45 protein-coding genes are annotated in these 43,533 nt (G+C 48.7%); 24 read left to right on the top strand and 21 right to left on the bottom strand.

Features of this window, described 5'->3' with window-relative positions:
* Positions 1–687 (top strand): ACT domain-containing protein (locus tag ACK5NH_RS11940; RefSeq protein WP_416920341.1); only part of this gene is annotated, 687 nt, incomplete at its 5' end.
* Position 688: 1 nt separating this feature from the next.
* On the top strand, positions 689–1,804 hold the full coding sequence (locus tag ACK5NH_RS11935; protein ID WP_416920339.1) for a succinylglutamate desuccinylase/aspartoacylase family protein: 1,116 nt from the start codon (positions 689–691) through the stop codon (positions 1,802–1,804).
* A 54-nt stretch (positions 1,805–1,858) separates the two neighbouring features.
* Here ACK5NH_RS11935 and ACK5NH_RS11930 read toward each other — a convergent pair whose 3' ends face one another.
* The gene (locus ACK5NH_RS11930; protein WP_416920337.1) at positions 1,859–2,824 is read right to left on the bottom strand and encodes a zinc transporter ZntB; all 966 of its coding nucleotides are present in this window, start codon (positions 2,822–2,824) and stop codon (positions 1,859–1,861) included.
* A gap of 180 nt (positions 2,825–3,004) precedes the next feature.
* Here ACK5NH_RS11930 and ACK5NH_RS11925 point away from each other — a divergent pair, with 180 nt between their 5' ends.
* Entirely contained in the window at positions 3,005–3,379 is a 375-nt protein-coding gene (locus ACK5NH_RS11925; RefSeq protein WP_416920335.1) for a YacL family protein, read from the top strand.
* Between the two features lie 88 nt (positions 3,380–3,467).
* Here the strand turns inward: ACK5NH_RS11925 and ACK5NH_RS11920 are convergent, their stop codons facing one another.
* Both ACK5NH_RS11920 and narQ read right to left on the bottom strand, forming a co-directional pair.
* On the bottom strand, positions 3,468–4,097 hold the full coding sequence (locus tag ACK5NH_RS11920; protein WP_011621455.1) for a response regulator: 630 nt from the start codon (positions 4,095–4,097) through the stop codon (positions 3,468–3,470).
* Positions 4,090–5,886, bottom strand: coding sequence for a nitrate/nitrite two-component system sensor histidine kinase NarQ (gene narQ / locus ACK5NH_RS11915; protein ID WP_416920332.1), 1,797 nt, complete (start codon positions 5,884–5,886; stop codon positions 4,090–4,092). The genes ACK5NH_RS11920 and narQ overlap by 8 nt, the downstream gene beginning before the upstream one ends.
* 243 nt (positions 5,887–6,129) lie before the next feature.
* On the opposite strand from narQ, the gene nrfA reads away from it, so the two are divergent.
* Positions 6,130–7,533, top strand: coding sequence for an ammonia-forming nitrite reductase cytochrome c552 subunit (gene nrfA, locus ACK5NH_RS11910; protein WP_416920330.1), 1,404 nt, complete (start codon positions 6,130–6,132; stop codon positions 7,531–7,533).
* A 191-nt stretch (positions 7,534–7,724) separates the two neighbouring features.
* Here the strand turns inward: nrfA and ACK5NH_RS11905 are convergent, their stop codons facing one another.
* Entirely contained in the window at positions 7,725–9,665 is a 1,941-nt protein-coding gene (locus ACK5NH_RS11905; RefSeq protein WP_416920328.1) for an EAL domain-containing protein, read from the bottom strand.
* A gap of 206 nt (positions 9,666–9,871) precedes the next feature.
* On the opposite strand from ACK5NH_RS11905, the gene ACK5NH_RS11900 reads away from it, so the two are divergent.
* Positions 9,872–10,642 (top strand): phosphatase PAP2 family protein, encoded by a 771-nt coding sequence (locus ACK5NH_RS11900; RefSeq protein ID WP_416920326.1) that lies wholly within the window; start codon positions 9,872–9,874, stop codon positions 10,640–10,642.
* 34 nt (positions 10,643–10,676) lie between these two features.
* On the opposite strand, the gene ACK5NH_RS11895 is transcribed toward ACK5NH_RS11900, so the two are convergent.
* On the bottom strand, positions 10,677–11,225 hold the full coding sequence (locus ACK5NH_RS11895; protein ID WP_416920324.1) for a DUF2799 domain-containing protein: 549 nt from the start codon (positions 11,223–11,225) through the stop codon (positions 10,677–10,679).
* 778 nt (positions 11,226–12,003) lie between these two features.
* Here ACK5NH_RS11895 and ACK5NH_RS11890 point away from each other — a divergent pair.
* Positions 12,004–12,861, top strand: a complete 858-nt coding sequence (locus ACK5NH_RS11890; protein WP_416920322.1) for a PA4780 family RIO1-like protein kinase — start codon at positions 12,004–12,006, stop codon at positions 12,859–12,861.
* Positions 12,862–13,588: 727 nt separating this feature from the next.
* Here ACK5NH_RS11890 and ACK5NH_RS11885 read toward each other — a convergent pair.
* On the bottom strand, positions 13,589–13,822 hold the full coding sequence (locus ACK5NH_RS11885; RefSeq protein ID WP_416920320.1) for a transposase: 234 nt from the start codon (positions 13,820–13,822) through the stop codon (positions 13,589–13,591).
* A gap of 661 nt (positions 13,823–14,483) precedes the next feature.
* Here ACK5NH_RS11885 and ACK5NH_RS11880 point away from each other — a divergent pair.
* The gene (locus ACK5NH_RS11880) at positions 14,484–15,176 is read left to right on the top strand and encodes an OmpA family protein (protein WP_109287311.1); all 693 of its coding nucleotides are present in this window, start codon (positions 14,484–14,486) and stop codon (positions 15,174–15,176) included.
* Positions 15,177–15,381: 205 nt separating this feature from the next.
* Positions 15,382–16,209, top strand: coding sequence for a molybdate ABC transporter substrate-binding protein (locus ACK5NH_RS11875; RefSeq protein ID WP_416920318.1), 828 nt, complete (start codon positions 15,382–15,384; stop codon positions 16,207–16,209).
* 63 nt (positions 16,210–16,272) lie between these two features.
* Here ACK5NH_RS11875 and mgtE read toward each other — a convergent pair whose 3' ends face one another.
* The 11 genes from mgtE to ACK5NH_RS11820 all read right to left on the bottom strand — a co-directional run bounded on the left by mgtE (position 16,273) and on the right by ACK5NH_RS11820 (position 24,645).
* On the bottom strand, positions 16,273–17,637 hold the full coding sequence (gene mgtE / locus ACK5NH_RS11870) for a magnesium transporter (protein ID WP_416920317.1): 1,365 nt from the start codon (positions 17,635–17,637) through the stop codon (positions 16,273–16,275).
* 200 nt (positions 17,638–17,837) lie between these two features.
* Complete coding sequence (locus tag ACK5NH_RS11865) at positions 17,838–18,113, bottom strand: HPr family phosphocarrier protein (protein ID WP_011627201.1); 276 nt, start codon at positions 18,111–18,113, stop codon at positions 17,838–17,840.
* A complete protein-coding gene (gene rapZ / locus ACK5NH_RS11860) occupies positions 18,100–18,954 on the bottom strand; it encodes an RNase adapter RapZ (protein WP_011073702.1) in 855 nt (284 codons plus the stop codon). The genes ACK5NH_RS11865 and rapZ overlap by 14 nt, the downstream gene beginning before the upstream one ends.
* Complete coding sequence (gene ptsN, locus ACK5NH_RS11855; protein ID WP_011621469.1) at positions 18,951–19,394, bottom strand: PTS IIA-like nitrogen regulatory protein PtsN; 444 nt, start codon at positions 19,392–19,394, stop codon at positions 18,951–18,953. The genes rapZ and ptsN overlap by 4 nt, the downstream gene beginning before the upstream one ends.
* 2 nt (positions 19,395–19,396) lie before the next feature.
* Positions 19,397–19,684: a ribosome hibernation promoting factor gene (gene hpf, locus ACK5NH_RS11850; protein WP_007650503.1), complete on the bottom strand. Its 288-nt coding sequence runs from the start codon at positions 19,682–19,684 to the stop codon at positions 19,397–19,399.
* A gap of 28 nt (positions 19,685–19,712) precedes the next feature.
* The gene (locus ACK5NH_RS11845; protein WP_220057314.1) at positions 19,713–21,188 is read right to left on the bottom strand and encodes an RNA polymerase factor sigma-54; all 1,476 of its coding nucleotides are present in this window, start codon (positions 21,186–21,188) and stop codon (positions 19,713–19,715) included.
* A gap of 105 nt (positions 21,189–21,293) precedes the next feature.
* A complete protein-coding gene (gene lptB / locus ACK5NH_RS11840; protein ID WP_011621471.1) occupies positions 21,294–22,025 on the bottom strand; it encodes an LPS export ABC transporter ATP-binding protein in 732 nt (243 codons plus the stop codon).
* Positions 22,022–22,573: a lipopolysaccharide transport periplasmic protein LptA gene (lptA, locus tag ACK5NH_RS11835; protein ID WP_220057315.1), complete on the bottom strand. Its 552-nt coding sequence runs from the start codon at positions 22,571–22,573 to the stop codon at positions 22,022–22,024. Before lptA ends, lptB begins: the two co-directional genes overlap by 4 nt.
* Positions 22,560–23,120 (bottom strand): LPS export ABC transporter periplasmic protein LptC, encoded by a 561-nt coding sequence (gene lptC, locus ACK5NH_RS11830; RefSeq protein WP_011715847.1) that lies wholly within the window; start codon positions 23,118–23,120, stop codon positions 22,560–22,562. Before lptC ends, lptA begins: the two co-directional genes overlap by 14 nt.
* The gene (gene kdsC, locus ACK5NH_RS11825) at positions 23,117–23,668 is read right to left on the bottom strand and encodes a 3-deoxy-manno-octulosonate-8-phosphatase KdsC (RefSeq protein WP_023268678.1); all 552 of its coding nucleotides are present in this window, start codon (positions 23,666–23,668) and stop codon (positions 23,117–23,119) included. The genes lptC and kdsC overlap by 4 nt, the downstream gene beginning before the upstream one ends.
* The gene (locus tag ACK5NH_RS11820; RefSeq protein ID WP_011715849.1) at positions 23,668–24,645 is read right to left on the bottom strand and encodes a KpsF/GutQ family sugar-phosphate isomerase; all 978 of its coding nucleotides are present in this window, start codon (positions 24,643–24,645) and stop codon (positions 23,668–23,670) included. The genes kdsC and ACK5NH_RS11820 overlap by 1 nt, the downstream gene beginning before the upstream one ends.
* 562 nt (positions 24,646–25,207) lie before the next feature.
* Here ACK5NH_RS11820 and mlaF point away from each other — a divergent pair.
* From mlaF to murA, 7 genes are read left to right on the top strand one after another with little or no spacing between them, the layout of a single operon-like run.
* Positions 25,208–26,026, top strand: a complete 819-nt coding sequence (gene mlaF / locus ACK5NH_RS11815; RefSeq protein ID WP_374901664.1) for a phospholipid ABC transporter ATP-binding protein MlaF — start codon at positions 25,208–25,210, stop codon at positions 26,024–26,026.
* Positions 26,023–26,808 (top strand): lipid asymmetry maintenance ABC transporter permease subunit MlaE, encoded by a 786-nt coding sequence (gene mlaE, locus ACK5NH_RS11810; RefSeq protein ID WP_011715851.1) that lies wholly within the window; start codon positions 26,023–26,025, stop codon positions 26,806–26,808. The genes mlaF and mlaE overlap by 4 nt, the downstream gene beginning before the upstream one ends.
* Before the next feature lie 54 nt (positions 26,809–26,862).
* On the top strand, positions 26,863–27,336 hold the full coding sequence (gene mlaD / locus ACK5NH_RS11805) for an outer membrane lipid asymmetry maintenance protein MlaD (protein WP_011715852.1): 474 nt from the start codon (positions 26,863–26,865) through the stop codon (positions 27,334–27,336).
* Positions 27,337–27,347: 11 nt separating this feature from the next.
* Positions 27,348–28,001 carry an MlaC/ttg2D family ABC transporter substrate-binding protein gene (locus ACK5NH_RS11800; RefSeq protein ID WP_416920310.1) on the top strand — a complete coding sequence of 218 codons (654 nt, stop codon included), beginning with the start codon at positions 27,348–27,350 and terminating at the stop codon, positions 27,999–28,001.
* A 5-nt stretch (positions 28,002–28,006) separates the two neighbouring features.
* Complete coding sequence (locus ACK5NH_RS11795; protein ID WP_416920308.1) at positions 28,007–28,291, top strand: STAS domain-containing protein; 285 nt, start codon at positions 28,007–28,009, stop codon at positions 28,289–28,291.
* 16 nt (positions 28,292–28,307) lie between these two features.
* A complete protein-coding gene (locus tag ACK5NH_RS11790; RefSeq protein WP_011621481.1) occupies positions 28,308–28,559 on the top strand; it encodes a BolA family protein in 252 nt (83 codons plus the stop codon).
* Between the two features lie 12 nt (positions 28,560–28,571).
* Positions 28,572–29,831: a UDP-N-acetylglucosamine 1-carboxyvinyltransferase gene (gene murA, locus ACK5NH_RS11785; RefSeq protein ID WP_416920306.1), complete on the top strand. Its 1,260-nt coding sequence runs from the start codon at positions 28,572–28,574 to the stop codon at positions 29,829–29,831.
* Between the two features lie 495 nt (positions 29,832–30,326).
* Here the strand turns inward: murA and ACK5NH_RS11780 are convergent, their stop codons facing one another.
* From ACK5NH_RS11780 to degQ, 3 genes are all read right to left on the bottom strand, one after another.
* Positions 30,327–31,331 carry a hypothetical protein gene (locus ACK5NH_RS11780; RefSeq protein ID WP_416920304.1) on the bottom strand — a complete coding sequence of 335 codons (1,005 nt, stop codon included), beginning with the start codon at positions 31,329–31,331 and terminating at the stop codon, positions 30,327–30,329.
* A gap of 289 nt (positions 31,332–31,620) precedes the next feature.
* A complete protein-coding gene (gene degS / locus ACK5NH_RS11775; protein WP_011625166.1) occupies positions 31,621–32,703 on the bottom strand; it encodes an outer membrane-stress sensor serine endopeptidase DegS in 1,083 nt (360 codons plus the stop codon).
* A gap of 125 nt (positions 32,704–32,828) precedes the next feature.
* Positions 32,829–34,181: a Do family serine endopeptidase DegQ gene (degQ, locus tag ACK5NH_RS11770; protein ID WP_416920301.1), complete on the bottom strand. Its 1,353-nt coding sequence runs from the start codon at positions 34,179–34,181 to the stop codon at positions 32,829–32,831.
* Positions 34,182–34,635: 454 nt separating this feature from the next.
* On the opposite strand from degQ, the gene zapE reads away from it, so the two are divergent.
* From zapE to ACK5NH_RS11725, 9 genes are all read left to right on the top strand, one after another.
* Positions 34,636–35,748: a cell division protein ZapE gene (gene zapE, locus ACK5NH_RS11765; protein WP_416920299.1), complete on the top strand. Its 1,113-nt coding sequence runs from the start codon at positions 34,636–34,638 to the stop codon at positions 35,746–35,748.
* Between the two features lie 297 nt (positions 35,749–36,045).
* Positions 36,046–36,474, top strand: coding sequence for a 50S ribosomal protein L13 (gene rplM, locus ACK5NH_RS11760; RefSeq protein WP_011073682.1), 429 nt, complete (start codon positions 36,046–36,048; stop codon positions 36,472–36,474).
* A gap of 14 nt (positions 36,475–36,488) precedes the next feature.
* Positions 36,489–36,881: a 30S ribosomal protein S9 gene (gene rpsI / locus ACK5NH_RS11755; RefSeq protein ID WP_025009335.1), complete on the top strand. Its 393-nt coding sequence runs from the start codon at positions 36,489–36,491 to the stop codon at positions 36,879–36,881.
* A 117-nt stretch (positions 36,882–36,998) separates the two neighbouring features.
* On the top strand, positions 36,999–37,187 hold the full coding sequence (locus ACK5NH_RS11750; RefSeq protein ID WP_025009336.1) for a DUF2065 domain-containing protein: 189 nt from the start codon (positions 36,999–37,001) through the stop codon (positions 37,185–37,187).
* Between the two features lie 65 nt (positions 37,188–37,252).
* On the top strand, positions 37,253–38,548 hold the full coding sequence (locus ACK5NH_RS11745) for an adenylosuccinate synthase (protein ID WP_025009337.1): 1,296 nt from the start codon (positions 37,253–37,255) through the stop codon (positions 38,546–38,548).
* 113 nt (positions 38,549–38,661) lie between these two features.
* Positions 38,662–39,282: a tetratricopeptide repeat protein gene (locus ACK5NH_RS11740; protein WP_025886865.1), complete on the top strand. Its 621-nt coding sequence runs from the start codon at positions 38,662–38,664 to the stop codon at positions 39,280–39,282.
* A gap of 45 nt (positions 39,283–39,327) precedes the next feature.
* A complete protein-coding gene (gene rnr / locus ACK5NH_RS11735; protein ID WP_416920294.1) occupies positions 39,328–41,742 on the top strand; it encodes a ribonuclease R in 2,415 nt (804 codons plus the stop codon).
* Positions 41,743–42,480, top strand: coding sequence for a 23S rRNA (guanosine(2251)-2'-O)-methyltransferase RlmB (rlmB, locus tag ACK5NH_RS11730; protein ID WP_025886866.1), 738 nt, complete (start codon positions 41,743–41,745; stop codon positions 42,478–42,480).
* Positions 42,481–42,489: 9 nt separating this feature from the next.
* A complete protein-coding gene (locus ACK5NH_RS11725) occupies positions 42,490–43,056 on the top strand; it encodes a hypothetical protein (RefSeq protein WP_416920291.1) in 567 nt (188 codons plus the stop codon).
* Positions 43,057–43,082: 26 nt separating this feature from the next.
* Here ACK5NH_RS11725 and ACK5NH_RS11720 read toward each other — a convergent pair.
* On the bottom strand, positions 43,083–43,533 hold a 451-nt coding region (locus ACK5NH_RS11720), incomplete at its 5' end, for a DUF481 domain-containing protein (RefSeq protein ID WP_416920289.1).

Genomic DNA, 43,533 nt, shown 5'->3' with positions numbered 1-43,533 from the left:
GCTGGGATTTACACGACCGATCCTCGCCTTGCGCCAAACGCCCATCCTATTGCCGAAATCAGTTTTAACGAAGCCGCCGAAATGGCGACTTTTGGTGCCAAAGTGCTGCACCCTGCGACGATCCTGCCTGCGGTGCGCCAACAAATTCAAGTGTTTGTCGGCTCGAGTAAGGAGCCTGAAAAGGGCGGCACTTGGATCCGTCATCAGGTTGAAGATGCGCCTGTGTTTCGTGCGGTTGCACTGCGCCGCGATCAAACGCTACTCAATTTACACAGCCTGCAAATGTTGCATGCACAGGGCTTCTTGGCTGAAACCTTTGCCACACTGGCAAGGCATAAGATCAGTGTGGACTTGATCACCACTTCAGAAGTTAACGTATCGCTTACCCTAGATAAAACCGGCTCTGATTCAAGCGGCCAAGGGCTGTTGAGTGAGGCGTTGCTGCAGGAATTATCACAGCATTGCCGTGTACGTGTTGAAGATGGTTTAGCACTGGTGGCGATTATCGGTAATCGAATTGCCACCACAGCGGGCATTTGCCGCCGGGTGTTTGAAGTGCTTGAGCCCCACAATGTGCGCATGATCTGCCAAGGTGCTAGCCCGCATAACTTGTGCGTATTGGTAGCCGAATCAGAAGCGGCGCAAGTGGTTAAAGCCCTACACGAAAACCTGTTCGAAGGCGCGTAATATGCAACCGACTGCGTCGTCTTTAACCATTGGGGAGCTTGCCGCAGGGCAAGCACTCACCCTGCCGATTTACCACTTTAAGCCAAGTGGTCATGTTTCTGGCCCTAAAGTGTATATTCAGGCCAATGTCCACGGCGCTGAGGTGCAGGGGAATGCGGTGATTTTCCAATTGATGAAGCAGCTCGAGCGCTGTGACATCTTAGGGGAAATCACCTTAGTGCCCTTGGCAAATCCGCTGGGGATAAATCAAAAGAGTGGTGAGTTTACGCTGGGGCGTTTTGACCCTATTACAGGGGCAAACTGGAACCGCGAGTACTTAAATCACTTGATTGATTTACCCACTTGGTACCGTGAACATGCCGAGCTTAGTGATAGCGAACTTATCCAAGCTTATCGCAGTACCTTAGTCGAAGCGTGTCAGCAGCGATTGCGCAACGAGTGGGGCGTGACCACGGGCCACAGATTAGCGGTTAAGCTGCAGACCATGGCCCATGAGGCGGATATAGTACTCGATCTGCATACTGGGCCTAAATCCTGTAAACACTTGTATTGCCCTGAATATGACCTTACGGCGGCGCAGTTTTTCTCGATTCCTTACACCTTAGTGATCCCCAATAGTTTTGGCGGTGCTATGGATGAAGCGGCATTTTGCCCTTGGTGGCAATTGAGTGAAGTCGCCAAAGCACAGGGGCGAGAACTTAAGATTGCCGTTTCGGCCTTTACCTTGGAACTGGCGAGCCAAGAACGCATTTGCCTTGAGGATGCTTTAGTCGATGCTCAGGGGATTTTGGCCTACTTGAGTCATCGTGGGGTGATCGCCGAGCGAGTCGCACCCGCAAAGATGCCACGTTTTGGCTGTTATCTTAAGGATTACAAAAAGTACCATGCCCCCATGGCAGGATTGGTGGAATATGTGGCGCCCGTGGGAGAGCCACTGGCGGCGGGTGAGACCTTAGTCAATCTGCTGCGGCTCGACTTATATGGCAGTGAGCAGGAGTTGACGGCGCTAAGCTTGCCGCAGGATTGTGTGCCCATACTCCATTTTGCCTCGGCGTCCGTGCATCAAGGCACTGAGCTTTATAAAGTCATGACAAATCTGTTTGAGTTGCCACAGTAACGGCAATGGGTAAAACAAAACGCCAATCATAAGATTGGCGTTTTTTATTGTAGTCTACAACCACTTAAAGCGATAGAAGAGTGCCATTTGCAGGGCGACCAGAGAGATAAGAATGCCGCAGAAGGTCGCAAAGGCCCAAGTGTTATCCGCACCGGGAATGCCGCCAATATTCACCCCTAGCAATCCGGTTAAAAACCCCAGTGGTAAGAAAATTGCCGAGACTAAGGATAAGAAATACAAGCGCTTGTTTAGCTGCTCCGATTGCTGGCTGAGTAATTCTTCCTGAGTCACATTGGCTCTGTCACGCAGGGCGTCTAAGTCTTCAATAGTACGAATAAGCTTATCCGTAGTTTCGCGCATCTTGAGTCTTTCGGGCTCGTTAAATAGGACAAACTGATCGGATAGCATCTTAGCGTAAGCTTCTTTCTGCGGGCCTAAATAACGGCGCAGCGCCACGGTTTGCCTGCGTAACTCGGCGATATCTGTGCGTAAATCTTTTACATTGCCAGAGACAACTTGTTCTTCTAATTCGGAAAGTTGCTCTTCGAGTGTGTCGATAAAATCCACTTTGCGCGTGGTAAGCCTTTCGCAAAGCGCAAGGATAAAGTCTCCTGTGGTGGTGGGACCGGCACCTTCCATGATGAGTTCTGCGACATCTTTAACCGAGAGTAGCTCGCGATCACAGGTAGAGATAATCCGTTGTTTATCGGCGTAAATACGCACTGCAACCATGTCTTCGGGAGCCGAATTGGGGTTTAAGTTTACGCCGCGCAGGGCCAGCAATACCCCTTCACCGGCAAACACGGCCCTTGGGCGGGTATCTTGGGCGAGCAGGGCATCGCTTTCGACTTTATTCAGGCCGCTATTTAACACCCAGTGGCGGGCTTTTTTGTGGCGATAACGTAGGTGTATCCAGATCAGTCCATCCTTGGGATTCCAGTTCTCAAGCTCTTCTGGGGTTAAGGTTGACCCCGCGCGCGCGCCGCTAAGCACTAAGCTGTAGATAAATCCATCGTGCATATCGCATTCCATCTCTTGCTAAATCATGGACTCAAGCTAACTGATTTCGTTGTGAAAATGAAGTATAGGCATCGTTTGTGCTGATAATTGCCTCACTTCGCGAGCCTAAATTGCTGGCCAAGCAAGTTACGATGAAATAGATTAAAATTAGCCATAGTTGTAATGCATTGAGAAGATAAAATGGAATATGAATTTCGGCGTAACAGTTTGACGGGCACTTATTTAGCCAGCTTTAGTATGGACCATGAAGTGCTGGGTCAATGGTTTTCGGAAGAGTTGGGGCCAGAGTTAGCCAAAATTCAACAAGTACTAGATATTATCAAAGAAATTCAAGCGGGTAAGCGAGATTCTTGGCGCCTTATCGGTGGTGATTTAACCCTAGAACTCGATGAAGAGCAGGCGCGGATTTATGCCAATGCCCTAGGGTTTGATCAGGAATATGAGCTAGAAGAGTCAATGTCACTCTATGATTCTGAATCAGAAGCCTATTGTGGCTTAGAAGATTTAGAAGAAGCCCTGTTAAGTTGGTATGAATTTGTGCAAAAAGGGCGCTAGCTACACCCTTAACATCTCGATATAACAAAGGCAATCTATTGATTGCCTTTGTTATTTTTAGCTTGGTGCTTATCATTATATTCAAGCGTTAGTTGTTTAGATACCTTACCGCCATTTCGGTTCTCGATTTGGCATTGGCCTTACGCAGCAGGTTTTTAACGTGCACTTTGACCGTGCCTTCACTGATATGTAAGTGCTCTGAAATCATTCGGTTACTTAACCCTTCCGCCAGCTGTTGTAGGATCTGTAACTCCCTTGGTGTTAGGCTCGAGATCCACTCCTGTTCATCGGCGGCATTTTTAAGCTCGTACAGATATTCTTCAACTTCATCGCTGATCACTCTGTGGCCTAGCATGGCATTTTTGAGTTTATCGAGCAGCAGATCCGGTTCGGTATCTTTCAGTAAATAACCGTCTGCGCCTGCGCGCAGTAGTCGAATAACATCTTGTTTTGCATCGGAAACTGTGAGGATAACTATCCTTGAGGTCACGCCTTCCTGGCGCATGGCATTGAGGGTATCGAGTCCTGTCATTCCCTTCATATTCAGATCGAGCAGCACAATATCAGGCTCATCGGTTGCGACGGCGCTTAAGGCGTCTAAGCCACCGCCAACTTCACCGAAGAGACTAAAGTCAGGATCGGAGGCGATCAGTTGGCAGATCCCTTTGCGAAGGAGGGGATGGTCATCGACCACGAGGACTGAATAAGGCTTACCCATGTGTAGGCTCCTGTTGAGAAGGGAAAACTAATGTAACCTTGGTTCCCTGAGACAAATTGGATTTGTTATTAGGCATTAAGGGAATATCCGGGTGTTCTTGATCTAGTTGTTCGGCAATTCCCTTGCTATTAGTGTGCGTATCATTGCTACTAAATACAACCTTGCCAGCTAATTTACTGGCGCGTTCGTGCATTATTCCTATGCCAAAGTGTTGATCTCGTTCTTTCAGGTAACCAATCCCTATGCCGTTATCACTCACACTGATATTGACCATACCATTGTCATCTTTATAACAGCGAATGATGATCTGACTGGCATTGGCATGCTTGATGGCGTTGAGTGTGGCTTCGCGGGTGATCTGCAGAATGTGGATATGCTGCTTCGCCTCGAGCCATTGGGGCGAAAGTTTGTAATCGAGGTGGATCTTGATATCGGTATTGGCCCTGAGCTGCTCTAGCATGGCTTCCATCGCGTTCTTCAGATTCGGTTCTTTGATGGTTAATCTGAAGGTGGATAATAACTCCCTGAGCTGTACATAGGCTGTACTGACCCCTTCGTTGATTTCCGTCAGTTGGTTCTCCACCACTGGGCTGCGACAGCTATGGTCTAAGTTTTTGCGTAGCAGACTAATTTGAATTTTGAGGAAGGACAGTACTTGGCCAAGGGAGTCGTGCAATTCCCTAGCAATCACTCCACGCTCTTCCATAAGGGCCAACTGTTGGCGCTGCTCGGTGGCGTTATGGATAACGATGGAGCGGGTGAGCATGATGGCGAAGTTTTTAAACAACGGAGTATTAGTATCCTGCGCCGAAATGAGCTCTAAGTAACCTAAATCGGCCTGCTCAAATTGCAGTGGAAAACGGGTGCAATGGGGAGCCGTTTCCGGCCAGCCGCCATCGGCTTCAACCACTTCTAGCTCTTGCTCCGGGTACTGAATGATCAGTCTTAAATGGTCGATAGACTCATAGTCCTTCAATTGATTTAATGCCGCCTTGAGCGCCTTGTAGTCCAGCTTTTTCGCATTAAGTGTCAATAGGTTATCGTATAAAAATGCGAGTTCATTGTTTGCCCTAGTGAGGGCGAGAGTCTTTTCGGCGACTTGGGATTCTAGGTTGCCATACAAGGTCGCTAGTTCGCGGGCAGTTTTTTGCAGCGCATGGGTCAGTGCGGTCAGCTCAATATATTCAGTCTCGGGCATTTCTATCTCGAAATTGCCCTTTGAAATGGTATTGGCTGATTCCATTAGCTGCTGCAATGGCACCACGACTTTTCGCTTAGTAAAGCGTACCGCTAAAAAGGCAATGGCGAGCATTAGTCCTAGCCCAAAGATTTGGCTCGCGGCGAGGAGGCGCAACTTGAAGGCGGCATGGTGCTCCATTTCGAGCACTAATAAATCAATAGTATCGACAAAGTCCTTGAGTGAGGCTGCATAGTCGCGGGAGTTTTCCTGCTCAATGTAGTACTTCATGACCAGCCATTTATCGATAACGAGCTGGTACTGCTCGGCGATTTTTTTCGGGCTGAGCCAACCTGTGGATGGTTGCAACGCCTCGGAATGCAAGGTGTTTTCAAACTCGGTGATTTTCTCTTGGGCTGCTTCACTGCCTGAGTTGGCATAAAACATCAGGCGGTAACTTTGCATCCGCAGTGAACCCGAGGCATTGATGGCTTTGGCATCGCCTAAACTGTAAGACAAATTGATGATTGCGAAGATGGCTAGGCTGCTAGAAAGCAAAATAAGTACTAACATTAAACCCAGAATTTTGGAGGTAAGGCTGCCTCGTTTCATATGTCCATTACCTAATATATGGCCATTGATTTAACGGCTCTTTAGTCGTGTTTTTTACATTAGAAAATAATGTATTACATTAACAAAAACATAAAAGTGTGAACAACAACACTATTACATTTTGATCTAGCGCAAACTTCGCTCTAGATACCCCCTAAGAGGTATGTCTTTGGTGGGGTTAAGCCACTAACTTTGGCCTTGGAGATGTCGTGATTTATTAAAATAATGCAACACGGAGATGAGATGATGAAGAAGATGACTGGTAAGTCCTTTGCACTCAGTGCATTGGTAGCCGCTAGCTTCATGGCGGCGGGTGCGATGGCGAGCGATAAGACCGAGCCTCGCAACGAAGTTTATAAAGATAAATTTAAAAATCAATATAATAGCTGGCATGACACTGCAAAGAGTGAAGAGCTCGTTGATGCGTTAGCACAGGATCCTAATATGGTTATCCTGTGGGCTGGTTATGCATTCGCAAAAGATTACAACGCCCCTCGTGGTCACATGTATGCCGTGACTGACGTGCGTAACACCCTGCGTACTGGCGCGCCTAAAAATGCGGAAGATGGTCCATTGCCTATGGCCTGTTGGAGCTGTAAGAGCCCTGACGTACCTCGCTTAATTGAAGAGCAGGGCGAAGATGGTTATTTCAAAGGTAAGTGGGCAAAAGGCGGTGCCGAAGTGGTTAACACCATTGGCTGTAGTGATTGCCATGAAAAAGGCTCGCCAAAACTGCGGATCTCTCGTCCTTATGTAGACCGCGCAATGGATGCTATCGGTACGCCATTTGATAAAGCTTCGAAGAAAGATAAGCAATCAATGGTTTGCGGTCAGTGCCACGTTGAATACTATTTCGAGAAAAAAGAAGACAAAAAAGGGTTCGTCAAATTCCCATGGGATATGGGCATCACTGTTGACCAGATGGAAGTTTATTACGACGGTATCGAGTTCTCAGATTGGACTCATGCGTTATCTAAGACGCCAATGTTAAAAGCACAGCATCCCGAGTATGAGACTTGGAAACTGGGTATTCATGGTAAAAATAATGTCAGTTGTGTTGACTGTCACATGCCTAAAGTGACTAGCCCTGACGGTAAGAAGTTTACCGATCATAAAGTCGGTAACCCGTTCGATCGTTTCGAAGAAACTTGTGCAACTTGCCATAGCCAAACGAAAGAGTTCTTAGTTGGCGTTACGAATGAGCGCAAAGCTAAAGTTAAAGAAATGAAATTGAAAGCGGAAGAGCAATTAGTGAAAGCGCACTTCGAAGCCGCTAAAGCATGGGAATTAGGTGCTACTGAAGCTGAGATGAAGCCAATTTTAACTGATATTCGCCACGCTCAATGGCGCTGGGATTTAGCCATTGCTTCGCACGGTGTTGCAGCTCACGCGCCTGAAGAAGCACTACGAGTGTTGGGTACGTCTGTTAATAAAGCCGCTGATGCTCGTGTTAAGTTAGCACAGTTGTTAGCGAAAAAAGGTTTAACAGATCCTGTTGCTATCCCAGATATCTCTACTAAAGCTAAAGCACAGGCTGCACTGGGTATGGACATGGACAAGATGAATGCAGAGAAAGAAGCATTCAAGAAAGACGTGTTACCTAAGTGGGATGCCGAAGCGAAAAAACGCGAAGCAACTTATAAGTAAACATCCTTTAATATGAGCTAACCCCTCATAGCAAAGCCCCCGTAACTTAGGTTGCGGGGGCTTTATTTTTGGCGGCTATCGAGCTTGGTTTTGTTTAAGCCCGAGGTCAATACCACATCGTTTCTGACTAATTTACTTAAGGCACCGTCAAAGTGTCGCGTTCATGCTGTGCTCATTCTGGTTTTATGCTTTTAGTTCTTGGATGAGCGAATAAAGTCACGTTCAAACTGCGCAGGTGTCACGGGTTTACCATATAGGTAGCCTTGGGCTAAATCGCATTCTTCACTTCGGATAAAACTATCCTGATTCGTGTTTTCTACTCCCTCGGCAATCACCTTGAGTTTGAGTTTTTTGCCAATCGCAATAATTGCCTTAGTCAACTCCCGGTCCTGTTCGCTATTTTCGAGTTTACTGATAAAGCAGCGGTCAATTTTTAAGGTATCGAAGGAATACTTTTGTAGATAGCTTAGGGAAGAGTAGCCGGTGCCAAAGTCATCGAGGGAGATGCGGATCCCCAGTTCTTGCAATTGCTGAATAGCGTTATGGGCTAAGTGTTCGTCCTGCAATAGCATACCTTCGGTGATCTCCAGCTCTAGCGCAGTGGCAGGTAATTGATAAAGGGTTAGTAGCTCAGCAATATGTTCGGCAAAGCGGGGGTTACGCATTTGCACGGGGGAGATATTGATGGCGATTTTAAAGTCCCGCTGCAGTATTCGGCACCAGTCTGCGGCCTGTTTGATGGCACTGTGGAGTACGAAGTTACCTATCTCCATAATTTGGCCATTACGTTCGGCCAAGGCAATAAATCGGTCTGGAGAAACCTGACCCAACACAGGATTATGCCAACGCAGCAAGGCTTCTGCGCCAATCACTTTTTGAGTTTTCAACTCGATAAATGGTTGATATTGAAGGCTCAGTTCGTTTTTTTGCAGAGCATCGACTAAGTGAGACTCGAGTTGATAGCGTTGGCTCAGCGCAGTTTGAGTGTCTTGATTGAAAAAACTATAGGGCGTGCCTTCGGCCTTGCTGATGGTCATGGCAGCACCAGCTTTTTGCAATAAGGTCGCGGCATCGATACCATCGCTCGGCGCCTGCGCTATGCCGATTGAAGAGGGAATAGTGATCACAAAGTCGGCGATACCAAAGGGCGAATTACAGCAGTTGATGATTTGGTTAAGCAGCTTGTTGGTCTCATGCTGCGAGGGCTTATGGGCCTGCACCAGTACAAACTCAGCTCCTGCGATACGGGCAATAAAGGTGTGGCCGTCTGTGCAATGTTGTAGGCGTTGGCTCAAGATGGTCAGTATCTTATCGCCGATGAGGTAACCGTAACTATCGTTAATGGATTTGAAATTACGCAGCCCTAGGTAAAACACTGAGATTTTTTCTTTACGATTAATCTCTTCCAGCATATTCGCTAGGGTATTGATGAGATTGAGTCTGTTGGGAAGCCCTGTCAGGGGATCGTAGCTCTTGTGATACTCAAGCGTGCTTTCGGTCGTAGTACGGGTTTCTATTTCGCGGATTAACTTGGCGCTGAGTTCCGCAAGTTCGTGGGTTCGTTGCTGTACTTTTTGTTCGAGCTGCTGGTTATGGAGCTGCAATTTAGCTTGTTGGAACAGAGTGATAAGATTGGTTTCGATAGCATTTTGAAATCGCGCCAGCAAACTACGGAACTGCTGGCTGTAGTTCCGCTCCTTACTATCTAGCATGCAAATGGTGCCGAAGGTGCTGTTATCGGGCCAATGTAAGGGCAGGCCACAATAGGCAATCATTCCCAGTTTTATATCGGGATTTTTATCCCAATTCGCATCCTTCAAGGCGTTAGGAATGTGGAGCTCCTGGCACTCTTTCATCACGGTTTCGCAGTAAAGCCCATGACCTAAATGTTCTTTATCGTGGGGTTTGTAGGGATTGCCTTGACTATGGCTCGAGGCGAACACTTCAATCTCGGTAGGATGAACACGCATGATAAGGGCGGCCGGTGTATCTACTATCTCGGAGAGCAGATCTAAGGTTTGTTGCCAATTCTCTAGCATCTCAGGCGGTACGGTAATCTTGCCTGTATCAATAGCGATATCCGCGAATAAGCGTTCTTTTTGAGATTGTTGGAGGGCAAACTTGTAGGGCATTTGAGGCTCATCCAAAAAGCACTTTGTTATTTATACACTATAGTCTTTTTCTTCGTTTTCGAGTTTACCCCCCCAATTTAGTTTGCTTTGATTTGTAAGTTTTATGTCGACTTTATGTACTTTGAGTTTCTTAAGCTTTTGATAAGAATTCGTCCTTAGTCTGGTGCAGTGGATTTCGGCGAGTGGATAATTAAGTGCATCAGAATATGAAAAGCAAGGTTAGGACGACATTTCTCAGTTTCGCAAAGGGATATTTGCTTGCTCCTTGGCTCGTGTTTGCTGTGATTATTTTTTGGCTTGAATTGACCCATACCGATATGCGCTTTGCCAGCTTATTATTCCACTGGCAGGGTGGAGTCGATTCTTGGCCTTTGCGTGGCCATTGGTTGACCGAAGGTCTATTGCATGTCACTGGGCGTAATTTGGTTATTGTGTTCGTTGTCTTGGTTGTAAGCTGCATTGGCTTAAGTTTTCGGGTCGACAAACTGCGCCCTTACCGTAAAGGTTTTATCTATTTATTCAGTAGTGTGCTGGCCAGCGTGGCCTTAGTGCGCCTAGGCAAGAGTCTTACCCATATGACCTGCCCCTGGGATGTGCTTGAGTTTGGCGGTCGCATGATGCACTCATCCCTATTTGCTCGCTTGCCAGAGGGCGCCGAATTTGGTCAATGCTTCCCAGGTGGACATTCGAGCGGCGGTTTTGCTTGGGTAGCAAGCTATTATGTGTTGAAGGAATACCGCCCCCAATATGCGAAGACTGGGTTACTCTTTGGGATTGTATTAGGCGCGGTGTTTGGGTTTGCGCAGGAGCTTCGCGGTGCCCATTTCTTGAGCCATGATCTCTGGAGTTTAGCTATTGCCTGGACATCAGCCAGCTTGCTCTATTATGGCTTCTTCCTGCGTGTGCCCAAGGTTAACAAGATTAAAGTCGCCAACCAAATCAGTATTATCAGTACCAAAGAAGCCATCTCTAAGTGATGGCTTATCCTTCAAGCCATTCTTACACGAACGCTTAGAAGCGAAATTCAAAGCGGATATCTCCTCGGCGAAGACGCAGTCTTTCGTCGAGGAGATGGTTTTTCTCGTTCAATAGGACGTTCTTCTGCTTCTGCAGCTCGGCTTTATCGGTGAGGTTGTTTAGCTTACTGTTGATGCTACTGAGCTGGATATCGATAGCATTTAAACGGTCGGCAATTTCAGCCAGACGTTTATTCACCAGATATTGCTCGTGTCCTTGGTTATAACGCTCAACAAACTGATTATTGCTACAAACGCCAGAGTAATTTTCCCCAGCTAAGCCTACGCGGTAGCCATTTTCGGGCAAACAATAGCTGATAAGCCCCTGCTGGTATCCCTGTTGCCACTGTGCGGTATCCACCTTGAGATTAAACTCATGGCAATCCTGCTGATATTGGTTGAGCTGACTCGCGCTGCTACCTCGGTTGCCATCTGCTAAGCCTGTCGCATACCAGTTATTATCCCGACATTCTTCGAGTGAGAGACTAGTGCATTGGGTGAGGGAGAGGGCGGTAAGAGCTAAAGCAAGGTTAAGATAACGCATTCTAGGATCGGATAGTCACAAAATGGCATCAGCATAAAGCTTAGGTGAGGGCTGTGCCAGCGCTATATTTCGCCCATTATACGGTTAGCTTGCACAAAGCTCTGGGGGCTTTTCCTATCTCAGTCACAACTTGCTCGATGCAATAATGTTAAGGTATTGAGTTAATGTTATTTTTATTTTCAATATCTTGTATTGGAAATCCTTATGTTGGCGCCGCTGCCTCCATCACATAGCACACTGCGACGACTTCTACGTATTCTCAAGAGGTGAAGGCAGAACTTAAAAGTGACACTGAACCGCAAGAATCAAGTGGTACTAATGCTTCAACTAAGGTCGGCGCCCTCAATCTTTCACCCATGGCGCGCTTGGTCAGGCCGAACCTAAGACCTATGAACATCTTTGTGATCCCGAAACACCACCTCAAGAGGACACCCAAGGCTACTATAAAGCCGGGTAACTGCTGAAAGCCGCGGCAACCGTTGGCAGTGTGATTGCATTCTTTGTATGAATCACTATTAACTTCAGTATCTTGTGATATAAATCAATCGAGGTGATTCTTAAGGCCTAGGGTGGGCAATAAGAGAAGATTTTCAGCAAGTTTACTGACTTTAAATCTACTGCGTTTTGCTATTGTGTTCCTAGGCTAGGTGCTTTAGTTTTTACTGAAGCGAGGTATTTTTAACTGAATCTTTTTATCTATCATCTTTAAAAGGTTGCTTTTATATGAAGATTTGTCCGGCACATTCCATCTTACGCCTAACTAAGGTATAAGGTCGGTATGAAAACTCCTAAACGAATCCAACCTCTGGTTGATGAAGGACTGGTTGACGAAGTCATTAGCCAGTTGATGAGCGGTAAAGAGGCTACAGTGTACGTGGTACGCTGTGGTGAGGATATTCGCTGCGCTAAGGTATATAAGGAAGCGGATAAACGCAGTTTTAAGCAGGCGGTGGTTTACCAAGAGGGACGTAAGGTCCGTAATAGTCGCCGTGCTCGGGCGATGGAAAAAGGGTCTAAATTTGGCCGTGAACAAATGGAAGAAGCCTGGCAAAATTCTGAAGTGGATGCGCTGTTCCGTTTAGCCAATGCGGGAGTGAGAGTGCCTACGCCATTTGGTTGTTTCGATGGCGTTTTATTAATGGAATTAGTGACCGACAGCGAAGGTCATGTCGCGCCCCGTCTCAACGATGTGAGCCTCAGCGCTGAGCAGGCAATGCGCGATCACGCTCTGGTGATGACTTATGTCAAACGTATGCTTTGCGCAGGTTTAGTCCATGGCGATTTATCCGAATTTAACGTCCTAGTCGATGCCGATGGTCCTGTGATTATCGATTTACCTCAGGCCGTCGATGCGGCGGCGAACAACCATGCGAAATGGATGCTTGAGCGTGATGTTAATAACATGACGCAATATTATGGTCAGTACGCCCCTGAATTACTTAAGACGCAATATGCCAAAGAAATGTGGGCATTATTTGAAGCAGGTCAATTAAAGCCGGATACCCAATTAACTGGCGAGTTCACCGAAGTCTTAGTCGATGCCGATGTAAATTCAGTATTAGATGAGATCCAAGCCGCCTACGATGAGGCACAGGAACGTAAGCTGCGACTTCAAGAAGCTAATGAAGATTATTAGTGAAATGTTCTCAAATAAAAAAGACGCCCTATGAGCGTCTTTTTTATTTTATAAATCATTTAGATGCAGCCTGTAAGGCCAGTGGCATTGCCATCCTTGGCGTGGGCACTCAGCCCCTTCCTTTCCATTGAACCACTCAATAAAAGGACAAGACCAAAGGGAGAAAATATGTTGAATTGGTCGGAGAGTACAATCGCCATATTTTATCTTTGGGGGAGATAACTCCCTCGAGCCTTGCCGAAACCTTAGGTGTTGCAAGCAACACAGCCATCCGTGGCGCGCTATCTTAGTTTAGCGCTGGATCGTCATTGATCCGTGAATAAAAGGACAAGACCCAAGAGGGTAATATGTTCGTGACTTGGGGGAGCACAATTCACATATTTGATCTTTGGGGGAGATAACTCCCTCTAAAGCCTTGTCAAAACCTTTCCTCTTTCCTATTGCATACACTTTGAGCATTAAGTTGACAGAGCCGGACAGTAAACAGCACAGTTATTATTGTTATTTGTACGATTTATATCTTAGGTCGTTGGGGAGCGATAATAGATACCCATCCGACTCTGTCTAAACTGTTATTTATTGCTAATTCAATTGATTGGATGACAAGGCCGGACGTAAAAGGGCGCTGTTATTATTGTTTTTAGCACAACTTTCATATCACGTTAGACCTACAGGGCAATATGCAATGGGGTCCGGCCTTGTCTATAAGGGCACTGGCGAGGTCACCTCAACCTATAGTGCGTAATTCACTGTTTAGCTGCTTAATGCGTTTCTGCAACTGCGCAATTTCAGTCATTAAGGCGCATTCCCTTTGCTGCGGCTGCTGTTCACTTTCCCTTACCCATTGGTAAACCGCTTTAGCCGAAATACCGTACTGTCGTGCGACATCAGAGAGTAATCTGCCTTTGGCTTTCACTTCAAAAATAACGTCATGTTTAATACTATGATTGGCGATTCCCATGGGTTATCCCTCTAACTCTATAATCTCTGTATGTGCTTTCGCTGGTTGTTTCAGTGTTTTCCTTGGTGATTAGTGGCGCTGCTCTATATCCCACTGGCTATGTCCTAGGTGGCGCAGGGACAACCATTCGTGGCGACAATGACTAATAAGTTTCATCAGATGTTTCATCTCTTCCTCCTCAATCCGCTTAGGGATTGTGCTTCGATTAACATGCCTCACAACGGGTACTTAGATTAACGTCCATCGATGTCAAACAACTTACTCAAGGTATCGAGTGAGTTGCTTTGAGCGCCTCTGCTCTTCTACCTATTTATTAGTATGTAAGATCCGTGCCAATTTTTTAAAACTTTTATTTTAATTTAAAATCATATACTTATTTATTAGTTTCAAACGGTGATTTATTTAAGCTATGTCAGAAACGGTGCAGCTTGCACTATTTCAGTGCTTTTACTCTAAATGTTTCTCAAATGATCTTAAGATGTTTTTATTTAGTGTTACTTTCGATTGGAAAGGTCATAAAATGAGCGATAAAGCGATTAAAGATTGTCTCAAAAGTGAATGCTTATATACTGCGTTTTTTTATGGTGTCTTCTGGCGACCTGCCATGCCCTTTGCCGTTTGGCGGGCAAATACCATCATCAATCATGTTTTGAGGTCATAAATGATGAAGCCTTCTCTGATTAAATCACTGCCAGTGTCTAAGCTTGCTATTGTCGTGGTGACCGGCGCCTTGATTGCGTCTGGCTGTAGTACAGTTAATCCCTATACCAATGAACAACAAACGGCGAAAGCCACCACGGGCGCCTTAATTGGTGCCGTTGCTGGCGCGGCCGTTGGGGTAGCGTCGTCGAGCAAGAGCGACCGCGGTAAAGGTGCCTTAATTGGTGCAGCCTCTGGCGCCGCCGTTGGTGGTGGGATTGGTTATTACATGGATGTGCAAGAAACCAAATTGCGTCAACAACTAGCCTCTACAGGCGTGAGTGTGACCCGCGACGGTGACAACATTATTCTCAACATGCCAAACGAAGTGACCTTTGGTGTCGACCAAACTGAGCTGAGCGATGGCGCTAAGCGCGTACTTAACTCCGTGGCGTTGGTAGCTAAGGAATACAGCAAGACCCAACTTAACGTATTAGGTTATACCGACAGCAGCGGCTCAGATTCATACAACCTACGTTTATCACAGGTACGTGCCAGCGAAGTGGGCAACTATCTGATGAGCAAAGGTGTGGCTTCTGCTCGGGTAAAATCTAAGGGCATGGGTGAGGCAAGTCCTATCGCATCAAACGCGAATGCCGCAGGTCGTGCGCAAAACCGCCGAGTGGAAATTGTGTTAACCCCAACGGGGCAATAATTTTCAATGAAATAAGAGTCGCCTACGGGCGACTTTTTACTTTCTGCCATCGGGACAATTTGTCCATTCAACTAAAAGACTTAAGTGATCTTGGCCACAATTGTCCCGATTTGAATTCATCAGGCTGCGGTAGTGCTTGATCCTGTAAAGATTTTGCCGTCTTGTATGCACTAGGATATTTTCCTGTGCGAACGGAGATAACAGCATGGCAAAACAGGGGTTAGTGTTAGCAATTAGTTTAGGGTCGATATTAATGGCGGGCATGGTACAAGGAGCGCCGATGGGCACTGAGGCGATAGCACCTATTGAACTAAGGGCCGCAGGCAGTTTAAAGGCGGCGATGAACGATATTATTGCCGCTTATCAAGCAAAATCCGACGCTAAGGTGGCGGCGCAGTATGCCCCTTCGGGTTTATTACTGAAGCGGATCCAAGAGGGGGAGCGGGTCGATATTTTCGCCTCGGCGAATATGAAACACCCGCAGGCCTTAGTCGATGCCGGAACGGGTGAAAAGGTGCAAATGTTTGCCCGTAACCAACTCTGTGCCATTGCCCAAGCGGATGTACCACTCACCAGCGCGAATTTATTAGATACCCTGCTCGCGCCGCAAACTAAAGTCGGGACATCAACGCCAAAAGCCGATCCCGCGGGGGATTATGCTTGGGCAGTGTTTGCGAAAGCCGAGGCCTTAAAAGCCAATGCAAAAACCACATTAGAAACCAAAGCATTGCAGCTAACGGGTGGGCCAGAGAGTGCTAAACCTCCCAAAGATCGTAATCCCTATGCTTGGGTGATGGAAAATAAGCAGGCGGATGTGTTCTTAACCTATTGCACCAATGCGGTGCTGGCACAAAAAGAAGTGCCGAGCCTCAAGATTGTCGATTTACCGCCAGAGCTAGCCGTTGGCGCCGACTATGGTCTATTGATGTTAAAGAATGCCAATAGTGCGGCCACGCCTCTGGCCGAGTTTATTTTATCCCCTGAGGGACAAGCGATTTTAACGGGCTATGGCTTTCAGCCACCCAAAAAATAGTGGGAATCGACTTATTAAAATGGCGCCCTATGGCGCCATTTTTGTTGTTTATTTTAGCTTGGCCTAGTGCATTAAATACAGGGTCGCTAATCCTAAGAAGGCAAACAGACCAATCACATCGGTGACTGTGGTGAGCACCATGCCGCCCGCTAACGCAGGATCCACTTTTAAGCGCTTTAAGATCAGCGGAATACTGGCGCCAGCCAGTCCTGCGACTGTCATATTGATGAGCATTGCGCCGCCAATCAGGCTGGCAAGCGCCATATCATCTTTCCAAACTAATACCGCGATAAACACCAAAATCGACCACATGAGGCCATTCAAAAAGCCAATGGCGAGTTCTTTGCCAATTAGCCAGCGGGCGTTACTCTGGCCAATATGGCCCAAGGCAATCCCGCGGATAACTAAGGCTAAGGTTTGATTCCCTGCTACTCCGCCCATACTCGGCACTATGGTCATTAGGATCGCAATAGTGGCGAATTGTTCGATTGTGCCTTCAAACATATTGCTGACAGAGGCCGCCAATAGCGCGGCGAACAAGTTAATTGTGAGCCAGAGTGAGCGGCGTAAGGTACTCTTCACCACGGGGGCGAAGGTGTCTTCATCATCATCCATCCCCGCCATCCCCATCATGGAATGTTCGGCATCTTCACGGATAACATCGACCACATCGTCAATGGTGATACGGCCGAGTAATTTACCTTCGCTATCGACCACGGGCGCCGATACCCAGTCATGGCGTTCGAACAGTTGTGCCACTTCGCTGTCGGACATGCCCACGGGAATACTCTCGATATCGGTATCGATAATGCTGCTGATATGAGTATTGGGATCGCAGGTGAGCAGATCGGCAAGTTTTACCCCGCCGAGTACGTGATCGTGCTTATCCACCACGTATAAAGTGTCTGTGGTATCGGGCAGATTGCCCCGTTGGCGCAAATAACGCAGTACCACATCGATATTCACATCGGGCCTTAAGGTCACAGTATCTGTGTTCATTAAGCTGCCCGCAGTTTCATCGGGATAGGAGAGCGCTTGCTCGACCCGCTGGCGGTTTTGCAGACTCATTGACTGCAATACTTGCTTATAGACGGTATCCGGCAAGCTTCGCAGGATATAAGCGAGATCGTCCGTATCCATACTGGCGGTCGCCTTGGCGACCCGTTCAGGACTCATGGCGCGGATCAGCGGATCTTTTAACTCTTCACTGAGCTCATCGAGAATATCCCCTAGCTGATCTTGATCGACCAGTTGCCATAGCACTTGCCGCGCCTTCGGTGGTGATGATTCTAAAATCAATGCGATATCCGACGCCGCCATGTTTTGCAGCATTTGCCTGACATGCACAAACATACCGCTGTTGAGGGCATGGCTCAGTTGGTCGAGACGTTGTTCGACTTGCAAGCTGTCTGAGGCTTCTACGGGCATGTTTCCTCCAAGGTGACGACGGTGGATGGGTGGGCGTTCAGCTATTGAGAACCTAAGCCAAAGCGCAGCAGTCTATTGTAATTGAGCGCACGGGAGGGCGTCGAGTCACAAATGTGTTTTACTGGTATAACTTGCTGAAATCAAAACTAAACAGGGTACTGAATAACGGCTGGAGCAATCGATATGAGATGTCGATGCAATTAGCAGGCTTCGTCGAACTTAGCATCTATAAGCGCGCAAATAGCATTGAGCGCTGGCTCGGCATCCGGGCCTTCGGCAATTAGGGTAATGGTTTTACCCATGCCAGTTTCTAACATGAGTAGCCCCAATACACTGGCCGCTGAAGCCTGTTTTTCACCTTGGATCAAGGTAATACTGGCATCAAACTCGGAGGCTAACACCACGAGCTTTGTGGCGGCGCGGGCATGCAAGCCGAGTTTATTACAGATAGTGACTTGGCGCTCAAGCTTTGGCATGGCTTAACTCTCGATGGCGGGCATTCACTTTGTGTTTGCCATTACTAAAGCGTTTAGCCAGTTGTTCGGCCACGTAAACCGATCTGTGTTGACCGCCAGTACAGCCGATGGCAATGGTCAAATAGCTACGGTTATTACGCTCTAAATGGGGTAACCAAGTCTCGAGCAAGTTCTCGATTTGCCAGATGAACTTGTTCACCAGAGGTTGGCGATTTAAAAACTCCGCCACAGGTTCATCTAAGCCAGTGAGTGGTCGCAGCTCAGGTTCCCAATGGGGATTGGGTAAAAAGCGCACATCAAACATAAAGTCGGCTTCGGTTGGCATACCATGCTTAAAACCGAAGGACTCGAAGTTGATCACCAGCTCCTTATCGACACTGCCAAGCAGGATTTGCCGTACTTGGTCGCTGAGTTCATAGATATTCAGATTCGAAGTATCTATGTAGTGATCCATTTGCTGTGACAGGGGCTCGAGCAATTTGCCTTCAAGCTTGATGGCCTCTTGCAGTGAGACTCGGCTCTTAGATAAGGGATGTAAGCGCCGAGTCTCGCTGTAGCGCTTTAACAGTACTTTATCGCTGGAGTTTAAGAAGAAGCTGGTAAGTTCAGTGCCCTCTGGCAGGCTGGCGAGCTGTTTGACGAGTACCTTGTCTTGCTCTGGCAGGTTACGCACGTCGACGCTGATGGCGACGAGATCGTTACTGCCCTTGAGCTGTTCGAGTAAGCTGCCAATCAGCGGCAACGGAAGATTATCGACACAATAGTAGCCGAGATCTTCCAGCACTCTTAGTGCGACCGATTTGCCTGAGCCTGAGCGCCCTGACACTATGACCAGTTTCATCCAGTGATTACCTGATAGAGTTCCGTTTCATCATGCGTCTTGCGCAATTGCTTCAATATTTGTTTGTCGCTGAGCTTTTCAGCCATGCAGGACAAAGTGCTTAAGTGCTGTTGACATTGGTCAGCAGGCACCAGCAGCGCAAATAAAATGTCGACAGGTTGTTTATCGATAGCATCAAAGGCTATCGGCTCCTCACATTTCACCAATATGGCTATGGGTTGTGTTATATCGGTTAATCGACCATGTGGAATGGCGATGCCGTTACCTATACCTGTGCTCCCCATCTTTTCGCGCGCCACAAGGCTTTCGAAGATCTCTTGAGATGAGAGGGTGGGGTACTGGGCAGCGGCTAAGTCGCTGATGAGTTCCAGTACCTTTTTCTTACTGCCCGGAGTGGCGCAGGTTGTGCACTCCGGCCGCAGTATGGTACGAAGTTCCATTGCTAGTGTTTTGTTAACTTCTCTTTGTGTTTAATAACCTGACGATCAAGCTTGTCAATCAGGACGTCTATGGCAGCATACATATCTGCATGCTCTGAAGTCGCGAAGACTTCACCACCGGTGAGGTTGATTCTCGCTTCGGCAATTTGTTGCATTTTCTCAACATTGAGCACAACGTGCACATTATTGATCTGTTCGAAATGACGTTCAAGTTTTGAAAACTTTTCTTCAACATATGCCCGTAACGATTCGGTAATCTCGATATGGTGTCCACTCAGGTTTATTTGCATATAAACGTCCTCCGATTTCCACTGTAGGCTATAAACTTTTACGCTGGTTGGAAGGGGGAATAAGCATCGCTTCTCGGTACTTCGCAATGGTTCTGCGCGCAACGTTAATTCCCTGTTCTGCCAGAAGTTGTGCCATCTTGCTGTCGCTTAATGGCTTTTTCTGGTTTTCCGCTGCAACCAGTTTCTTAATGAAGGCTCTGATTGCCGTGGATGAGCACTCACCGCCATCATCAGTCCCGACGTGGCTTGAGAAGAAATATTTTAGTTCAAAAAGTCCCTTTGGGGTATGCATGTATTTTTGTGTGGTCACCCGTGAAATGGTGGACTCATGCATCTCTACCGCCTCGGCGATATCGTTTAGGACCATAGGTTTCATGGCTTCTTCACCGTATTCGAAGAAACCCTGTTGATATTGCACTATGCAGTTTGCCACCTTGAGCAGTGTTTCGTTACGGCTTTCAAGGCTTTTAATAAACCACTTGGCTTCTTGCAGATGCCCGCGGATAAATTGGCTATCGGCTTGGCTTTTGGTGCTGCGCGCCATGGCTGCATATTGCTGATTAACATTGATTTTTGGCATGCAGTCTGGATTTAACTCGACCACCCAGCGACCATTTTTCTTCGACACCGACACATCGGGGATGACATATTCTTCATCGACAGGGGTGATGAGCAAACCGGGGCGAGGGTTTAAGGTTTGGATGAGGGCAATGCTCTCGCGCAGATCATCTTCCTTAAGCTTGGTTTTACGCATCAACAACCTAAAGTCGCGGGCAGCGATCAGATCTAAATGATCTTTGATCAACATACGGGCGTTTTCGAGGTGTGGGGTATCTGGCGAAAAATGGGAGAGTTGGATAAGCAGACATTCGCTTAAATCCCTTGCGGCGACACCGACGGGATCGAAGTGTTGAATGCGCTTGAGTACGGCTTCGACTTCATCCAGTTCGATCTCAGGATTGCCCATGGCCTCGAGGATATCTTCAGTACTTTGAGTGAGATAACCCTGATCGTCGATGGCATCAATAATCGCGGTGGCGATGGCTAAATCGGTTTCAGAGAAGGGCGTGAGGTTTTTTTGCCATTCTAAATGTTCGTACAGGCCTTCACTGGTTTCCCCTTGGAAGGGCATGTCATCTTCACGGCTGGCGCCTGAACCTGAGTTTGGCGATGCGGTAAAGACTTCATCCCAAGTGGTGTCCATGGGGAGTTCTTCGGGCAGGGATTCTTTGGTCAGCGACTCGGCAATGTCCACGGTGGAATTGTCTTGTTCCTGTGGCTGAGCCGTTGTTTCGCTAAAGTCAGTATCGGCGATATCTTGCTTACGTTCGGTAGGCGCGTCGAATTGCTCCTCTTCCAGCTCGAGAAGAGGATTAGAGTCTAAGGCTTGCTGGATCTCTTGCTGCAGTTCCAATGACGACAATTGCAACAGACGAATGGCCTGTTGAAGTTGTGGCGTCATGGTTAACTGTTGACCCAGTTTGAGCTGGAGTGACGCTTTCATGTTACCGCTGATCCCTACGTTATTATTTTGAATTTAGGCCGCTTGTTATCATATTGATGGCGCTGATAAGCCAAAATTCAAGGCTAATTGGCTCTGTTTAAGTAACTATAGCCTGAATTGTTCACCTAAGTACACTGCCCTAACTTGCTGATTGTCTAAGATCTCTGCGGGAGTTCCTTCGGCAATCAGATTACCGTGACTGACAATGTAGGCATGTTCACAGACGTCCAAGGTTTCACGCACATTGTGGTCTGTGATCAGTACCCCAAGGCCTCGGCTCTTGAGTTGTTCGATGATTTTCTTGATATCGATAACCGAAATCGGGTCGACACCGGCGAAGGGTTCATCGAGCAGAATAAACTTAGGATTGGCCGCTAAGGCGCGGGCAATTTCGACGCGGCGACGTTCGCCGCCCGATAACGACATGCCTTGGCTGTCGCGAATATGGGTGATATGGAACTCTTCTAGGAGATGTTCCAACTCTTCTTCGCGCTGGTCGCGATTGAGCTCTTTACGGGTTTGAAGTACCGCCATAATATTGTCGTGCACCGTTAGCTTGCGAAAGATACTGGCTTCCTGTGGCAGGTAACCAATGCCTTTGCGAGCGCGCAGGTGCATGGGATCGGCGGTTAAATCATCATCGTCGATAAAGATATGGCCTTTATCGCTTTTGACTAAGCCCACGACCATGTAAAAGGTGGTGGTTTTACCCGCGCCGTTTGGGCCGAGTAAGCCGACGACTTGACCCGTTTTGACCGTCAGGCTGACATCTTTCACAACCTGACGACTCTTGTAACTCTTAGCGAGATTCTGTGCTTTTAAGGTGATTTGGGTCATTTAGAATCCTGTTTTTTCACAGGTTTGTCCGCAGGCTGATTCTTGAGTTCTTCCTGATAGTTGTCAGGTTGAATAATGGTAATCACGCGATCATCGCCGCTACCCGTGCTCTCAGCGATCAGTTTCTGCTGAATAATATCGTAACGGATGAGGTTACCCGTCACTTGGCTACCCGCTTGGTCTAGGGTCGCTGAGCCCGTCAAGGTCAGGGTGCGGGTCGCCATTTCGTAGCGAATTTCTTTCGCGCTCGCCGAAGCTGGGCGTCCATCGTCGAGGATCTGGCTATAAGTCGCAGGATTACCGGTTGCCACTAAAATCTTGCTGTTTTCCCCTTCGGCAGAAAATGCACGCAGTTGATCTGCATGGATTTTAATCGATCCTTGGGTGACTTCAACCGGACCGAAGAAAATGATCTGGTTGTTTTTAATGTCCGCAGTTTGGCTAACGGCTTTAATTTTCACTTCTTGCTGTAAGTCACCAACCTTGGCGAAGGCGCTCATGCTGGTGATTAGCATTAGGCCGGCAAGTAATATGTTATTTTGCTTCATAGGTTCCTACTACCTGACTGGTCAATTGCACTTCCTGCGCGTTAAGGTCGGCATAAAGGCCTTGCCCTTGAATATTAAAATCTTTCCCTGTGACGTAAATGATGCGGTCAGAGGTCATTATCATAGTGTTGAGATCGAGTTCTAAAAAACTGGTGGACAATGTCTGTATGGGTTCACCAGGGCTGATGGCATCGATAATAACATTATTTTCTAATACAACCTTGCCGGTATCTTTGTTGAGTCGACCTTGGTCGGCTCGGATCTGCCATTTTGCTTTACCTTGGTCGGGATAGACAAGATAGACGGGCTCAGTAAAGTCGGTTTGGTTTTTCAGCTCATAGTGTTCCATGTGCTTTGCCGTGACGCGACTGTTAACTTGTCCTTGCTCATTAAACTCAATGCTGCGCAGATCTTCGATAATGTAATCGGGTCTGTCACTGACGTTCAAGCTGTCATCCGTATCGCCACCGCGTTTTTGCTGCACTTGCCAATATAGCACCAGCGCAGTACCAAAAAAGGCGATAATGGCGAGGGTCACACGACTCATATGCTCATCCCATGGGCGGAAGTGAACTTATTTTGGCTCAGTAAGAGCAGATCCGTGAGTTCCCTGAGTGCGCCATGTCCACCATTTAAGTGAGTCACAAAATGGGCGTGTTGACGGACATAGGGATGACCATCGGCAACACAGACAGCCAAGCCGACCACATTCATCACCGGCAGGTCGACAATATCATCACCGATATAGGCGACTTCTTCTGGGGTGACATTGTAGAGCGACAGCAGCTCTTCATAGGGGACGAATTTATTATCCACGCCCTGATAAATATGCGTCACACCCAGCGCCGTCATGCGGTTTTCGACAATTTTAGACTGACGGCCAGTGATCACCGCCAAATTAAAACCACTGGTCAGTAACGAGCGCACGCCATAACCATCGCGGGTGTGGAAGGCTTTGAGTTCTTCCCCTGAGTTGCTCAAATAAATCCGGCCGTCGGAAAACACCCCGTCCACATCGCAGATCAGCAGTTTAATTTTTTGCGCCCTTTGCCAAACATCGTCGCTGATGGGGCCGTAAAAACCTTGCTGTGGCATTAAATCACTCCCGCTTTAACCATATCGAGCATATTGAGGGCACCGACAGGATGATGTTCTTTATCTATCACTATCAGGCCGTTGATATTTTTGGAATCCATCACTTGCAGCGCCTGCGCCGCTAAAACGTTTTCAGTAATTGTGACACAGTTTCGCGTCATCACATCGGCGATAGGCGTGGTGCGAAGGTTGACTTGGGCATCGATAACGCGGCGAAGGTCGCCGTCGGTAAAGATACCCACGAGTTTGTTCTGTTCATCGATAACCGCCGTCATACCAAGGCCTTTCTTGGAGATCTCATACAGGGCATCGGTAATGCAGATATCGTGTTTAACCAAAGGTAAATCATCGCCGCTGTGCATCACGTTGCTGACTTTAAGCAGCAGCTTACGACCTAAGGCGCCGCCCGGATGGGACATGGCGAAATCTTCCCGGGTAAAGCCTTTGGCTTGCAGCAAAGCAATGGCGATGGCATCGCCCATGACTAAGGTTGCTGTGGTACTTGAAGTTGGCGCCAGCCCGAGCGGACAGGCTTCCTCTGGCACCTCAATACATAAATGAATTTTAGATAGACGCGCCATGGTGGATTCTGGCTTGCCTGTCATGGCAATCACAGGGATGGCTTTACGTTGGATAACTGGCATCAGCGCGAGGATTTCGCTCGATTCGCCCGAATTTGAAATCGCAAGAATCACATCATTGTCCGAGAGCACGCCTAGGTCACCATGGCTGGCTTCGCCGGGGTGGACAAAAAACGCTGGGGTGCCCGTGCTGGCGAGGGTGGCCGAGATTTTATTGCCAATGTGGCCTGATTTCCCCATCCCCATCACTATCACTTTGCCGGTGCAGTTGAGAATTAACTCGCAGGCTTGGGCGAATTCAACGGAATCGACATATTGATAAAGATTGTCGAGGGCCGATTTTTCAATATCGATGACTTTACAGCCCCACTGGCGCAATTGTGATTGGTCTACCATGTCTATCTCTCTTCTTGCATTGTCTTTGTCGCCCCGTTCTGGGATTGGAATAGCACAATTTGGTACGCGATAAAGATGATAAAATTAACGGCTTCTTACTCGGAGTAGCATTTTATTGTTCTGCCCTTGCCTATAGGGTTGGCGGCAATAGGGCAGGATAACCTGTTTAGCGATTGAATGCCTTGAGCAAAATCATCGTCTTGGTTGTTTTAGCGCTGCCACTTTTATGGCTATGGCCGCCATGATAACCAGTTTGACATTCAATATGGCTTTTGAGTTAAGTTGTCTTGCCTAGTTCAGTGTGATTTCGCTTATCTTATTAGCCTTAACTAAACAAACTTGCTGATTTATCAACAAGGGTGAAAACATTAAGTAACACTTTAGCTTCACAGAGCGAAAACTTAGGGCGCATTCTCGCTGGAAATGAGGCAAATTGAAAGTATCGCAGGACGATAGTGTCGATTCTGTTGTAGGTTAAAGCGCAATTACGTACAATTTGCGGCTCTTCGATTGGTCTGGGTAGGAAGCGTAGGCCACCTCTTTTCAAATATCGGAATCAAGCATGACTCAAGAACAAACGCCGTTGGTTGAGATCCGTCATTTGGGCTTCAGCCGTGGCCAGCGTGTCATATATGAAGATATTAGTCTGTCTATCCCTCGGGGCAAAGTGACCGCCATTATGGGCCCCAGTGGTATAGGTAAAACCACCTTGCTCAAGCTTATCGGCGGCCAATTAACGCCCGATAGCGGCCAAGTGCTGTTCGATGGTCAGGATGTACATGCCGCGAGTCGTAGCCAATTGTTCGAACTGCGTAAGCGCATGAGCATGTTGTTTCAAAGTGGTGCCTTATTCACCGATATCAATGTCTTCGATAACGTCGCCTTTGCGCTGCGTGAGCACTCGGGTTTACCCGAAGAGATTATTCGCTCAATCGTATTAATGAAGCTCGAAGCCGTTGGTCTGCGTGGCGCCGCGCAGATGATGCCAAGTGAGTTATCCGGTGGGATGCAGCGCCGCGCCGCCCTTGCTCGGGCGATTGCCCTTGAGCCTGAAATGGTGATGTACGATGAGCCTTTTGCCGGACAAGACCCGATTTCCATGGGCGTACTGGTGAAGCTTATCCGCGAACTCTCCGATGCCTTGAATCTGACCTCGATTGTGGTGTCCCATGATGTGGATGAAGTACTCGGAATTGCAGATTATGTGTATGTGGTGGCCGATAAAAAAGTGATCGCCCATGGCACGCCTGAGGAGTTAAAGCATGCGGACAATCCGCAGCTCAAACAGTTTATTCAAGGCGCGCCCGATGGCCCAGTGCCTTTCCACTATCCGGCGAAGGATTATCAGCAAGAATTAATGGCTAAAGGAGCTGGCAAGTGAAGTTATTCGACAGTATTGCCGACCTCGGCCGCAGCGCTATCGATTTAGTGCTCGGTTTTGGCCGTGCGGGCCTGATGCTTTGGGGCGCGATTTTTCGCTGGCCTCGGGTGCGTAAAGGTTTTCCATTATTAGTGCGCCAAATCTATGTGGTCGGCGTACAATCTATGGTCATTATTGTGGTCTCGGGCCTGTTTATCGGCATGGTGTTGGCGCTGCAGGGCTACAACATCTTAGTCGGTTTCGGTACTGAGGAGAGCTTAGGCCCCATGGTGGCCTTAAGCTTACTGCGTGAACTCGGTCCTGTGGTCACAGCGCTATTATTTGCGGGCCGCGCTGGTTCGGCGCTGACCGCCGAAATCGGTCTGATGAAGAGTACCGAGCAGTTATCCAGCTTAGAGATGATGGCGATTGACCCGCTCAGGCAAATCATTGCGCCACGCTTTTGGGCGGGGGTGATCAGCATGCCGTTATTGGCGCTGATGTTTACTGCGGTAGGCATTTATGGCGGCCATTTAGTGGGGGTGGAATGGAAAGGCATCGATGGCGGGGCCTTCTGGTCGATTCTGCAAGCCTCGGTCGAATGGCGCCAAGACATAGTGAACTGCCTGATTAAGAGCGGCGTGTTTGCCGTGGTGGTGACTTGGATTGCCTTATATCGCGGCTATCAAGTGGTGCCGAATCCTGAAGGGATCAGCCGTGCAACCACCTCAACCGTGGTGCAATCGAGCCTCGCCGTACTGGCGTTGGACTTTTTACTAACAGCCCTGATGTTTGGCCGCTAACGGATTGCAGCGCCAAGGATACAGATAGACGGATTAACAGAGTGGTAACTGAGCATGTTGACACGAAAAATTGAATTATTAGTGGGTATGTTTCTCTTAACGGGCTTAGCGGCCTTTTTGGTCTTGGTGTTTAAAGTCGCCAATATCGAAGTGCAGACCAGCGACAGCAGCTATACCCTCACTGCCAACTTCACCAATATCGGTGGCTTAAAGGTACGCTCTCCGGTCAAGGTCGGCGGCGTTGTGGTTGGCCGCGTGAGTAAGATTGATTTAGACCCAGTCAAACTGGTGGCTGTGGTGACGATTGTGATGGACAAACGTTTCGATAAGTTCCCTGAAACCAGTAGCTTAGCTATTTTAACTTCAGGTTTACTCGGTGAGCAGTTCCTCGGATTAACACCGGGCTTTGTCGATGATGATGTGAGTATGCTTAAGGATGGCGACAAGATTGACGATACTCGCTCCGCATTAGTGTTAGAAGATCTGATTGGTCAGTTCTTATATAGTATGGGTTCAAAGGATAAATAGGGGTTACCGCTATGTTTAAACGCTTATCGCGCTTTTTACTGCCGTTAGTATGGATATTTACCGCAACGACCGCACTGGCGGATGATGCGACGATTAACACTATGGACCCATATTCCATGGTGAAATCCGTTGCCAACAAAACCTTCGACCGTTTCCACAAAGACAAGGCGTTGATTGATGCAGATGCGGATCATCTCAAAGTGATCGTGCGTGAAGAATTAATGCCTTATATCGACTACAAATACGCCTCATACAAAGTGTTAGGTCAGTATTTAAAAGAGTCGACCGAAGATCAGCGCAATCGTTTCGTTGCAGCCTTCGAAGGCTACTTGATCTCAACCTATGCCCAAGCGTTTACCGAATACACTAACCAAAAAGTGGAGTTTTCTCCCGGTAGTGATTTCAGCAATGAGAAGATTGTCGATGTAAACGTGCAGATTATCGAAGCGGGTCGTCCGCCGATTAAGCTGTTGTTTAAAGTGCGTCGCCTCAAGGATGACTCCTGGAAGGCGTTTGACTTAGTTGCTGAAGGCGTAAGTTTGCTGTCCTCTAAGCAATCTGAAATCTCGAATCTTATCCGCCAACAGGGGATTGATGCCGTGATCAAGATGCTGGAAGAACGCACCAAAGACAAAGTGACTAAACAGCCTAAAGCAGGGAAGTAAGCGCCGTGGTTGAATTTGTGCAACAGGGTAAGATTTGCCACCTAAAAGGGCGTTTATCACAGGATCAAGTGGTCGCACTTTGGCCGCAAAGGCAAAGCCTGTTAAGCCAAGAAACCCAAATGTTGTCGCTCGCTGAGCTGGAGTACAGCGACAGTGCTGGCGTAGCATTTTTGCTGGCGTTAGTGCGCCAGCATGGCACGCCGCTGACGTTATGCTCGGCATCGGAGCAGTTAAAAAAATTAATCGATTTATATGATTTACAGTCCTTCTTCACCGAAGAAGCGAATTGAAAAGGTAACGAATTTCATGGAATGCAGCTTAATAGAACAGATTTTACGTGATGCGTTAGCACTCGATGAAGTGCACGCCAGCTCCGATGGCAGCCACTACAAAGTGATCGCAGTCGGTGAATGTTTTGACGGCATGAGCCGTGTAAAACAACAACAAGCCATTTATGCACCCCTGATGAGCTATATCGCCAGCGGTGAGTTACATGCATTAACGATTAAAACTTTCACGCCGACTCAATGGAAACGCGAGAAAATTTTCAACAGCTAGTAGTGAGGAAAAGTGGATAAATTAGCGATTCAAGCAAGCCCTCCGCTTGCTGGTGATGTGATTATTTCCGGCGCTAAAAACGCTGCGCTGCCGATTCTGATGGCAGGCGTGTTAGCCGAGACTGATTTTATTGTGTCGAATGTCCCCAATTTGCGCGATGTGAGCACCAGCTGCAAATTGCTGCGCTGCCTGGGCGCCGATGTGGATGAATTAGGCAATGGTCAAATCCGTATTTCGACCAAGAACCTCAACGAATTCTGTGCACCTTACGATTTAGTTAAGACCATGCGTGCCTCGATTCTGATCCTTGGCCCGTTATTAGCCCGTTATGGCACCGCAGATGTGTCATTACCCGGTGGCTGCGCCATTGGTGCTCGTCCAGTAAACCTTCACTTACATGGCCTCGAAATGATGGGTGCCAAGATTGAAGTGAAAGAAGGTTATATCAAGGCCCGTGTCGATGGTCGCTTAAAGGGCGCCCATATTTTTATGGACATGGTGAGCGTTGGTGCGACTGAAAACCTGTTGATGGCCGCGGCACTTGCCGATGGCGAAACCGTGATTGAAAACGCGGCCCGTGAACCAGAAGTGATCGACTTGGCGAACTGTTTGATTGCCATGGGCGCAAAGATCACCGGTGTCGGCAGTGCCACACTGCGTATTCAAGGCGTAGAGCGTCTACAGGGCTGTGAGTACCGCGTGATGCCAGACCGTATCGAAACTGGTTCTTTCCTCGTGGCTGCGGCAGTGACTCGTGGTCGTATCCGTTGCTTAAAGGCCGATCCTGCTTCGTTAGAGTCTGTTATCGCGAAACTTGAAGATGCGGGCGCCAAGATCACCACAGGTGAAGATTGGATTGAGCTCGATATGGAAGGCAAACGTCCGAAAGCGGTAAATATCAAGACGGCGCCATACCCAGGTTTCCCAACCGATATGCAGGCGCAGTTCTGCGTGCTCAACGTATTAGCCCTGGGCACGGCGACCATTACCGAAACCATCTTCGAAAACCGCTTTATGCACGTGCCAGAACTTATCCGTATGGGCGCGAACATGGAGCTTGAAGGCAATACCTGCATTATCCAAGGTATTGAGTCTTTGAGTGGTGCGCAGGTGATGGCGACCGATTTACGCGCTTCGGCAAGTCTAGTGATCGCAGGTTTAGTCGCCGATGGTAAAACCATCGTCGATCGCATCTATCACCTAGATCGCGGTTATGAGCATATCGAGCAGAAGTTCCAAGGATTGGGCGCGCATGTAGAGCGTGTTCAATAACATTTGCGTAGGATTAGCTTCCAATAAAAAACCAGCCTAGTGCTGGTTTTTTATTGCGCGTAATTTAGTTCAGCTAAAAAGGAAAATAAAGCACTTTAATAATTTCTGGATAGCACTGGATGATTAAATTTGGTCGTTTAATTCTTTAAGTGCTGGCTTATGGCGAGCCATGGCATTTGCTCAACGACTCGCAGCGAGTCCTTCCTTGGATGCTCGACCGCTCGTCTGATGCGAATGGATTCACGAATGCCGCGGTGGCATGGATGCCAAAAAGCGGCCATGGGGCAGACGGTCGTCTCGCAAATCACCATGACTCACCCTTTTAGCATCGGTGTAGCTTGCAGATTTTAAAGAAACACACAGCATGCTTTGGGACATTTCCGAGTTAAAGCCTTAACTCTAACTCGTCAGTTTCGGATAAAAATTTCTATGGGTTAACTCCCGCCTAAACTGCGTGCAACTAGTTGCGAGCCCTGCAGTCCTAGGCCGCATTGTTTAAGGAGCATTGACACGCTCCACTTCTTCTAGTTTTTTCACTGCAAAACGACCGCGTTCGGCTACTGCTTCAGACCTATCCGATGCAAATTTTTCAGCGAATTCCCTTGCAACAACTCCAAGATTTTCTAACTCCTGAATTAGAAATTCTGCTGAAACTCGCCGAACGATAGGCGAACGATCATCAGCAGACATTTTTAACAAGTCGAGCAATGGAGTTTGAACATTTACTTTTCGCTCGGAAATGATCGGCTTTATCCTTCCCTTACAATATCGGATGTCAGTCCATTCCCACTTCCGACCTTCTATCCATGCTATTCGACCTTCGAATAAGCTTCGGAAAGCCTTGGCTCGAACGGTGGGCTGGATGGAGAGGCCTGCAATCTCTTTAATCTTTCCATCAAGAATCGGTGTACGTCCAAGCTGAGAAAAGAGAAATGGCATAGGCCCTGATGTCGATAAAATTAACTTAGATCTAAGTAAATCTGCTATCTGCTCTTCGCATATGATCTGCAAAAGAACCTTTTTATCTGCTTCCTCAATCCTCCCCCAAGAATTCCAGTTGGAAAGTGCGATACAAAGAGATTCAACAACAACTTCAGGGTTTGTCGCTTTTGCTATCTCTAGTAGCTTTTCCCTAGCGGCCTCTCGAACTTGAGGTACCCAATCATTGAGCCTTCGAACGATAAGTGAAAAGAAGAAAATGTTTGGTGCTGCACCAGATAGTGTTCGCAAAGTCTTTTCACGCTTGTAGCCATCCCAACTTATTACATCTAGCCAAGTCAACAATTCGGTAGGTTTAGCCCAAATTTTCCACCTGGGTGGAGTTGACTCCCTTAGCGCCAAGGAAAATTCTGACCGAATTAAACTCTCCCAATGGTCAAAACTAGTGAGAGATAACTGAGAAGTCACATCAATAAGTACTGACATATCAGCTATGACTTTACTTCCCGAATTTATCGAGTTAGCAAACTCCCTCACTGCTGATATAACTTTATCTTCCATGATCTGCGATTGTCGCACCTATTTCTTGCCTCTTAACATTATGTTAGTGAATCGCCACCGATGCCGTAGGCACTTTGTATCATTACTAAAGTTTGGTCAACAGGGACGAATTACTCGACCTAAACACGAAAGACTTAAAATCGTTTTGGGGCAAAAGTAAGTGAAAAATCGCAGTGCAAGATAAATAGCTCTGCCATTTGAGGGTGAGGTAATCGGTGATTTGGACGATGACTCAGAATGAGGTTTTATACATGCCTCATTCTGAGGTTAACAAGGTCAGGTACTGAGCTTAATTATCGACGACGACTTTCTCATCGATAATCACGGGCAGTACTTGCTCTTTGCCTTGGCGGATAACCGTCATCATGATTTTCTTGCCGGGTGTGGTTTCGGCAATTCTATCCATCAGCATTTCGACCCCTGGTACATCCTCACCATCGTATTTGATGATCACATCCCTTGGTTGTAGCTGTGCCCGCGCTGCTGGGCCATTAGGATCGACACCTGTGACTAATACGCCCCGTAGATCAGGCAGGTTGAGAATTTGCGCCACGACAGGGTTAATCGGCTCGCCAGAGATCCCTAAGGCACCACGGATCACCCGACCATTTTTAATCAATTTACCCATAATGCTGTGGGCCAGTTTAATCGGGATCGCGAAGTTAATGCCGTGGCCGCCACCTTCGCCGCCCACTTGGAAGGCGGCGGTGTTGATACCAATCAGGCTACCGTTAGTGTCGATTAAGGCACCGCCCGAGTTACCGGCGTTAATTGCAGCATCTGTTTGTAAAAAGTCTAAATAACCAGAACTTAAGCCGTTACGACCCGTAGCGCTGATAATGCCTTGGGTAATGGTTTGACCGAGGTTATAAGGGTTACCAATCGCTAATACCACATCTCCAACCTGCGGTGGGCTGTCGAGATTGACGGGCACAGTAGGAAGATTATCGCCTTCGATCTTAAGCACAGAAAGATCGGTTTCGGGATCAAAACCTACGACTTCCGAGGTGAATTTGCGGCCATCCTGCAGAGCCACCACAATTTCATCGGCTTTTTTAATCACATGATAATTCGTGAGAATATAGCCTTCTTTACTCATGATCACCCCAGAGCCTAGGCCTTGGAGTGAGCCAGAGTTCAGCGGACGGCTCTGATCGATACTTAAGCTATAAATATTGACTACGGCAGGCGCGGCGCGGCGCACTGCTTTAGCAAAGGAGAGTTCGACCGTGTTGTTACCTCGGTTTTGCAGTAACGAGCTGCCAAGATTTTTATTGTCGAAGTAGTGTGTAACTAACAAAAACATGGCCGCCATGATAAGGCCGAAGAGTACGGCTTTACCGAGATATAACAGGGTTTCTTTTATTGTCATGGCAGGCTAGATATTGAAAAAGGTGAGTTAGATTAACATGTTTAACAAGTTAAAGCATAGGGAACGAGCGTTCCCTATGCTGATCCGCGTCCGATAATGGGATATAAATCAGACTCGAATATCGATTAACGTAGTACTAAGTACAGCAAGCTATTACCACGCAGGATCTTCAAGGCAACAGCGCCTTCTTGATCTTTGAGCTGCTCCTTGAGTGATTTAAGATCTTTCACCGCCGAGCGGTTGATACCGACAATCACATCACCTTTTTGCAGGCCGCTCATTGCCGCAGGCGAGCCCTGCGCAACCTCGGTAATTTCCACCCCTTTAGAAGCATTTTCTAACGAGGCACCTTGTAGCATTGGGTGTACCGCTCCCGCTGCTTTTTCAGTGGTTTGGCTTGCTTCACCTAAGGTGACATTCACGGTTTTCTTATCACCATCGCGGATAAGTCCCAGTTCGACTTTAGCACCTGCGCCCATAGTCGCGACTTTAGCACGTAGCTCTTGGAACGATTTAATCGCACGGCCATCGACGCTGACGATAATATCGCCTGCCTTGATACCCGCTTTTTCGGCGGCGCTGCCTGCGGTCACTTCATTCACAAAACCACCGTGTTGGGTGTCTAACCCAAAGCCTTGGGCGAGTTGGCTATCTAAGTCGCGTCCCGAAATTCCCAGTACACCACGGCGAACTTCACCGTGTTCGGCAATTTGTGCCACGAGGTTTTTCACCATATTAGCGGGGATGGCAAAACCGATACCCACGTTACCACCGCCGGGTGCAACGATCGCTGTGTTAATACCGATCAGTTCACCTCTAAGGTTGACCAGTGCGCCACCCGAGTTACCGCTGTTAATCGCCGCATCGGTTTGGATAAAGTTTTCAAGCATTTCAATGCCTAAACCACTACGTCCTAGGGCGCTGACAATCCCTGAGGTGACGGTTTGACCTAAACCAAAGGGGTTACCGATGGCAACCGCAAAGTCACCTACGCGCAGTTCATCAGAATCAGAGGTTTTGATCGCGACCAGATTTTTAGCTTCAATTTGCAGCAAGGCAATGTCAGATTCTGAGTCGGTACCAATTAGCTTAGCTTTAACTTCACGGCCGTCGTGTAGACCGACTTGGATATCATCGGCGCCATCGATCACATGGTTGTTGGTGACAATATAACCTTTGTCCGCATCGATAATGACACCTGAGCCTAAGCCTCTAAAAGGGCGTTCTTGCACTTGCTCCTGCGGTGCATTTGGGCCGAAGAAATAACGGAACACATCGGGTACTCGTTGTTTTGATACATGAGTACCGGAAACCGCCACTGAAACCACGGCGGGAGTCGTGCGCTCTAACATTGGCGCAAGACTTGGAATGGATTGACCCTCAACAGATTGCGGAATTGCCGCCTGTGAGACTGCGGGCATCATTGTCAGAGTGGCGGCTAACATTGCGGCTGAAAGTACAGATAATTTCGTTTTCATCTATTCATAACTCCAAATAAGGGATCAAGGATCTGGATGTAATGCGTCGCGAGTTGTGTCCGCACCAGATCAAATCTGTATCGGTACCGGCTATTTGCCTAGGTAACCATTCGGACATGCACCTCATTGAAAAAGTTCATCAATATTAACAAAGGTTAATTTCTTAACGGTTATTTTATCAGCATTTAATTGAGTGTAACTTAAGTGAAACCTGTGGGCTTTGATGGCCTTTTTCAAGTCTTAGAATTGTTTCAGTTGTCGAGTTTAATAAGTTATCAGCATAGTCCTTATCAATAAGTTTTTATCATTTTTGGCTGATTTTAGTCTTTTGTAGATGAGTACCTAAAAATGGAATCCTCCGTCCTTAGCTTGTTTGGGGATAAATATATGCCGCGTGAGAATGGTCGTGGTAATATCGACGCAGTTTTTCCAAAGGATAAAAGAGAATTATAACGTGCCCCAGTTAAGCCCTTGGCAGCATTACCAAAAAGATCTTACTCGTGATGGTTTTTCCCATGATCCGGCGCAGGAAATGGCCGTAAAGGCGCTGCAACGCGTCTACGAAGATTTAACCGCTGCCGAAGAGCCTAATTCATTACTGGGTAAGCTATTTGCGTCTCTGGGGCTCAAGTCTGCACCCGTCGCGCCTAAGGGGTTGTATCTTTGGGGCGGCGTTGGTCGTGGTAAAACCTATCTGATGGACACCTTTTTTGATGCGCTGCCGGGTAATCAAAAGCTAAGGGCGCACTTTCATCGCTTTATGCATCAACTGCATTTGGATCTGGATGCACTAAAAGGCACGCGGGATCCCTTGTTAGTGATTGCAAAACAGATGGCGGCTAAATATAGAGTCATTTGTTTTGATGAGTTTTTTGTCTCTGATATTACCGACGCCATGTTACTTGGCACTTTATTCCAAGCCTTGTTTAAAGAAGGTGTGGTATTAGTCGCCACCTCAAACATCATTCCCGATGATTTGTATAAGAATGGGTTGCAACGGGCGCGGTTCCTTCCCGCGATCGCCTTGATCAATCAGCATTGTGAAGTGCTCAATGTGGATTCTGGCATCGACTATCGTCTGCGCACATTGGAGCAGGCAGAGATTTATCACCATCCACTCGATGAACAGGCCGATACTAACCTGCTGCGTTATTTCCGTCAGTTAGCGCCCGAAGCCGAGATTTCAACCGGCGCGATTGAAATTGAAGGCCGTGAAATATCCATTCGCCAACAGGCGCAAGGCGTGTTGCTCGCGGATTTCAGAGCCTTATGCGATGGCCCCCGTAGTCAGCGTGATTATATGGAGCTGGCGCGGATTTATCATACCGTGCTGGTGAGTGGTATCGAACAAATGGGCGCGTTCTTAACAGGTGATGATATCGCTAGACGCTTTTTGGCCATGGTGGATGAGTTTTACGAACGTAACGTAAAACTGATTGTTTCGGCCCAGGTGCCGCTAGAAGAGATTTACGCCGACGGCCTATTGAGTTTTGAATTCAGACGTTGTCGCTCCCGCTTAATAGAAATGCAATCTCACGATTACTTAAAATCTGAGCATTTAGCCTAAGTCCTTGGCGACAGTAGTGAGTGCTTTACGGGCTTTTTCTCGACAAATTTTCGGTGGCACATTCCTTACTGAGTGAATGAGCCACATCGATCGAATTTTTATGATTTTTGTCAAAATATCAGGTGATTTTTAACTCACGTTTGTCTATAATCCGCCACCTGCCCACGTTACTCCACCAAACTAGGTGGAAGTTGTACGCCGAGTTAAGTACTCGAAGGGGTACTGAAAGGCAATTTTGTGTTGTTTGCCATTGCAAGCAACATGTGAGACAGAAATTAACTTTGGGTTTTTGTAATAATGAAGACTTTTACTGCTACACCAGAAACTGTAACTCGTGACTGGTTCGTCGTTGATGCAGACGGCAAAACTTTAGGTCGTATCGCTACCGAAATCGCTCTGCGTTTACGCGGTAAGCACAAGCCTGAATACACTCCTCACGTTGACACTGGTGATTACATCATCGTTATCAACGCTGAGAAAGTTACTGTTACTGGTAACAAAGCGCAAGGCAAGACGTACTACTCGCACTCAGGCTTCCCTGGTGGCATCAAGCAAATCAGCTTTGAAAAGCTGCAAGCTCACAAGCCAGAAATGATCATCGAGAAAGCAGTCAAGGGTATGTTGCCAAAAGGCCCTCTGGGTCGTGCCATGTTCCGTAAGCTGAAAGTTTACGCTGGCGCAGAGCACAACCACGCTGCACAACAACCTCAAGTTCTTGATATCTAAACGGGATTAAGCAAATGGCTGCAACTCAGTACTACGGCACTGGCCGTCGCAAAACTTCAACTGCTCGCGTATTCGCTAAAGCAGGTAGTGGCAACATCGTTGTTAACCAACGTCCTCTGGATGTTTACTTCGGTCGTGAAACCGCTCGTATGGTTGTTCGTCAACCTCTTGAGCTGGTTGAAATGACTGAAAAGCTAGACATCTATGTAACTGTTAAGGGTGGTGGTATCACTGGCCAAGCCGGCGCTATCCGTCACGGTATCACCCGTGCTCTGATGGAGCTGGACGAAGCTCTGCGTCCTACTTTACGTTCTGCTGGTTATGTAACCCGCGATGCTCGTAAGGTTGAGCGTAAGAAAGTTGGTCTGCGTAAAGCACGTCGTAAGCCACAGTTCTCCAAGCGTTAATATCGCTTTCGAGATACCAAAAACCCAGCGTACGCTGGGTTTTTTTATGGCTGAGATTTATCCCTGGCAGCCCTGTATACTCAGGGTTGTTGTAGCAGGTTTAAATGGGGGTGAAACATGAGTTGGCAACTACTGTTGATGGCCTTGGGTTTGGTATTGATCCTGGAAGGGGTGGGGCCCTTGTTATTCCCCAACCGCTGGCGTCGTTACCTGTTGGAAGTGGCTTCCCAACCGACAGCTATCATGCAACGCCTGGGCGGCGTCCTGGTTGTTGCAGGAATTGTCATATTGATTATTTTTTCATAAATACTTGCCCCTTCCATGCCAATATCTGTTAGAATCCTGCTTTAACCGCAACCTTGCAGCAAACAATGGGCAAAAATGTAGTTGTTCTCGGCACTCAATGGGGTGACGAGGGAAAAGGTAAGATTGTCGACCTTCTGACCGAACAGGCAAAATTCGTAGTCCGTTACCAAGGTGGCCACAACGCTGGTCATACTCTGGTTATCGATGGTGAAAAAACCGTTCTTCATCTGATCCCCTCAGGCATTCTGCGCGATAACGTCAAGTGCATTATCGGCAACGGCGTGGTTTTGGCGCCCGATGCTCTGATGAAAGAGATCGGCATGCTGAAAGAGAAAGGTATTCCGGTAGAGGAACGCCTGCTGATCTCTGAAGCTTGTCCTCTGATCCTTCCTTTCCACTGTGCGCTGGATATTGCTCGCGAAAAAGCGCGTGGCAACAAGGCTATCGGTACTACAGGGCGCGGCATCGGCCCGGCTTATGAAGATAAAATTTCCCGTCGCGGCTTGCGCGTAGGGGATCTCTTCAATCCACAACTGTTTGCCGAGAAGCTGAAAGAAGTGATGACCTATCACAACTTTATGCTGACCGAATACTATAAGTGCGAAGCTGTTGATTACCAGAAGACTCTGGATGACGCGCTGGCACTGGCAGACTACCTGAAAGGTCTGTGTGTGGATGTCACCGAATTGCTGGATCAAGCCCGCAAGAATGGCGACAACATACTGTTTGAAGGCGCTCAGGGCACCTTGCTGGATATCGACCACGGTACTTATCCATTTGTAACCTCTTCCAACACTACCGCAGGTGGTGTGGCAACAGGTTCAGGATTCGGCCCACGTCACCTGGACTATGTCTGCGGTATCATCAAGGCTTATACCACTCGTGTGGGTGCCGGCCCATTCCCGACTGAACTGGAATGTGAAATCGGCGATCACCTGGGAACCAAGGGCCAGGAATTTGGTGCGACAACCGGTCGTAAGCGTCGTCCGGGTTGGTTGGACATAGTGGCTATGCGCCGCGCGGTTCAGATCAACAGCATCAGTGGTTTCTGCCTGACCAAGCTCGACGTTTTGGACGGCTTGAAAGAAGTGAAGCTCTGCGTAGGCTATCAGCACCCAGACGGTACTGTGTCCAATGTGACTCCGCTGGCGGCCGAAGGCTACGAGCACGTTACTCCTGTGTATGAGACTATGCCAGGCTGGAGTGAAAACACCTTTGGTGCCACTTCTCTGGAGCAACTGCCGCAGGCAGCAATCAACTATATCAAGCGGATTGAAGAACTGCTGGAAACACCTGTCGATATCATCTCAACCGGGCCTGACCGGAATGAGACCATGATTCTGGTGAATCCATTCAGTTAAGTAAAAAGGCCGCCTAAGCGGCCTTTTTCGTTTATGGGGCTTACACTGTTTGCCCTTAAGAATTGGGTTATACTGCCGATGAAAAGACAGTCTATTTGTCATCAGGACAGCTTATGTTGCGTATAGCCCTATTACTCTTGTTAGTAACCAGTGCCAATGTGTTGGCCGAAGAAACCAAGGCCGTGGATATCTACAGCCAGGAAGAACTGCTGGAGCTTATTCGCAGCAAGCAATACCTGACCCGGGTCAAAGCCGATGACTGTCAGCTGGTGCAGGATATTGAGGCGCGCGCCGAAGTGCTCAAGCAGCCGTTGTACCAGTACCTTTGGGGTGAGATGCTTAATTTCGGCATCTGCGTCAAGGCCAATCCACCCAGAGGAATATTGCTGCTCAGGGATGCCGCTGAGCAGGGCAGTGCCGAAGCCATGGTGCGCATTGCCGAGTATTATAAAGATGGCAAGTTTGTACTGCAGGACAAAGAACGTTCGGTGCAGTACCTGTTACCCGCTGCCGCCAACGGTGACCTACCGGCCAGAATGATGCTGGTCGAGCTGTTTGCCAAGGGTTATGGCAGCCCAAGGGATTATGTCTTGGGGTATCACTGGCTCTACAACCAGGTGTTCAGCGATGAACAGACCCAGCAAGACGCCAAAAGATTATTGCAGCTGTTAGCGGCTAAAATGCCCGCCAGTCAGGTGGAGAAGGCCAAAAAGGAACATCTGCAAAGCCGTTAATTAGCTTGTCGCACTGGATGCGACAACGAAAAAATTGGAAATTGAATGATAAAAGATCCTCATTTTGAGCGAGAACAAGATAAGTACGACAACCCCATCCCCAGCCGGGAATTTATATTGGAATATCTGCGCTCGCAGACCTCTCCCCTGAATCGTGAGCGGATCGCCACGGCCCTCAACATCTCCGACGAAGAACAACTCGAGGCGCTGCGGCGTCGGCTGCGTGCCATGGAGCGCGATGGTCAGCTGGTATTTACCCGCGGCCATTGTTATGGCCTGCCGGAGCGGATGGACTTGATCCAGGGGACTGTGCTGGGCCACAGAGATGGCTATGGCTTCTTCCGTCCCGATGAAGGCGGTGATGACCTGTTTATCAACCATGGTGACATGCTCAGATACTTCCATGGCGACAAGGTGTTGGCGCAAAAGGCCGGAGTCGATCGCAAGGGGCGCCGCGAAGCTCGCATAGTGCGCTTGGTCGCCGAGCGAACCGCCGCCTTGGTGGGGCGTTTCCATGTCGATTGTGGCATGGCCTTTGTTATTGCCGATGATAAGCGTATTACCCAGGAAATATTGATAGACAACGCCGATCGCAACGGCGCCCGTCAGGGCGATGTTGTGGTGGTGGAACTCACCCGCAGGCCGGGGCGCTATGTCAAAGCCGCCGGTAAGGTGGTTGAGGTGCTGGGTAAAGAGATGGCGCCGGGCATGGAGATAGAAATTGCCCTGCGCAACTATGATCTACCCCATACCTGGTCTGCCGCCATCGAGAAGAAACTGCGCAAGATATCCGATGAAGTGCAGGAAGAGGACAAGGTAGGTCGGGTCGACCTGCGGCAACTGCCCTTGGTCACCATAGACGGTGAAGATGCCCGCGACTTTGACGATGCTGTCTATGCCGAGCGCAAGCGCAGCGGCGGTTGGCGCCTGTGGGTGGCCATTGCTGATGTCAGCTATTATGTGCGTACTCAATCGGCGCTGGATCAAGAAGCCCGTGCCCGAGGAAACTCTGTGTACTTCCCGTCACAGGTGATCCCCATGTTGCCGGAAAAGCTCTCCAACGGCCTGTGTTCCCTGAACCCGGGAGTTGACCGTCTCTGTATGGTGGCCGAGATGACAGTGTCGGCGTCGGGTAAGTTATCCGGCTACAAGTTCTATCCGGCGGTGATGCATTCCCACGCCCGTTTCACCTATACCCAAGTGGCGGCCATGCTGGAAGGCGAAGAAGGCCTGGAAGAGCATAAGCTTTTACTGCCGCATCTCAAGGTGTTACAGGAGCTGTATCTGGCGCTCGATAGCCAGCGAGCCAACCGTGGCGCCATCGCCTTTGAGACGCTGGAAACCCAGTTCATCTTCAATGAGCAGCGCAAGATAGACAAGATAGTGCCCAGAGCCCGTAACCAGGCGCACAAGATCATCGAAGAGTGTATGATCCTCGCCAACGTGGCGGCGGCCAAGTTTGTCAAAAAGCACAAGGGTGAAGTCCTCTATCGGGTGCACGAAGCGCCATCCGAGCAGAAGCTGACTCAGTTCAAGGAGTTTCTGGCTGAGCGAGGGCTCTCCATGGGTGGCGGTCTCGAACCCGAACCCAGTGACTACCAGGCGCTGATGGAAAAAGTCCAGGGGCGCGCCGATGCCGAACTCATTCAGGTGATGTTGCTGCGCTCCATGCGCCAGGCGACTTACACACCGGACAATGAAGGCCACTTTGGTCTGGCGCTGGAGGAGTATGCTCACTTTACTTCGCCGATTCGCCGTTATCCTGACTTGGTGTTGCACAGGGTGATCCGTTACCTGCTCGCCAAAGAGCGTGGCGAAGCGAGCGACAAGTGGACCCCAGACGGCGGCTATCACTATCAGCTCGATGAGCTGGATCAGCTTGGCGAAGAGTGTTCCAACACCGAGCGCCGCGCCGATGAAGCCACCCGTGACGTCTCCGACTGGCTCAAGTGTGAGTTTATGCAGGACCATGTGGGTGACACCTTCGATGCGGTGGTGGCTTCCGTCACCAGCTTCGGGCTGTTTGTGCGCCTCAATGATTTGTTTATCGACGGCTTGGTGCATATCTCTACCCTGGGCAGCGACTACTTCCAGTATGATCCCATGCGCCAGCGCCTGATAGGTGAGCACTCAGGGCAGATCTACCAGATTGGTGATGCTGTGACGGTCAAAGTCGCCTCGGTCAATCTGGACGACAGACAGATAGACTTGCTGATGGTGGACGAAGAGGGACGCAGCCAGCGCCGTAAAGGCCGCAGCAAGAGTAAGCCGCTGACCGCACGGGAAAGGGTCAATATTGAAGGAGCCCGCCGCTCGGCCAAGGCACAGAAGCCGGCAGGTAAAGGGAGCGCCAAGTCTAAGTCCACAGGCGCATCCGCCAAGAGCAAATCAACCAAGGCTGCCGGCAACGCCGGGGCGAAAAAGCCCAAGGCAGCCAAACGAGTCAAGAGAAAGAAGTAAATGAAAAAACAGGAACTGGTGTTTGGCATTCACGCGGTCGAGTCTTTGCTGAAACACGCTCCGGAGCGGGTGCTGGAAATGTGGCTGCTCAGTGGTCGTCAGGATGACAGGGTCAAGCCCTTGTTGGAGATGGCGGCTCAGTGGGGCATTCGCGCCCAGCAGGCGTCCCGCAAGACACTGGATGACAAGGCTGAAAGCACTCAGCATCAGGGGATCATCATCCGGGTGCGTCCGGCCAAGGTCTTGACCGAAAACGATCTGGAAGCCTTATTAGACAAGACGGACTCGCCATTTTTGTTGATCCTGGATGGTGTCACAGATCCCCACAATCTGGGGGCCTGTCTGCGAAATGCCGATGCGGCCGGGGTTCACGGCGTCATAGTGCCCAAAGACAACTCAGTGGGGCTGACGCCGACCGTCAGCAAGGTGGCTTGCGGCGCGGCCGAGACAGTGCCGCTGTTTCAGGTGACCAACCTGGCGCGTACCATGAAGCGTTTGCAGGAAAGGGGTGTGTGGATTGCCGGCACCGCAGGCGAGGCCGACAGCACCCTGTATCAGGCCGACCTCAAGGGGGCTCTGGCCATTGCCATGGGCGCCGAAGGCAAGGGGCTGAGACGCCTGAGCCGCGAAAGTTGCGACACCCTGATCTCTATTCCTATGGCGGGCAGTGTCTCCAGTCTGAACGTGTCGGTGGCAACCGGCATCTGTCTGTTCGAAGCTGTGCGTCAGCGTCTCTAACTGCCGAATATGGCAGCCTCTCTTGAGAATACGGGCCATGAACTGTATAGCAGTGCTGGCCCGTATCTCATGCAACTGCAACAAGGCTATCTGGGTGAAATCTATGGCATGGCGTTCTTCGAGCGCCTCGGCCGGGATTATCATTCTCAGGTAACCGAGAGCCAGTTAACAGAAAGTCAGTTAACAGAAATCCACTTAACAGAAAGCCAAGCCGTGTTTTCTCTACTGTTCAAGGTGGAGCAATATACTGCCAAGGCTTTGCTGAAACTGCTGCCTGAGCTGGCGAGTCTGGATGAGGCGTTGTTGGAGCAGGTGCGCATGCAAGCGCAGAAAGAGGTGGACAGTTGGCTTAAGCTTCCCTGGCATGAACTGCTTGCGGCGCTGCGCCTCTGGGTCGAACCTTACCAGCAAAAATATGCCAAGTGGGCGGATGATGCCGAGAGCAACTCTGAGTACGGCGCAGCCTTTCGTCTGTTGGCGCGGCATGAAACCGCCATCTATCTCTATCTGCAAGCGCTTGAGCGCGGTGAAAAGCGCGCCGCGTTAATCTTGGAGCGTTTTCTTGGAGCTCTTTAGTTGAAAGAGCTCTTCAAGCGCGGGAATTACTGGAAGGTATAGAGCAGGTTGAAGGTGGTGATGGTATCTGTCTGTTTACTGCCTTCCGGCACCACTTCTGTATATTTGACGTTGAAGCCTATCTTAAAGGCCCAGTCCTGAAACAGGGTGTTTTTATAGCCCATGTCCAGTGCCAGAGTATTGTTATTTTCGCCCACCTCTGCGGTCAGGTCGGCAGTGAAACTGGTGTACTCGTGGATCTTCTGTTCAAACTTGGCCGCGGTTCGTAGGATCACATCTTTCTCGGCCACAGGATCCGGCGCTGCATCAGTTTCTATCGGCATGTTGTATCGGTAACCCGGGCCGACTTCGAGACTCAACTTGGTACGGCGGGTGCTGATGGCATCGAAACCATAACCGCTGGAAACCGTGTAGATCTCTGTGTAGGAACCGAACTTGTCCCAGATGAATTCACCGCGGCCAAAGATATAGCCGCCG

The organism is Shewanella sp. (genome assembly GCF_047975355.1).
Taxonomy (GTDB): Bacteria; Pseudomonadota; Gammaproteobacteria; order Enterobacterales; family Shewanellaceae; genus Shewanella.
This window is presented reverse-complemented; position numbering and strand designations above follow the sequence as displayed.

What these genes read in the sequence shown, in the direction of transcription:
- ACK5NH_RS11890 (WP_416920322.1), top strand. Translation starts at nt 12,004, where the DNA reads ATGAAAACTCCTAAACGAATCCAACCTCTGGTTGATGAAGGACTGGTT.
- ACK5NH_RS11930 (WP_416920337.1), bottom strand. Translation starts at nt 2,824, where the DNA reads ATGCACGATGGATTTATCTACAGCTTAGTGCTTAGCGGCGCGCGCGCG.
- ACK5NH_RS11900 (WP_416920326.1), top strand. Translation starts at nt 9,872, where the DNA reads ATGAAAAGCAAGGTTAGGACGACATTTCTCAGTTTCGCAAAGGGATAT.
- ACK5NH_RS11905 (WP_416920328.1), bottom strand. Translation starts at nt 9,665, where the DNA reads ATGCCCTACAAGTTTGCCCTCCAACAATCTCAAAAAGAACGCTTATTC.
- ACK5NH_RS11725 (WP_416920291.1), top strand. Translation starts at nt 42,490, where the DNA reads ATGGCAGCCTCTCTTGAGAATACGGGCCATGAACTGTATAGCAGTGCT.
- ACK5NH_RS11925 (WP_416920335.1), top strand. Translation starts at nt 3,005, where the DNA reads ATGGAATATGAATTTCGGCGTAACAGTTTGACGGGCACTTATTTAGCC.
- ACK5NH_RS11820 (WP_011715849.1), bottom strand. Translation starts at nt 24,645, where the DNA reads ATGGTAGACCAATCACAATTGCGCCAGTGGGGCTGTAAAGTCATCGAT.
- rlmB (WP_025886866.1), top strand. Translation starts at nt 41,743, where the DNA reads ATGAAAAAACAGGAACTGGTGTTTGGCATTCACGCGGTCGAGTCTTTG.
- lptA (WP_220057315.1), bottom strand. Translation starts at nt 22,573, where the DNA reads ATGAAGCAAAATAACATATTACTTGCCGGCCTAATGCTAATCACCAGC.
- ACK5NH_RS11885 (WP_416920320.1), bottom strand. Translation starts at nt 13,822, where the DNA reads ATGGGAATCGCCAATCATAGTATTAAACATGACGTTATTTTTGAAGTG.
- rplM (WP_011073682.1), top strand. Translation starts at nt 36,046, where the DNA reads ATGAAGACTTTTACTGCTACACCAGAAACTGTAACTCGTGACTGGTTC.
- kdsC (WP_023268678.1), bottom strand. Translation starts at nt 23,668, where the DNA reads ATGCCACAGCAAGGTTTTTACGGCCCCATCAGCGACGATGTTTGGCAA.
- ACK5NH_RS11935 (WP_416920339.1), top strand. Translation starts at nt 689, where the DNA reads ATGCAACCGACTGCGTCGTCTTTAACCATTGGGGAGCTTGCCGCAGGG.
- ACK5NH_RS11800 (WP_416920310.1), top strand. Translation starts at nt 27,348, where the DNA reads ATGTTTAAACGCTTATCGCGCTTTTTACTGCCGTTAGTATGGATATTT.
- ACK5NH_RS11895 (WP_416920324.1), bottom strand. Translation starts at nt 11,225, where the DNA reads ATGCGTTATCTTAACCTTGCTTTAGCTCTTACCGCCCTCTCCCTCACC.
- ACK5NH_RS11790 (WP_011621481.1), top strand. Translation starts at nt 28,308, where the DNA reads ATGGAATGCAGCTTAATAGAACAGATTTTACGTGATGCGTTAGCACTC.
- mgtE (WP_416920317.1), bottom strand. Translation starts at nt 17,637, where the DNA reads ATGCCCGTAGAAGCCTCAGACAGCTTGCAAGTCGAACAACGTCTCGAC.
- nrfA (WP_416920330.1), top strand. Translation starts at nt 6,130, where the DNA reads ATGATGAAGAAGATGACTGGTAAGTCCTTTGCACTCAGTGCATTGGTA.
- narQ (WP_416920332.1), bottom strand. Translation starts at nt 5,886, where the DNA reads ATGAAACGAGGCAGCCTTACCTCCAAAATTCTGGGTTTAATGTTAGTA.
- ACK5NH_RS11745 (WP_025009337.1), top strand. Translation starts at nt 37,253, where the DNA reads ATGGGCAAAAATGTAGTTGTTCTCGGCACTCAATGGGGTGACGAGGGA.
- ptsN (WP_011621469.1), bottom strand. Translation starts at nt 19,394, where the DNA reads ATGGAACTTCGTACCATACTGCGGCCGGAGTGCACAACCTGCGCCACT.
- ACK5NH_RS11845 (WP_220057314.1), bottom strand. Translation starts at nt 21,188, where the DNA reads ATGAAAGCGTCACTCCAGCTCAAACTGGGTCAACAGTTAACCATGACG.
- degQ (WP_416920301.1), bottom strand. Translation starts at nt 34,181, where the DNA reads ATGAAAACGAAATTATCTGTACTTTCAGCCGCAATGTTAGCCGCCACT.
- ACK5NH_RS11865 (WP_011627201.1), bottom strand. Translation starts at nt 18,113, where the DNA reads ATGCCAAAGCTTGAGCGCCAAGTCACTATCTGTAATAAACTCGGCTTG.
- degS (WP_011625166.1), bottom strand. Translation starts at nt 32,703, where the DNA reads ATGACAATAAAAGAAACCCTGTTATATCTCGGTAAAGCCGTACTCTTC.
- rapZ (WP_011073702.1), bottom strand. Translation starts at nt 18,954, where the DNA reads ATGAAACTGGTCATAGTGTCAGGGCGCTCAGGCTCAGGCAAATCGGTC.
- hpf (WP_007650503.1), bottom strand. Translation starts at nt 19,684, where the DNA reads ATGCAAATAAACCTGAGTGGACACCATATCGAGATTACCGAATCGTTA.
- ACK5NH_RS11920 (WP_011621455.1), bottom strand. Translation starts at nt 4,097, where the DNA reads ATGGGTAAGCCTTATTCAGTCCTCGTGGTCGATGACCATCCCCTCCTT.
- rpsI (WP_025009335.1), top strand. Translation starts at nt 36,489, where the DNA reads ATGGCTGCAACTCAGTACTACGGCACTGGCCGTCGCAAAACTTCAACT.
- mlaF (WP_374901664.1), top strand. Translation starts at nt 25,208, where the DNA reads ATGACTCAAGAACAAACGCCGTTGGTTGAGATCCGTCATTTGGGCTTC.
- ACK5NH_RS11740 (WP_025886865.1), top strand. Translation starts at nt 38,662, where the DNA reads ATGTTGCGTATAGCCCTATTACTCTTGTTAGTAACCAGTGCCAATGTG.
- ACK5NH_RS11875 (WP_416920318.1), top strand. Translation starts at nt 15,382, where the DNA reads ATGGCAAAACAGGGGTTAGTGTTAGCAATTAGTTTAGGGTCGATATTA.
- ACK5NH_RS11750 (WP_025009336.1), top strand. Translation starts at nt 36,999, where the DNA reads ATGAGTTGGCAACTACTGTTGATGGCCTTGGGTTTGGTATTGATCCTG.
- ACK5NH_RS11780 (WP_416920304.1), bottom strand. Translation starts at nt 31,331, where the DNA reads ATGGAAGATAAAGTTATATCAGCAGTGAGGGAGTTTGCTAACTCGATA.
- lptC (WP_011715847.1), bottom strand. Translation starts at nt 23,120, where the DNA reads ATGAGTCGTGTGACCCTCGCCATTATCGCCTTTTTTGGTACTGCGCTG.
- lptB (WP_011621471.1), bottom strand. Translation starts at nt 22,025, where the DNA reads ATGACCCAAATCACCTTAAAAGCACAGAATCTCGCTAAGAGTTACAAG.
- ACK5NH_RS11880 (WP_109287311.1), top strand. Translation starts at nt 14,484, where the DNA reads ATGATGAAGCCTTCTCTGATTAAATCACTGCCAGTGTCTAAGCTTGCT.
- mlaD (WP_011715852.1), top strand. Translation starts at nt 26,863, where the DNA reads ATGTTGACACGAAAAATTGAATTATTAGTGGGTATGTTTCTCTTAACG.
- rnr (WP_416920294.1), top strand. Translation starts at nt 39,328, where the DNA reads ATGATAAAAGATCCTCATTTTGAGCGAGAACAAGATAAGTACGACAAC.